We start from the raw sequence: 56,385 nt of genomic DNA, 5'->3' as shown, positions 1-56,385 counted from the left end.
CGTGGCCGTGCGCGAGGATGGCGGTCCGCGTCGGACACAGACCGTCTATGTGCGGCCCACGGTCCCCAGGGACCTCATCGGAAGGTACGTCCTCGCGGCGGGCCAGGAACGGACCGTGGCTCTGGAGTTCTACGTTCCGGGGCTCATCACGGCGGGCTCACAACTCCTGCTCGAGAGCGTCGCCGGGTGACTGCTCGCGCGGTGCGGTCGCGGCGCGCGCCGGGGCGCCTCAGACGGTGGCGCGTGCGACGAACTCCGCGTCGACGTGCACCGTCCTGTGCGTCGTACGTCCGTCCAGGCGCTCCGTGAGCAGCCGGGCGGCCGCCCGGGCGACCTCGGGTGCCGGGTAGCGGATGGTGGTCAGCCGGGGACGTACCAGGGAGGCGAAGGAGGCGTCGTCGTGGCCGATCAGGGCCACGTCCCCGGGGATGCCGATGCCGAGTTCGTGGGCCTTGTCCATGGCACCGACGGCCAGGACGTCATTGCCGCAGAAGACGGCGTCGGGGGGATAGCGGCGGTTCATGAGTTCGCCGAAGCCGACCGCTCCCGCTTCCCGGGTGTGTTCACCTCTGATCACCAGTGCGTGCGGCAGTGACAGGCCGAACTGCGGGGCGAGGGCGCGCAGATGCTCCAGCCGGGGGTCGCCGCCCGTGGCATCCCTCGGGCCGGCGATCATCGCGATGCGCCGCCGTCGGGCGGCGGTGACGCTCTGCAAGGCGTGCCGCGTCGCCGCCCGCCCGTCGGGGGTCACGAGGTCGATCGGGCCGAAGGAGACGTCCGCGCTGACGACCACGGGCATGCCGGCGTCGACGGCGGGTGTGAAGTCCTCGGGTTTCAGCCTGAACGGCGTGATGATCACGCCGGCGAAACGCTGCTGCACCGCTTCCGCCAGCAGGGCCCGCTCCTCGTCCCGGCGCGCCCGGGTACTGCACACGACCACGTGCAGCCCCAGGCTGCGCAGGGCCTCTTGCAGAGTGCCCGCGAGCTGGGCGAAGAACGGGTTGGCGATGTCCGGAACGATGAGCGCCACCAGGCTCGACCGGCCGGTCCGCAGGCTGCGTGCCGTGGTGTTGAGGGTGAAGGACAGTTCGTCGATGGCGGCTTCCACCGCGGCCCGTGTCTCCGGGGCGACGGGCCGCTTGCCGGAGAGGACGTAGGAAACCGTGGCGGCGGAGACGCCGGCCGCTCGCGCGACATCGGCCATGGTGACCCGTCCTTGCACTGCGCACGCTCCCTTCGCCGGACAGCCTACTTCAGGCTCCCGACCACGCGGAAAGCGCTCTCGGTGCGACGCCCTCACACCAGGCGCAGGCGGACGAGCGCACTGGCGCAGTCGCCGGGCGGCAGATCGGGCAGTGGCAGGCCGAAGCCGGTGAGTGTGGCTCCCGACCATTCCCGGCCGGTGTCCTCGTCCCGGTACGTGGCACCGGCGGCCAGCCCGCGCAGCCGCAGGGGAGGCTGCGCGGGCCCGAAGGCGGCGCCGGGTCTCCACACGAGGACCACCACGCGGTCCGCGTTCTCCCCGAGGTACTGCACCGCCGCGAGTGGCCCGTGGCCCGGAGCGAGGAGACGGTACTGTGCGCCTCGCTGGACGACCGGACGGATGTCCTTGTAGACCCGGATCAGCTCCGCGGCCTCGGCCAGCTCGTCGTCCGTCCAGCGCGTCAGGTCCCCTCCGATGCCGAGGACGCCCGCCATGGCGCTGTGCACACGGAAGCGCATGGGCACCAGGCGGCCGGTCAGGGGGTTGGGGCTGTCGGTGACCCAGGCCGACATGACACCGGCCGGATAGAGCTGGCTGAAGCCGTGCTGGATGGTGAGGCGGTCGACCGCGTCGGTGTTGTCGGAGGCCCAGACCTGGTCCGTACGAGCGAGAATGCCCGGGTCGACGCGGCCGCCGCCGCCCGCGCAGGCTTCGATCCGCAGGTGCGGAAAGTCCGCCCGCAGCCGGTCCAGAACCCGGTACAGCCCGCGGGCATGGTCCACGTGGACGCGTCTGGCGTCCGCGCCCGCGGCGCGCGAGGCGGCTTCGGTGAACGAACGGTTGAAGTCCCACTTGAGGAAATCGACGGAGTTCTCGGCCACGACCGCGCGCAGCCAACCGAGAGCCCACTCGGTGACGTCGGGCCGGGAGAAGTCCAGGACTAGCTGGTTGCGCAGCTCGGTGGCGGTGCGGCCGGGCAGATGGACGACCCAGTCGGGGTGCCGCCGGTGGAGGTCGCTGTCGGCGTTGACCATCTCGGGCTCCACCCACAGGCCGAAGGCCATGCCGAGCCGGTGCACCTCGTCGGCGAGCGGGCGCAGCCCGCGGGGGAAGCGCCGGGGGTGCGGGGTCCAGTCGCCGAGTCCGGCCCGGTCGTCGTCACGGCCACGGAACCAGCCGTCGTCGAGTACGAACAGTTCCGCGCCCAGAGCCGCGGCACGCCGCGCGAGGGCCAGCTGGTTGTCCTCGCTCACCTCGAAGGAGGTGGCCTCCCAGGAGTTGTAGAGCACCGGCCGCAGCTCCCGCGGACGCGGCAGGACGTGCTCACGCAGGTAGCGGTGGAAGGACCGGCTCGCACCACCGAAGCCGTGCGCGGTGTACAGGGCGAGGGTGACCGCTGTGCGGTGGCTGTCGCCCGGAGCGAGCCGCAGCTCGGTGCCCTCGTGCCCCTACCCGCCACCACACCGGTGCGCCCGGCGGGGGTGCGCTGTGCGGTGAGCCGCCAACTGCCGCTCGCGGCGAGCGCGACGGTCCACACCTCCCCGTGTTCCTCGTCCGCGTCCCCGGCGTCGAGTGTGGCCCACGGGTTGGCGTGGTGGCCGGTGTGACCGCGCCGGCTGCCCAGGGTCGTCTCGCCCACGGGCAGTCCCGACCGTTCGAGGCGTCCCTCGGCGGACCAGCCGCCGTGCACCGAGCCGATCCGCCAGCCCGGCCGCTGCGGCAGCGGCCAGTGGGCGGAGGCATACCTGAGCAGCATGATGTCGCCGTCGGCGTCGGTACCGGTGTGCTCGAACTCCGTCCATCGCTCCAGTACGTCACCGCCCGCGGGGACTTGGTAGTGCAGCTGCCAGGAGAGCGGCCGCGACCGGTCGCGGAGGTGAATCACCACGTGGTCGTCCCGGAGCAGGACGATGTCCTCAACCGTCGGCTCCAGGGGGCTGGAACCGTCGGCGAAGCGGACCTCCAGGGCGGGCACACCGAAGCGGGCGCCGCCGTCGACCGGAAACTCCTCCACCCCGTCCCAGCGCCCGGCGAAGCTGTTGTCGTGCTCGGCCCACAGCGGCAGTACGACCGCGTCGGTGAGGGGCAGCGGGGCTCCCCAGTGAACGTGGCGCACCGATCCCGTGGGGCGGTCCACTCTCAGGACGTAGACGCTGTGGGCGGTACGCAGCAGCACGGTGCCGCTCGCCGCGTCCATCTCCACGGCGCGCGGAACCGGGGCGGGCGAGGCGGTCGGAACGGTCTGCGGCGCCGTCACGGCATGTCCTCGCGCACGATCACCACGCCTCCCGGGGACACCAGCGCCCGGCCGCCGCTCACGTCGGCGCCGCCGACCCCCGTACCGGCGACCGGGACGCCGATCGTGTCCTGGGTGTGGTTGATCAAGAAGAGGTAGGTGTGTCGTACTCCGTACCGGCGCACCGCCTCCAGACCCGGCGGCGCGCCCTCGACGACGGGCGTCACTCCGGCGTCCTGGCACACGGTGCGAAGCAGCTCGCGCAGGGTCGGTACGGGGAGACGACCTGCGGTGTACCAGCCGGTGCCGCGGCCGAAGGTGTGCCGGGTGGCGGCGGGGCCGCCGCGGGCCGGGCCACCGTCGGAGGTGTCGGCGAAGCGCAGCACCGTGGTGCAGCCGCGCGGTTCGACGCGCTCCACCCAGCGCCCCACGAGGGCCCCGTCTTCGAGCAGAGCGTGATCGGCGGCCCGCAACGGCAGGTACTCGTCCACGACGAGGCCGAGCACGTCGCGCAGCGCGCCGGGGTGTCCGCCGAGCCGTACACGGTCGTACTCGTCGACGACGCCGCTGAAGCAGCCGACGGCGAGATGCCCGCCCTGGTCCACGTAGCGCGACAGGTTGTCGGCGTCGCTGTCGGCCAGGAGGTAGAGGCTGGGTGCGACCACGGCGCGGTAGCCGCTCAGGTCGGCGCCGGGCGGAACGAGGTCGCAGGTGATGTTCAGCGTCCAGAGCGCTTCGTACCAGTCACGGACCGCGTCCAGGTAGCGCATGCGGTCGGACGGGCGGGCCTGCAGTTCCAGCGCCCACCAGGTGTGCCAGTCGAAGAGCATCGCCACCTCGCCGCGGACGCGACTGCCCGTCACCTCGCCGAGCGAGGCCAGCTCTGCTCCGAGCGCTTTGACCTCCTTCCAGACGCGGCCCTCGGTACCGGCATGGGGAAGCATCGCCGAATGCCACTTCTCGGCGCCGGCGCGGGACTGACGCCACTGGAAGAACATCAGCCCGTCCGCGCCCCGTGCGAGGTGCGTCAGGCTGTTGCGGCGCGTCTCGCCCGGGCGTTTGGCCACGTTGACCTGCTGCCAGTTGACGGCGGAGGTCGAGTGCTCCATCAGCAGCCAGGGCCGTCCACCGGCCATTCCGCGGGCGAGGTCGGCGTTGAGCGCGAGGTCGATGTGGCCGTCCGGGTCGTCGGCCGGAAGGTAGTGGTCGACCGAGACCAGATCGCACTCGGCCGCGAAGGCGAATCCGTCGACCTTCTTCTCCAGCGTGCCCATCACGTTGGTGGTGATCGGTACGTTCGGGGAGATCCGGCGCAGCAGGGCGGTCTCGGCGACGTGGCGGGCGAGCAGCGCGTCGGAGGAGAAGCGGCGGTAGTCGAGTTCCAGGCCGGGGTTGCGGAAGGCCGTGGTGTCCCGGGGTGGGTCGATCTCGTCCCAGTCGCCGTAGCGCTGGCTCCAGAAGTCGGTGCCCCAGGCGTCGTTGACCGCGTCGAGGGTTTTGTACCGCTCCAGCAGCCAGGCGCGGAAGGCGTGCGCGCTGGTGTCGCAGTAGCACAGGGCATTGTGGTTGCCCCACTCGTTGTGGACGTGCCACATGGCGAGGGCGGGGTGGTTGCCGTATCGGTTCGCCAGTGCCGTGACGACGGCGTCGGCGGCCTGGGCGTAGGCGGGGCTGCTGGGGCAGAAGGCCTGCCGGCTGCCGTGGGCCAACCGGGTGCCCGCGGCGGTGACCGGCAGGGCGTCGGGGTGTTGGCGGGCGAACCAGGGCGGCGGGGCGGCCGTGGGTGTGGCGAGGTCGGCCATGATGCCGTGTTCGTGCAGGAGGTCGAGGGTCTCGTCCAGCAGGCTCCAGTCGTACGTGCCCGGCCTCTGCTGGATACGGGACCAGGAGAAGACTCCGACGGTGACGAGGTTGACGCCCGCCTCCCGCATGAGGCGTACGTCCTCCTGCCACACCTCGCGCGGCCACTGCTCCGGGTTGTAGTCGCCGCCGTAGGCGACGCCGCCCAGGGTGCGGGTCAGGTCGGTGAGGGGGTGGTTCACGATTTCACGGCTCCAGCGGCGAGTCCGGCGCGCCAGTAGCGCTGCAGGAGGAGGAAGGTCAGCACGATGGGCACCACGGAGACCAGGGCGCCCACGATGGTGAGGGTTTGCAGGTCGGGCAGGCGGCTGGTCTGCGACTGCCAGGTGAACAGGCCGAGGGTGACCGGGTAGAGGTGTTCGTCCTGCAGCATGATCAGGGGCAGCAGGAAGTTGTTCCAGATGACCACGAACTGGAAGAGGAAGATCGTCACCAGCGCCGGTGCCATCAGCCGCAGCGCGATGGTGCGGAAGATGCGGAACTCGCTCGCGCCGTCCATGCGGGCGGCCTCCATCACCTCGTCCGGCACGGACGCGGCGGCGAAGATGCGGGAGAGGTACACGCCGAACGGGCTGACGACGCTGGGAAGGAAGACCGACCAGAACGAGTTGGTGGCGTCCACCTCGGCGAAGAGCAGGAACAGCGGCAGAGCGAGGGCGGTGGCCGGTACGAGAACGCCGCCGAGGACGACGGAGAAGATCGCCTCGCGTCCGCGGAAGGTGTACTTGGCCAGCGCGTATCCGGCCGCCGCCGCGAGCAGGGTGGCGACGGCCGCGCCCAGGCCCGCGTACAGGAGGCTGTTGAGCAGCCACCGGGCGAAGACGCCGTCCTGCTGCTCGAAGAGAGCGGCGAGGTTGTCGCCGAAGTGCCACTCGGCCGGCAGCAGGCCGGGAGTGGAGACGAGGTCGCCCTGGCTCTTGGTCGACGACACGAGCAGCCAGTAGACCGGCAGCAGCATGTAGCAGGCGACCAGGATCATGAAGGCGCCGGCGGCCACACCCGACGCACTGGTGCGGGGCCGGCGTCCGGCCGCACCGGATGTCGAGTGGGCCCCTTCGGTGCGGGTCAGGATGCTCATCCCTGCCTCCTGGAGGTGAAGCGCAGGAACGCGAACGACAGCACGAAGGTCACCACGGCGAGGATGACCGACAGGGCCGCCGCCTCGCTGTAGCTGTCACCGGAGGCCAGGGAGAACGCGGCGAGGTTCGGGGTGTAGGTGCTCGTCACGCTGGTCGAGATGGCACGGAAGACCTGTGGCTCGGTGAAGAGCTGGAAACTGCCGATGATGGAGAACACCCCGGTCAGGACGAGAGCGGGCCGGATGATGGGGATCTTGATGCGCAGGGCGATGGTCCAGCCGCTCGCACCGTCCACCCGCGCCGCCTCCCCGATGTCGGCCGGGACGGCCTGCAGGGCGGCGTAGAGGATCAGCATGTTGTAGCCGGTGTACGTCCACGTCACGACGTTGCCTATGGACCAGAGGATGGCGTCGGGACCGAGGAGGTCGACGTGCGCTCCCGCGGACTCCAGCAGGTCCACGACGGGTGACAGCCGCGGGTCGTACAGGAAGGCCCACATGATCGCGGCGACGACGCCGGGGATGCCGTAGGGAACGAAGTAGACGAGCCGGAAGAACCGCTTGGCGCGTGCCACACCCGAATCCAGCAGCAGGGCCAGCACCAGGGCCAGCAGCAGCATGACGGGGATCTGGACGAGTGCGAAGCCGGCGACTCGCAGCACGCTCTCGGTGAAGTAGGGCTCCTTGACGACCTGGGCGTACTGATCGAAGCCGGCGAACACCGTCTGCGTGCGCCCGAAGGTGCCGCCGGTGCGCTCGGTCCTGTGCAGGCTCTGCCAGAACGCGTAGCCGACCGGCACCAGGGTGAACAGGACGAAGGGGATGAGGAAGGGAGTGAGGAAGGCGTAAGGGGCGAGGGAGCGGCGTGGACGGCGGCGCGCCGGCGCCGGGGCGTTGGTGGTTGTCACGGGCAGCCTTTGCGGTGCTGTGCCCTGCCGCACGGGCGGCAGGGCAGGAGAGGACTGGTCAGCCGCCGGAAACATCGAGCGACTGCTTGCGCAGGGAATCCGCGCTCTGCGAACCGGTCTCCTTCAGCACGTCGCCCAGCGTGCTCTTGCCCGCGACGACGCTCGCCGTGCCATCACTGAGGTAGCGGTAGGTGTCGGTCATCGTCGGCCCCCACGTGAACGCGGTGTCCACGTTCGAGGACGCCTGCTGGAAGACGTCGAATATCTTCTGCTTGCCGTAGAAGTCGACCGGCTGCTGGAGAGCGGGCAGTTCGAGGCCGCTCTTCGCCGCGGGGTAGAGCCCGCCTTCCCGGTTGAGGAGCTCCAGTGCCTCGCGGTCGGTGTTCAGCCAGAGGGCGAACTTCGCGGCCTCGGCGGGGTGTTCGGTCTTGCTGGTGACCGCGGTCGTGGATCCGCCCCAGTTTCCGGCCTGCTGGTCGCCCTCGTTCCACTGCGGCATCGGCGCCACGGCCCATTTGCCGTCCGTGGACTTGGCGTTGTCGCGGATCGTACTGTAGCCCCAGGCGGCGCTCACCCAGGTGACGACTTCCCCGGTGTTCCATGCCTTGTACAGCGCCGGGGAGAAACCCTGGAGGTCGGTGGCGACGAGCTTGTCGTCGATCAGCTTCTGCCAGTAGTCGGCGACCTGACGGCTTTCGGGCCGGTCGACGGTGACCTTCCACGCGTCGCCGTCCCGCTCGAACATGGTGGCCTTGTTCTGCCACAGCAGGCCGGTGAACCAGTTGGGGTCGGTCTGCGAGAAGTGCGTGATGTACTTGCCCGCGCTCTTGATCGTGCGGGCCTGCTCCGCGTACTCGTCCCAGGTCGTGGGCGGCTTGAGCCCGAGTTTGTCGTAGACGTCCTTGCGGTAGAAGAGCGCCATCGGGCCGGTGTCCTGGGGAACCGCCCACACGCCGTCCTTGCCGTCGGCGCCGAACTCCACCTGGGACCAAGTCCAGTCGACGAACTTCCCCCCGGCTTCGCTCACCCCGGCACATGACGAGATGTCACGCAGCCCCTCCTTCAGCCGGAAGCTCGCGAGGGAGTCGTACTCGATCTGGCCGAGGTCCGGGGCCTTGCCCGCCTTGAGGGCGTTGGAAAGGTTCTGGTAGGTCCCGGCGTTGCCCGCGGGCGTCGTCTTGAGCTCGACCTGTATGTCCGGGTTCTCTTTGTTCCACAGGTCGACGGCCTTCTGCATGCCGGGGACCCAGGACCAGTAGTCCAGTGTGACCTTGCCCGAGGCGGGCTCGCAGCCCCCGCCTGCCGCGCCGCCGGTCTCGTCGCCACCTCCGCCGCAGGCTGTCACCGCGGTGAGGGTCAAGGCCACGCCGCCGAGCATGCAGCGTCTGGCCAGGGAAGTGCGATCACGCATCGCCATGAGGTCGCTCCTTGCGCCGAGGTCCGCTCCGACGAAGCGGTGCGCAAACAAGACCGTATGCGTTGCTGGAAGTCAATGGGTTTGGCGAAGTAGATCGATCTCGCAGTCTGCTCGTGATCGGATCGAGATGCGGCGGTAGACCGCAGTAGTGCATCTGACCTGCACTTTTGGTGTCACGTGTCTTGAGGACGCTAGACACGAATCAATGCGCAATCGATTACGTACCGTGCGTCGATCAGAGTCGGACCGATGCTCTTTGGACCCCGGTCCAACCGGCACCAGGTGGGCGTCAGGTGCCGGGCGTGACGACGGTCTTGCCGCTGGGCAGGGCGCCCGCGGCGGCGTCGGCGTGCAGGGCCGGCAGCTCGGCCAGCGGCACCCGCCGGGCGACCTCGGGCGGAGGACACATGACGCCCAGACCGCGTTTCTCGGCCCGGCGAGCAAGGCGGGCACGTTCACGGTCGACACCGACTCGACCGGCACCGGGCGGGGAACGTGGGAGCCGTTCATCGACACCCGGAACGACCGAATGGGAGACCGGTACCCGCTGCCGGAATTCGGCGCTTCCACGGTCGGCGCCTTCCAGGGAACGATGCGCTCGGTGACGATCGAGGACACCGCCGTCAACGAGCTGTGGGCATCCTCGTCCGTGAGTACCCGGGCAGTCGGAACGTACGAGCACGATCAGATCACGCTGTACGTCGGACTGCGTGGCGCGGTGGTTCTGCGGGACCGACCCGCACGATCAGGGCGGTGACGCGTACGTCTCGGCCGGCACCTACTTCATGCACTGCGTCGTGACGGAGGATCACTTCCACACCACGCCCGTGATCGGCACCCGCATCTTCATCCTTCCCGGCGACGCTCTGCGGCCCCTGGTCGCCGGGACCGCGCACCGGTCGGGCCACCTCGCCCGCGGCGCGGATCCTCATGGCACACCAGCGTGGTGCAGCGGACCGTGAGTGACCTCGGCCCGGCGGGGGCGCACGCGTCCCGCAACGCCCCGCACGAACTCGCCAAGGGGCTGGTCCTCGACCACTTCGACGACCGCGAGCCCACCTTCGCCCCGCGCTGGCGCAGGCGGCCAGGGACTTGGCCGATGCCCGGCTCACCCACGCCGAGTTGTCGCCGGCCGCGATCGCAGCGCAACTGCACCTATCGGTACGTACCTTGCAGCGGGCCCTTACCAGGCGACACCAGCGCAAGTCACACGCCGCCTGACGTGACGACTCACCGACCGCCGACCGGCTACTGAGGGCAGCCGCCGCCGCACATGACAGCGACCGCTCCGCTGTCGGCTGCTGCATGGGAGGCCGCCGTGGCCTGAGAGGTGAGGGTGACGCAGGCCGCGGTGGTCACGAACAGGGCGACCAGCAGCCGCTTGCATGTGCGCATCTGAACTCCTCGATCAAGATCGCAGAACAGGGAGACTCGGCACACGACCGAGCCGCCCCGGCCATTCTCTCCGTGCGTGGAGTGCCTCGCCGGTTTCGTCGAAGGAGTCCGTCTTTTCTCCACCCGATCACCGCGATCGGCAAACCGCGTTCCGGGCGAGTCGAGACCCTACGGGGCGTTGCCCTCACGCCAAGGCGTTGTGGACGTCGCGGGGCGGCCGGGCGCTCAGTACGCGGTGAGCCCGCCGTCGACCACCAGCTCCGAGCCTGTGACGAACGAGGAGTCGTCACTGGCGAGGAAGAGGATCGCGGGGGCGACCTCGTCGGCGCGGCCGGCTCGGCGCATGGGGGTGCGTTGGATGTCCGGCTGCTGGTCACCCTGCTCGTCCAGGAGGTGCTGAATCATAGGTGTGGCGATCACCCCGGGATGCACCGAGTTGATCCGCACCCCTTGTCGGGCGTACTCGACCGCAGCGGTCTTGCTCAGCAGGCGCACCGCACCCTTGGACGCCTGGTAGGCCGCAGCCGCGCCGCTTCCCACCAGGCCGAGCACCGACGACGTATTGACCACCGACGCGTTGCCGCTCGCACGCAAGAGCGGCATCGCCGCCTTCATGCCGAGCCACGTGCCTTTCTGGTTCACGTCGATGACGCGGTCCCACGCCTCTTCCCGCGTTTCCTCGATCCCCGGCCAGTCCACGATGCCGGCGAGGTTCACGAGTACGTCCAGCGTTCCGAACCGGTCGCGTACGAGAGCGATCACTTCGTCCCACTCCCGTGCGGAGGAGACGTCGAGGCGGGCGGCGACGACCTCCGCGCCACGTGCCTCGATCCGGTCGGCCAGAGCCCGCAGGGGACCTTCGGCGACATCGGTGATCACTGTCCGGGCGCCTTCGCGGGCGAAGAGTTCGGCGGTCGCGGTGCCGAGGCCGCCGGACGCACCAGTGATCAGTGCGACCTTGCCGTCGAGTCGTTGTCCTGCCATGAAGATGGTCCTTGATCGGTTGACGCCGGCTGCCGTGCGGGGACCGCTTGGTCCGTCGACGGCGGATTCGCCCCCGAGTCTGGGCAGGTCAGCCGCTGCCAACCAGGACGCGTACTGCCTGGGTGTGGCACACCCGGGCACCATGCCGTGAAGAGGTCGCCGTCCTGACCAGAGTGAACGTCAGCCCTGCCCGACCGATCCGGAGGTGTACCACGCCGCAGCCGGACAACGTGCGTCCGCGAGTGCCATGGGCAGCGCTTCCCCGCAGGTCAACAGCGCCTCCCGCGTGGCTTCAGCGTTACGGCCGGCCGCTCTGGGGCCGCCTCGACCGTCGGGAAGGCTTCACGCGGCTACGACCCAAGGGAGGTCCTCCTCTTCCGCCTCCGCCTCCGCCTCATGCACCCCGAGATCACCATCGTCTGGGCCGAGCGCGCCTACGCGGGCAAGCCGCCAGAAACCGCCCCGCACTGATGCACGCGTGCCACCACGTCAACGCACTACCGATTGTGATCACAACATCGACCAACTCCGCCAACACCGGCCTTCATGCAGACTCACTGCTGCACTTCGCAACAGCCCCTCAGGGGCGGCGGTAGCACAGGGCGACGGCGCCTGTCCCGGGGATGGTGGTGGCGTGGGAAAGCCGCCATTTCGACGAGAGGCCGTCAGGCAGCAGGCGTACTCCTCCGCCGAGGGTCGTCGGGAGCACGGTCAGGGAGAGTTCGTCGATCAGGTCGGCCTTGAGCAGCGCCTTGATGATGCTGGCGCTGTTCAGGACGAGAATGTCGCGGCCCGGCGCGGCCTTGAGAGAACGTACCTCGGCTTCGAGGTCCCGGGAGACTCGGGCGTTGGCCCATTCCGTCTTGTCCAGGTCGGATTGCTGCAGGGTCCTGGAGATGACCAACTTGTCGACGTTGGCGAGCCACTTACCCAGATCGCGAGTCCGGGCCGGACTGGCCGGGTCGCTGGTCAGGCCGGGCCATACGGAGGTGAAGCCCTCCCAGTTGACGCGGCCGACGACCGCTGTACTCACCCCGCGCCAGATTCCCTCGTACATGATCTCGCTCTGCTCGCTGGTGATGTGCTCCATCGCCCAGTTCATGTCGTCCTCGGGGCCGGTACTGGTGTACCCGTCCATCGAGACGACGGCGTCGGCAATGACCTTGCGCTGCTGTTCGGTGCTCGCAGGCATCGTGGGTCCCTTCTGACTGTTGACGTTCACCCATAGGACTTCTGGCAACGCCGGAACTCATCGCTCGGCGAGCGTTCATCGGAACCACTCTGTCCTCGCACTCTCGCGAATGGAGGCGCCTGCCAGCGCGTGCATCAGAGAAGGGATGCTGTTCGTGCCTCGCCCATCACAGGGGCTTCCGGCAGGAAGTCCAGCATCACCCGACGCTGGGTGAAGAACGACCGCCTCAACCACGCCGGATACCTCTGGGCCTTCTCCGCGATCACCGCCTCACCCGGCGCCAAAGCCCACGACTGGCGACGCCGCACCAACCACGCAGACTGGCACGCCGCCGCGCAGCGCAACCTCTTCAACCGCATGATCGGACAGCCCTACCACTGCCTCCAGCACGACGAACGCTTCGACGAACTACCCGCTTCCCCTCACCGGCCTCGGCGACCGAGACAGCTGCCGCCTGACCTCGGCCAACGCACCTTGCTCAGGTCGCCCACAGCAGTCGATCATTCCCAGATGAGACCTGAGGTCCAGGCATTCGTCGCCGCCGGCCCCTCCCCGGCTGGGACGCAGACGCCGCGCTCCTCGCCGCTCCCGATCCGTCGACCGCCGTGTTCCAGACCCGTTCGGGTCTGACCGACCTCGAACTGGACCCCGACGGTCCGTACGCGAGCACACTGCCCGAAACCATCGCCGAAGTAGCTCAACTCGACGCCTACGCCGCACGAGACGCACTGCACCACCCCGTCGTTGCATCCGCTCTGGACGACGTAGCGACCGATGCGCCCCACGCGGTGATCGCCGCGGCCGGACTGGGATCCGGCGTCCTGTCCGGCCATCACCATGAAGCTCTGACGGGCGTGGTCGGCCACGCGGAGACAGAGCTGGAAGTGCTGCTGCAGGCCGAACCGGATCCCGCTTAGGAGGGGGCGACCCGGGATGCCCCGCCGGACTACTCACGCCGTTCGGCGGTGTCGGCGTTTCGGCCATTTCCTGCCCGCCGCCGCTCCAAGCCAGACCAGGGATCCCGCGCCCGCGGGGCTCCTGGATGCAGGAAATAGCGGGCTCCCCAGCACGACCGAAAGACGTGTGTTCGATATCGGAGCCGTGTCGTTAGACCTCACGAAGACGCCGCAGCGACCGTCCTAGGGGGAACGATGACCTCGGCCATTACGCAGGACCAGCCGCCGCGACCGCCCAAGGGGACCGCGCCGGACGACGAACCGCAGGTGGCCGGTGTTCGAGAGGAGGAGTACCTCTACCGCGACAAGTCACGGCTCCAGGCCGGCTCCCTGCTGACCTCCCGCACCATGGCACGGCGCCTGCCCTCCCTCGTGCGGCGCTCGGTGCAGATGGCCTGGCGCGTGGACCGCGGTGCGACCATCGGCCTGCTGGTGTGCCAGATCGGGACCGGCGTCCTCGCGGCCCTGAGCCTCCTGGCCGTCACGGGCACGATCACCGCGCTGATCTCCTCGGGCGACGTCACCGAGCGGCTGTGGGACGCCGCCCCGCAGCTGGCCGTGATCGCCGCCGCCACCGGCGCGCGCGCACTGCTGGGCATCACCGTCGTCTGGCTGACCGGGCGTCTGCGCCCGGTGCTCGGCCGGGCAGCGGAGCTGACGATGATCGAGGCCGCGGTCGGCGCGGAACTGGCCGCCAACAACAAGCCCGGCTACAACGACGCCTACGACATCGCCGACCGCGGCGCCCAGGTCACCCCCGACCTCGTCGAAGAAGCGCAGGACGTCCTCGCGGCCACCGCCACGCTCGCCGCCGGCGCCACCGTCCTGACCGTCCTGCACCCTCTGCTCCTTCCCCTTCTCTTCCTCGCCTGCCTGCCGCAGGCCGCCGCTTACGTCCGTTCCGCACGCGTGATCTACCTCGCCGGGCTGGAGACCTCCGGGCGACGCCGGATGCTGGGCAAGTTGCGCTGGCACATGGCCTATCAGGAGTCCAGTGAGGAGATGCGAGCATGCCTGGCCGGCCCCTTCCTGATCGGCCGGTACCGGAGGCTGGCCGCCTCGGTCAACGCGGCCGAACGCAAGGCCGCGAACACCGGTGCCTGGATGGGGCTGGCCGGAGCCGTGGCCGGCGGGATCGCCTCGACCGCGGTGTGGGCGGCGCTGCTGTGGCTCCTGGCCTCGGGGCGGATGAGCCTGGCGGCCGGCGGCGGCGCCGTCTTCGCCCTCCAGACCGCCACCGGCTCGGTGCGCGGCATCATCAACGGCGGGGCCCGCCTGGTGCGCACCGGCTGGTACGTGCAGGACTGGCAGAACTTCCTCGACAACGCCCACGGCCAGGCCATGACCGACTCCCGCGGCACCGCACCCGTCACCGCGGCCCCGGAGCGCTTCGAGGTCCGCGACGTCACCTACCGCTACGGCGGCGCCCCCAAGGACAGCCTGAGCAACGTCTCCCTGCACGTGCGGCGCGGGGAGATCGTGGCGCTGGTCGGGGAGAACGGCTCCGGCAAGACGACCCTCTCGCGCCTGCTGTGCGGGCTGCTGCTGCCCACCGAGGGCGACGTGGCCTGGGACCACGTCTCCACCGCGGACCTGGACCCGTGGGGGTCGTGGGAGCACGTCGCGCTGGTGCCGCAGAAGTTCACCTATCTGCCGCTGACGATGCGCGACAACATCACCTTCGGGCAGGGCGACACCAGCGATGCGGCCCTGCTAGCCGCATGCGAAGCGTCAGGCGCCGCGGAGATGCTTCCCGGGCTCCGCTCGGGCCTGAACACGCTCCTGACCAGCGAGTGGTTCGGCGGCCAGCAGCTCTCCGGCGGGCAGTGGCAGCGCCTGGTCCTCACCCGCGCGTTCCACCGGCAGGCGACGCTGCTGGTGATGGATGAACCCACGGCTGCCCTCGACGCCCGCGCCGAGCACCGGATCTTCGCCGGCCTGCGCGAACTGGCCAAGGACCGCGCCATCCTGCTGATCACGCACCGCCTCACCAATGTGGCCGTCGCCGACCGGATCGTGGTCCTGAACGAAGGGCGGATCGTCCAGGAGGGCACCTACGCCCAGCTCACCCGGCAGCCAGGGCTGTTCCGAACCCTGTGGGAGCTGCAGCGGCGGATGAGCGGCGACACCCCCTGATCACCCGGCCCGGCGCGAGGCCACCGGTCTGGCAGGACAAACAAGGGGCCGCTCCCGATGCTCCCTTCTCTCCACGTCCCAATCCACCCAACTAGCCCCGAAAGGAAGGCCATGACGACTTCACCGGCTACCGAAGGCCGCGACGCGAGCAAGCTTCGCCACCAGCTCGTCGAGCAACTCCGCCCCGACCATCACATCCGCTCCACCACTGTCGAGCGCGCCTTCCGCACCGTGCCCCGGCACGTCTTCGCTCCCGACAATGCGGTGGAAGCGGCGTACGCCAACGACATCGTCCCCACCCGCCACGCGCCCGACGGCCGAGTGATCAGCTCCATCTCCGCGCCGTGGCTGCAGGCCGAGATGCTCGAAGCCGCCCGCATCCAGCCCGGCCACCGAGTTCTGGAGATCGGCTCGGGCGGATACAACGCGGCCCTCCTCGCCGAACTCACCGGTCCGACCGGTCACGTCACCACCCTCGACATCGACCCAGCCGTCACTGACAGGGCCATTCGCTTCCTGCCCCGGGCCGGATACGACCACGTCAGTGTGGTCACCGCGGACGCCGAGCATCTTCCCTCCGATGTGGTGCCGGACGGCGGATTCGACACCATCGTGGTCACCGTCGACACCTGGGACCTGCCCTGGATCGACGCCCTGGACGAAGGCGGCCGTCTCGTCGCGCCGCTGCGTCTGCACGGCTACCACTGGGCCATCGGCTTCACCAGGAACGATGGGGCACTGCACAGCGACGAGCCGTTCATCGTCTGCGGCTTCGTCGCCATGCAGGGCGACGGCGCCTGGAACACGAACCGCCGCACCGTCCCCGGCACCGGAGTCCACCTGTCCTGGGAAGACGGCACCCCGCTGCCCGTCGATCGACTCGCCCCCGCCCTCACCCGCGAGCCGACCGTCACCCGCACCAACATCACAGTCGGTGGCCAGGAACCCTTCGACCTCCTCACGCTCTACCTCGCCGGCGCCCTGCCCGGCTTCTGCCGCCTGGAAGTCGACCCCGACGGCGACAACCAGGTCCTCAACCCGCCGCCCCGCCATTGGCCCGCCGCCGCGATCGTCCGCGGAGCCTGCCTCGCCCGGCTGGCCACCGAACGCATCGGCGACGGAGACGACGGCAACGGCCAGTACGAGTTCGTCATCCACGGCTACGGCGACCAAGGACACGTCGCCGCGCAGGAAATGGCCGAACAGATCGAGATCTGGCAGCGCAACCACCGCGGCACCCACTGCCCCCTCATCACCGCCAGCCCGGCAGCCAGCCGTGCCCCGGCGGGCACAGCCCACGAACCGCACGTGTTCGCCAAGAGGCACACCCGCGTCACCGTGGACTGGCCGATCGTGCCGGACAGCATTGCCCGTCTCACCGCCCTCGGGAGCGGCGACGCCGGACGAACGGCGGTGCCTCCCTGGCCACCGCTCGCAGCTCCGTGCTGCGCACTCGCCCGTCCACCGTCGCGAAAGGCAGAGATTCGTCGTGCCCTCTCCCGTCTCCCCTTCGGATCACGTCACTCCGCCTGCCGCTCTGCCGGCAGCGCAGTACGCCGCATCCCGGCATGCGGCGTGGCTCGGCGCCGCCGCGATCATCACCGACGAGGTCGGCCGGGTCCTGCTGGTGCACCCCACCTACCGCAAGGACGACTCGTGGCTGCTGCCCGGGGGCGTCGTCGAACCCGGCGAACACCCGCACATCACCTGCCGACGCGAGATCACCGAGGAACTGGGCCTGGATCTGCCCCTGTCGGCCGTGCTCACCGTCCACTCCTTCTCCCCGCACCACCCCGACCTTCAGCCCGGCACGCCCTGTCCCGGCGAGGTCCGGTTCGTCTTCGACGGGGGAACCCTCACCCCCGACCAAGTGGAGGCGATCCGCCTGCCGCGCGACGAACTGTCCGAGTACGCCTTCCTGGAGACCCGGGACGCGGTGCAACGGCTGCGCCCCGTGGACGGGCAGATCATGCTCGCGGCCTACCGTGCCCGGCTCGGGAACACCGCCACCGCGCAGCTCGCCGACGGCCGGCACATCCTCGACGTCCCGGCCCTGCACCGGCACGACGTCCACGTCCGCTACCGGCCTTTGTGGGACAGCCCTCTCCACCGCCTGCGCATCGCCGACACGACCAGCGACCTCGTACGGCGCCACGCCGCCGGCCTCCCGGCCGGCATCGCACCGCAGGAGGAGCGCCGCCCAGCTTCGACGCACGGCACGGTCCTCAACGTCATCGGCGTCCACCTCTACCTGGAGCGGCCCGACGGGACGGTGCTGCTCGGGCTCCGCCACCCCAACTCCGCGTTTGCACCGTCCACCTGGCACGTCCTGGCAGGCCACTGCGAGCAGGAGAACGCCATCACCTGCCTGATCAGGGAGGCACAAGAGGAAGCCGGCCTGCACATCGAGCGCCAGGACGTCGAACTCGTCCACGTCATCCACCACATCGACAAGGCCGGGGACCGGCCCCGCATGGGCCTGTTCTTCCGCGCCCGCGCCTGGACCGGCGAACCGGAACTGCGCGAGCCGGACAAGTGCACCCAGTGGAGATTCTGGGAACCCTCCGCCCTCCCCGACGACCTCGTCCCCTACACCCGGGTGGCCATCGCGAAGATCCAGAACGGGGAGCTGTACAGCGAGACGGGCTGGCCGGCATGACCGGCACACCGAGCGGCGCACACCGTCGTCTGTCCACCGCACTTGCCGTCGGCCGTGAGGACACCCGCCTCGTGGTGGTCCGCGGCAATTCGGCGTCAGGCAAGTCGAGCGTGGCCCAGGGCCTGCGAGATCACTACGGCCGCGGTATCGCGATCGTGGGCCAGGACGTGATCCGCCGCGACGTGCTCAGGGAGCACGACACCGCGCGCGGTGCGAACATCGCCCTGCTGGGCAGGATCGCACGCGAAGCCCTGGACGCCGGCTTTCACGTGGTGCTCGAAGGGATCCTGTACTCGGACCGCTACAGCCACATGATCACTTCTCTTGTACGGGACCACCGCGGCGTCTCCCGCTGCTACTACCTGGACGTGCCGCTGGAGGCGACGTTGGTCCGGCATGCGTCGAAGGCGGATGCCGCGTACCTGGCGCAAGTCACCGACAACCACCTCGCCTCCTGGTACCGCGAGCTGGACCTGCTGCCCGGCGATCTGGAAACCGTGATCCCGGCCGACAGCACGCTTCAGGGCACCATCGCGCGGATCCTGCGCGAAACCGATCTGGCCTCTGCCTCCCCCATCCCGCCACCACAGTGCAAGCCGTCACAGGGAGACTCGATGAACCCTCTGGTGTTGATGTCCGACCCGCGGGTCGCTGCGATCCCGGTCCGCGAGTGCGGAGAGCCGCTCGTCGACGTGCGCGACCACGACTTCCGCGTCGATCCCCGCAAGCAAGACCCGCTGGGCGCGTTCGCCCACGTCCGCGAGAGCGTCCTGGCCCGGCTGGAGCACGCCCGCTCGCTCCTGCCCGCCGGCACCGACCTGCTGTTCATCGAGGGCTACCGTCCGCTTTCCCTCCAGCAGCGCTACTTCACCGAGTACCGGGACGAGCTGGCCGCCGCTCAGCCCGGCTGGACGGCTGAGCAGCTGCACCAGGCCGCCAGCCGGTACGTGTCGCCGCCGGAGATCGCGCCCCACTCCGCGGGCGCGGCCGTGGACGCCACCCTCATTGACCAGGACGGCCACGAACTCGACCTCGGCACCCGCGTCAATGCCTCCCCCGAGGAGAGCTACGGTGCCTGCTTCACGCACGCCCCGAACCTCAGCGATCGCGCGCACCATCACCGCACGCTGCTGCTCAACGCCATGGAGGGCGCAGGTTTCACCAACTACGGAACCGAGTTCTGGCACTTCTCGGTAGCCGACCGGTACGACGCACTCATGCGGCAGAAGCCGCACGCGCGCTACGGACCGATCGAACTGCCCTAGCGCCTCGGCATCGTCATCCACTTCCTCGCCCACGCCGATCCGAAAACACAGAGCGCGGCCACGCAGCACCCTGCCCCGGTCGCGAGGTCGCGACCCCACGACCGCAACGGATGCACCGCATCGAATGGAGGCACGCGTGCCTGACGACACCCAGCAGGCGATTTCAGCCGTCCCGAGTCCGGCGACCGGAGACGAACGGCAAGAGCACCACATGCACCTGCTCGGGCGGTACTACCGCCAAGTGGAAGCAGGCCGCAAGACGATCGAAGTGAGGGTGACCACTCCGCAGAAGCGCGCCGTCGCAGTCGGTGACACGGTCGTCTTCCACAACCAGGACACCGGGCGGGAACTCGACGTCATCGTGCAGCGGATCACCCCGTACCCCTCCTTCGAGGGCCTGCTCAGCTCGGAGGACCCCGCGCGCATCGACCCGGGCGGGCCGCCCGGCGAGCTGCTCGCCAACCTCCGCAGCATCTACCCGCCGGCCAAGGAAGCGCTCGGCGTTCTCGCCCTCGCGTTCGACCACCGCCCTGCCCGGCCCGGCCGCCCGATGCCGATGACGCCCACGCAGTACGCGCGGACCGTTCCCCACCACACGGTGTACGGCTGCCTCTACATCCGCGACGAAAACGACCGGCCGGTCCAGCTCCGCTCGGTCTACGGCTCGAGACTCTGGCAGTTCCCGGGTGGCAACCTGGACGCCCCGGGCGAGGACCCGCTGCAGACCGCCCGGCGCGAGGCGGTCGAGGAGACGGGCCTCGAACTCGGTCTGGACACGCCGAAGCTGCTGCTGACGCACTTCCTGCACGCCGGACCGCGCCAGCCGCTGAACAAGGTGGGGCTCATCTTCGACGGCGGCCGGCTGACCGCCGACCAGCTCGGCCGGATCCGCCTCGACCCCGCGGAGCACGACATGTGGGCCGTCCACGACCTCGCGACCTGGCAGGAGCTGATGGCGCCGCGCGCCTTCGGCCGCCTGGACGCGGTCGAACGAGCCCGGCGCGGCGAGGGCCCCGCCTACCTGATCACGCACACCTGATCCCCAGCACCCCCACCCAGGAGGCAACCGTGCATGCCGAGGACACCAACATCCGGGCCTGGCAGATCTACGGCCGGCGCCAACTGGCCCGCGCCTACACCCCGCCCATCCCCGACCAGCTCGGCTGGACGCCCTGGGAAGGAATCGGACCGGGAGCAGAAGTCCTCGGCGACGTCGCCGGACGCCGCGTCCTGGACATCGGATCCGGAGCCGGCCACCACGCCGTCAATCTCGCCCGGGCTCACGGCGCCCGCGTCACCGGCATCGAACTGTCCCCGACCCAGCACGAACGCGCGGTCTCCGCCCACACGGACGTGGACGGCGTGGAGTTCGTCCAAGCAGACGTGACCGAGTACCTGGGCGGAGCCGAGCCGTTCGACGCCGCGTACGCGATCGGGACGCTCGCCTTCATCGACCCGCACCGCTCGCTGCCGGCACTGCGCGGCGGACTGCGTCCCGGCGCCCCCTTGATCCTCTCGCTCCTGCACACCGATCTGCACGGCCGCGGTCCGTCCACGCAGGTGGCGCCGCGCGAACAGATGATCCTGCTGCGCGACGACCCGCCCCTGCCGACGCAGATGTGGGTCCTGTCATCGCAGCTCTGGGAGGTCCTGCTCACCGAGTACGGCTTCCGCGTCGAGGCCATCGACCTGCTACCGCACCCCGACAAGGACGCCACGGTCGTCCAGCAGCTCATCCGCGCCCGGCGTCTGCCCGACCGGCCGGCGCGCGTCTCCAGCCGACCCCGCAGCACCAGAGCGCCGGCCGCGCACGCAGCCGTCGGCGTCGGAGCGATCCTGCTCAGCGAACAGGGCATCCTGCTGGGCCGGCACCGCCGCGGCACCCTCGAACTGCCCGGCGGAAGCGTGGAGGCCGGGGAATCCTTCGAGGCCGCGGTGGTCCGCGAACTCGCCGAGGAGACCGGCCTCGTCGCTGAGGCCGGCGACGTCGAGCTCCTGGGCGTGCTCGTCGACCACGTCGAAGGTGTCCTGCGGGTCACCGTCGGCGCGCTCGTCCACGCCTGGCAAGGACAGCCGACCACGCAGCCGGACGAGAGCGTCGGCGACTGGGCGTGGTACCCGCTCGATCAGCTCCCCGACGGCCTGTTCGTATGCAGCGCCCAGATCCTCACCGCCTGGAGTCCCGACCTGCCCATCGACCACCCGCCAGCGCACTTCACGAGCTTCGCCTCCGGGCCAGCGCCGTGCCGGCCAACGGCCTGACGTGACCTGACCTGACCACCGGCACCGACATACCTGTCGCGCCATCTCGGCCGTTCTCATCGAAGGAGACGGACATGACGATCGTGCCGATGTCCGACCCCGGGGTCGCCGCCACCCCCGTCCAGGACTTGGGCGAAGAACTCATACACACCCGGGCCTCCGGCCTGCTCCTCGTCGATCACCCCAAACAGGACGCCCACAGCCACTTCGCGCAACTGCGGAACCGGGCTCATCGAGCGCCTGCAACACGACCGTCGACCTCACCCTCGCCACCCCGGACAGCCAGGAGGTAGACAGCCGAGCAGCCGGCAGCCATCACGGGCCACGCGCCCGCTCTTACGCCTGATGCGCCCCGATTCAGCGGTCTCGTTGCCCGAATAGCCAAACGCGTACTGCGGCCCTGGCCGCAGCAGAACCTCGCAACCGACAGAGGAGACCCGTGCCCGCACAGCTGCCGTCCCTGCTCGCCGTGTTCGCCCACCCCGACGACGAATCCCTGCTCGCTGGCGGTGTCCTTGCTCAACACCGGGCGAGCGGAGCACGCACGGGAGTCGTCACCACCACGTGGAGCGCCGACAGCCCCCGCGCGGACGAACTCCGCGACGCCTTGGCCGTAATTGATGCCGGCCCTCCTCGCATGCTGGGGTATCGCGACGCGCGTAACGAGTCGTCGGCACCTGACCGTTCTCGCCTTTGCGATACCCCCATCGGAGACCTCGTCCAAGATCTTGTGGCCCAGATCCGTCGCTTCCGCCCCGACGTCGTGGTGACCCACGACGCGCTCGGCCAGATGACCGGGCATCCGGACCACCGAGTCACCCACCAGGCGACGGTGCTGGCGGTCGAGGCCGCAGCGATCGGCAGCTTCTCCCCCGGGCATGGACGGCCGTGGCAGACCCGAGCCCTGTACTGCGCCACCCACACCGAGGCCGGCGCCGGCCCCCTGGCCGATGTGCTAACCAGCGTGGGCAAGAAGGCGCTGACCGTCCCCGATGCGTACGCCAGCGTCACCGTGGACGTGAGCGAGTGGCTGCCCTTGAAGTGGCAGGCAATCCGGGCCCACCGCAGCCAGGTCACCGCGGCTCGTGCTCTGCCCGGTCTCCTGGCGAGAATGCCGCCCTCGCAACGAGAGGACATCCTTCGCGAGGAGGTTTACACGCGCATGCACCTAGGTCGTGTCTTCAATTGATCTTGAGTGGTAGATCGTGGTCGGGCGATAGGTCGACGTGAACTGTCGGATGCGGACTGGGAGTTTCTCCGTCCGCTGCTGCCCGAGTCCTTGCGTGGGCGGAAGCGGTTGGACGACCGAATCGTGCTCAACGGGATCATGTGGAAGTTCCGCACCGGAACGGCCTGGCGGGATGTGCCCGAGCGGTACGGCCCCTGACACCTTCGAGCGGATGCTCCAGGCCGCCCAGGCCCGGACGGACGCGGCGGGGGAGGTCGACTGGCTGGCGTCGGTCGACTTCACCGTCGTACGCGCCCACCAGCATGCCGCCGGAGCCCGAAAAGGTGGTTCCGCAGCCCGCGCTCGGACGCTCCCGGGGCGGTCTGACCAGCAAGATTCACCTGGCCTGCGATGCCTTCGGGCGTCCGCTCGCGTTTGTGCTCACGAGCGGCAACACCAACGACTGCACCCAGTTCACCACCGTGATGGAGGCGCTCCGGGTGCCTCGCACGGGCCGGGCCGTCCCCGGGTACGGACCCCGCCCACGTGCTGGGCGACAAGGGCTACGGCCTGCTGGCTAGGAGAGTTTGAGAAGCAGTTCGCTGAGTTCGATCGGCATGGTGATCATGCAGTCGTGGCCGGTCGGCAGCTCCCAGACCTGGGCGGCGGTGCCGTTGGGTTGGATCGGGGGGACGGGGCGACGGGTGACGCCCGCCGGCATGGCGCCGATGTTGTGGATGTGCGTGCGCGGGATCGCGTTGACGGCTGGGTTGCCCAGTCGCACCGGCTGCTGCAGACAGCGCACCGGCTGGTCCGAGAGCATTCCGCGCAGCCAGGCGACGTCGGCCGGGTCGGTGACGCCGAACAGGCCGAAGGGCGCGGGCTGTTCCGGCATGGGCGGCACGCGCCAGCCGCTCTCGGACTTCTCAGCGAGCTCGATCAGTTGCCGTGTCACGGGTTGGACGTCGACTGCGGACTCGCCGTCCTCCGGGACCATCGCGTCGAGGTAGACCAGGTGCGCGATGCGTTCCGGAATCCGGTTGGCGGCGGAGGAGATCACCAGCCCTGCGTAGCTGTGGCCGACGAGTACGACGTCGCTGAGGTTCTCCTCGGTGATCAGCCCGACCACGTCGTCGACGTGCGTATCGAGACCCACCTCCGGACCGAGCAGGTGTGCCTTGTCGCCATAGCCGGTCAGGGACGGCGCGAACACCCGGTGCCCGGCGGCCTCCAGCACCGGTACCACCCGCTCCCAGCACCGCCCGTTGTGCCAAGCACCGTGGACCAGCAGAAATGTGGACATCGATCTTCCTTCGCAGGAGCAGAAGAGCACGGTCACGCGCATGCCGCTGGTTCGCGGCTCTGGCGGTTACCTTTCGTACTTCGGTACTGTTTGAGTACTAAGAGCATGCTGGTGCACACGACGCGCCGCAGGCAATAAGGCACTTTTCGGTGACCCGGTTCTCTGGAGGTAACCATGGACGCGGCACAGCGCGATCCTCAGTCGGCCGCGGTGCCCAGCGATGCGTGCCGGACCCGGGTGGTGCTCGACATCGTCGGAGACAAGTGGTCGCTGCTGGTCGTGCGCAATCTCAGGGACGGACCGCGGCGTTTCACCGAACTCAAAAGGGCCGTCGACGGAATCAGCCAGCGCATGCTCACTGTGACGCTGCGCAGCCTGGAGCGCGATGGAATCCTGACCCGCACCGTCCACGAAGTGATGCCGCCACGTGTGAGCTATGAGCTCACCGAGATGGGTATCACCCTGCGCGAGGCCACCGCGCCCCTGCTCGAATGGAGCGTTGCGCACCTCGCCCGGATCGACGATGCCCGCGCCGTCTACGACGCCCGCACGGCTCCCCACTTTGAAGACACGCCCTAGCCCTCAGCCGGGCCGCCTGACCCTGCCCGCCAGACACATCCCCGCTGTCCTCCTCCGAGCCCCAGTTCTGCGACCGGGTGCAGGTCGGCCTGCCCGATCAGATGCACGAGTCCGTCTCAGCAGGCATTTGTGTGTCGCCCAACAAACGTGCACGCCCCGTAAGCCGCGGTGCGCACCGCATCCTCGTCACCGCGGTGTTTCGTAGTGATGAGGCGCCCGCCCGACTTCGATGTGAGCGCTGTGGGCGACGCCCTGTCCGCTGCAAGGGACGGTGGGTGTGATCACATCGCGTTTCAAGGCAATGACCTGCCTCAACTCGCCTCCTGACTGGACGAATGTCAGCCGGGGCCGATAACTGCCTCTTAAACAGCACTCACTTACACCTAGCGTCCTGCCCTTGCTACACGCATTCGTACACGTGCTGCAATTTTCTTACAGAGGAGCAGCCAGCCGGTCAACTGCTGCCACGCGACGGCGGCTTATAGGGCTTCATCATTCTTCTCCAATATCCGCACACGGTAAGGGGAGAACAGACGTGTCTGGGGAGCGGTCGGGCGAGGCCGGATTCCAACCCAGCCCATCTACACCCGGCTCCGCGAGAGGGAGATTTCCACCTTAGGGCCACCGACGGAATTCTCTGACGTGCGATAAAGCGGCCCACGTCGTGTGGGCTTCGCGTACTGATGTGTGAGGGTTCCCGGGTAAGCCTCCGTCCGTCGGCGTCGTGGTGCGGAAGACCGCGAAGGCCTCTGGCCAATCCCATCCGGCGTCCACCGATCCGCCTCGGGGTGATCAGCACCGGGCGGATTGTGAGCCGTCACCGTGAGCTGCACCAGCTGGGTAGGGACCAGGTCACGGTCATCAAGGACTGACATCCGCATCGCAAACACAGCGCGGGCCGGTGGCTTCGCTCACATCCGATCAGCGTCGTCGGCCGGGCACGACTTGCCAAGGCCCTCCCATGCAACGACGTCAGTTCACGTGAACAGTCCAGACGCGTCCACACGCCGCACAATGGGCGGATGATGTACACCGAGGATGCGGCCACCGCACACGCCTGGGCGGCTCTGGAGGGCCGGGGCCAACTGGTCCCGAACGTGTCCTTCGAGGGGGCGGGCGCTGTCCTGCCGTCGCGTTTGCCGGTGAGGGAACTGGCGCGGGCCTGCGTGGGAGTGTCCTCGCTGGCGGCGGCGGAACTGCTGGCGCTGCGCAACCGCGTGCCGGTGCCCGCGGTGCGGGTGAGCGAGGCGGCGGTGGCCACCGCGTTCGTCAGTGAACGCCACCTGCGGATCGACGGCCGGACTCCGACGTCTTTCGCTCCGCTGTCCGGGTTCTGGCAGGCAGCCGACGGATGGGTGCGCACTCACGCCAACTACCCGCACCACCGTGCCCGGCTGCTCAGCGCGCTGGGTATCGCGGACACGGGACAGGACCAGGCGTTGATCGGCGTGCTCTCGAAGGAGCTGGCATCGCGTCCGGCCCGGGAGGTCCAGGAGACCGTCTACGCGGCAGGCGGCCTGGCCGTGGCCGTGGCTTCCGCACCCGCTGAGGCCGGACCCGCTCTGGTCGAGACGCGGCGCGTGGGTCAGAGCGGCTCCCGGATGCTGGCGCCCGCCTCCGTGCCGGCCCAAGGAGTACGGGTCCTGGACCTGACCCGCGTCATCGCCGGCCCCGTCGGCACACGCACACTGGCGCTGCTGGGCGCCGACGTGCTGCGCGTGGACGCTCCGCAACTCCCCGAGGACGCAGATGCCCACGCCGACACCGGCGTGGGCAAACGCTCCACGCTGCTGGATCTCGCCAGCCCTGGCGACCGGCACACCTTCGAGGACCTTCTCAGTCAGGCAGACGTCGTGGTGACCGGCTACCGCCCCGGTGCCCTGGACCGGCACGGGCTGAGCCCCGACGCGCTCCTGGCCCGGCGTCCCGGCCTGATCGTCGGCCAACTGTGTGCCTGGGGCTGGTCCGGCCCCTGGGCCGAGCGCCGCGGCTTCGACAGCCTGGTCCAAGCCGGTACCGGTATCGCCGCGATCGAGGCCACGGCCGACGGCCGCCCCGGTGTACTGCCCGCACAGGCGCTGGACCACGGAACCGGGTATCTGCTCGCCGCCGCCGTCCTCCGTGCGCTGAGCGACCGCCAGGCCGCCGGCGGCGGGCGCCATCTTCGCCTCTCCCTGGCCGGCACAGCCTCCTGGCTGCTGCACGACATCCCCCCGACATCCGCCCGGGGCGAGGCCGACCTCTACGACCCCGGACCCTGGCTCACCGAGACCGAATCGCCCTACGGTCTGCTGCGCCATGCTCTGCCTCCGGTCCACTATGACGGCGCACCCGCGAACTGGAACCGTGCACCAACCCAGTGGGGCACCAATCTGCCGAACTGGGCCTGAACGGGAGCGAGGGGCACGGCCGAGCCGTTGTGGCTCTTGGTCTCTCCCTGGCTGACCCCCTTCACGTCAGGAGGACCCGTTTCCGGAGGAGTGAGAAGCCAGCCCGGCCGGCGAGCGCCAGGCCCACCTCGACCAGGGCCGATCTCAGCCGTTCGGTCCACCGGCTGTGCCGACGCGTCAGCCCCCCCCGGGGCCTGTTCGGCGAACGTCCGCCGGTCGCACAAAGCATCCACGCAGGTGAACCGACGGACACGCAGGCACAGCACAACACGGCGCCCCGTGGAGATGCCCAGCAGCAGCCCGCCCAGCTCCCGGCCCGCCTTGGCGATGTCCAGGTTCCCCGACGACGACCACTGCCCGTCCAGGCCCGCGTCGATGTGGATGTGGCCCCGGTCAGCCGGGCCTTGGGTGGGGCCTGGTCGGCCACCCACTTGTCGACGATCAGCGCGCGGCCCATCGAGCGGAAACCGCAGGCCCGCCAGTGAGCATCGGCCGCTGATGCGGATCTCGAATTCTGGTTCATGGAGTGAACCAACTGGGGAAAGTGGGGAGCGGAAGACAGAAGGACTCACCGACGGCTGGGTCGGTGGGTCCTTGAGCACGGGTGGGTCAGCAGGACGAGACGAAGCCGGCTGACTGGTCGAGGTGGAACGGTGAGCCGGGGTTCTCGGGCATCCAGCCGGCGGCGAGAGCCGTGCGGTCGTAGGTCGGCCGTTCGCGGAGCCGCCACCGGTAGATGGTGTCGTCCACGGTGATGAGCCGTGATCCCTTTTTGACCAGTGCCATGTCCACATCCTTTCGCATACGACAGTAGTGAACCGCGGCTGGCGTCACGACGACTTCACCCGTTACGAGTCCACCAAGTAGGCCTTCTCCCCCATCATCAGTGGGGCCTCTGCCGGCCCCTTGATGTACGGGCCACACCAGATCACCCGGTGTTCCTGGCGGCTGGGATACCACTGCCGAACCTTGTGCATCCGCACCGGCCACCGATGGTGGTAGACCCGTACCTTCCTCTCGGCGGTCGGATCCGTGGCACGCGGGGAGGAAGCAGCGAGCCGGATGACCCGTACCTCGGGATCGTGGTGATGCCCTGGGCGATCAGCCGCCAGAACGCGAACATGTAGCGCCCGGCGAAGTCGTCGTACGTATCGTCGACCCGGCCCCCGCCCCACTCACCTGTCTCGGGCACCTCCTCCGCGCGCCACTGGGAAGCCTGCGTCAGCGCGTTCTGCAGCCGGCGGTGCTGCTCGGACAGCTCAGCGAGAGTCTCGCTGCTCTCTTCCGCCAGGCACGCATCCCCCCGCATCCCGTACATGCCGTCCGGCACCAGCGGCGGAAGTGGGGCACCAGAGCCACGGGCCGTGGACACCGCCAGCCGCCACTCCGCCGGCTGCACCGGACCGTCGCGGTCCATGAATGTGGTCACCCGCACACCCGCGTACTGCGCGGTGGGGAACATCTGGTGCTGGGTGACGAACTGCCAGCCGAAGGCCGCGGTGTCCGACAACGGCCCGGCGCGACTGACGACCACAACGGGCTCGGGCAGCACCAGCAGCCCGGTGGGCACGATGACGTCGCGGTCGCGGCCCAGGGTGCTCAGGTCGGCCGGCTCAAGGGTGGCAGCTGCAGCCATCACCGCCGCGTGCGCGGCCGGGGAGATCACGAAGACCTCCGCCTGTCGCAGCAGCTTCTGGATCTGCCGGATCTGCCACGATGCGGCCTCACCTGGTGAGCGCGGCCACGGCGGCCTGAGCCCCTGCTTGCCCAATACCATCGACATGGCCGCCTGCCACTCCAGGCCCTCGGTCTTGGCCACGTCCGTGAAGTCGCTGTGCAGCAACACCCCTTGCAACTCGCTGAGGACGTTGTTGACGTTGTTGGCAAGCATCATCTGCACCCAAGAGTTACCGGACAGACTCGTCAACGAGACCCGACGCATCCGCTGCGCAGCCCGGGCCGCCGCGGATGCCGTCCACTGCCCAGCCTGGTCCCGGATCCTCTCCCGCTTCCCCCTGCTCGCCTTCCCCACCCCGCGGCCCCCTCCCAAGACGACCGGATGGGAGGACCGAACCACCTGGCGACCACCTGGCGACCACCTGGTGATCACAGCCAGCCGTTGGACTCCGCGAGTCGGGCGGCCTCGGCGCGGGTGCGGGCCTGTGTTTTGCCGATCGCTGACGACAGGTGGTTGCGCACGGTGCCCTGGGACAGTCGGAGCGCCCGGGCGATGTCGGCCACGGTGCCGCCCTCGGCGGCTACGCGCAGCACGTCCGCCTCGCGCTCGGTCAGCGGGCTCGCGCCGACGGCCAGCGCTTCCGCGGCGAGGGCCGGGTCCACGAAGCGCAGGCCGCCGTGGACGCGGCGAATCGCGTCGACCAGTTGCTCGGGCGGCGAGTCCTTCACGACGTACCCGGACGCGCCCGCGGACATCGCCCGCGAAAGGTAGCCGGGCCGGCTGAAGGTCGTGCAGATGATGGTGCGACAGTCGGGCAGCGCACGCTGGAGATCGGCGGCGACGGTCAGGCCGTCCCGGCCGGGCATCTGTACATCGAGCAGCGCGATGTCCGGCGTGGTCCGCTGCGCGGCGGCCAGCACCTCGGTGCCGGTGCCGATCTCGGCGACCACGTCGATGTCGGGCTCGAGCAGGAGCACGGACGCGAGGGCGCCGAGTACGAGTGCCTGGTCGTCGGCCAGCAGGACGCGGATCATGTCGGCTCGGCTTCCTTCGAGGGTGCGAGGTCGGTCGCCGGGGCCGGGCTGCGGCCGACGACCCGGAAACCGCCGCCGGGGGCGGGCCCGTGTTCGAGGGTGCCCGACACGGCCGCCAGCCGTTCGGTGAGGCCGGTGAGTCCGTTCCCGGCGCTCGCCCCGCCGCGGTAACCGCCGTTGTCGGTGACCTCGATCCAGTCGGGCCCGATGCGGACGGTGCACAGTTCGGCGTCGGAGTGCCGCAAAATGTTGGTGACCGCCTCCCGTACGACGTAGCCGAACACCTCGCGCAGCTCGGCGCGCACGGCGTCGGTCGCGGCGGGCAGATCGGCCCGTACGCCGGCGGCACGCAGCGCCATGCGGGCGCCGGCGAGCTCGCTGTCCAGCGACAGGGTGCGGTAGTCCGAAATGGTGGCCCGTACGTCGGACAGGGCCGTGCGCGCCATGTTCTCGAGCTCGGTGACCTGGCCGACGGCGAGGGCCACGTCTCCGGAGGACTCCAGGATGCGCCGCGTGAGCCCCAGTTTGACGGTCATCGTGGAGAGGCTGTGGCCGAGGACGTCGTGCATGTCCCGGGCGACCCGTTCCCGTTCCTCGTTCACGGCCAGCCTCTTCACCTGTTCGCGGGCGGCTCGCAGGTGACCGATGGTGAAGTTGAGCGCGAAGACGGTGCCGAGTGCCCCGGTCACACCGACGAGGATGGCCACCTGCGCCCACGCCACCGCGCCCTGGGCGAGGCGCATCCAGACGACCTGCCCCAGAACGGTGACAAGGCCGAGCAGCAGGGCGAGGCGCAGCGGCAGCAGCATCAGCGCGATGGAGAGGGCGAAGGTCAGGTCGGTCAGATAGGACGGTGACCCGAGCAGCACGGCCGGTGCCGCTCCGAGCAGGACCATCACGGCCACGATGCCGACACGTCCCCGACGCAGCGCCACCGGCCCGTACCAGGCCGCCGGCGTGCAGCCGACGGCGTAGCAGGCGACGAGGCCGGTCGCGAGCGAGGTGAGCAGGGGAGGTCCGGTGCCCCGCGCGATGTCCTCGGCCCGTGCGATCAAGGTGAGGGAGGCCAGCGCCATGGCCGTCGCGACGACGAAACGGCCCCGGCCGTGTACCCCGGGGCTGTCCGGCTGGTCCTTCCAGAAGCTCCAGTCCGGCCACTGGTCGGCGGAGAACTCGTCCGGATCGCGTGCACCCACGTCGATCATGCTACGCCCGCCCGCCGCGAAGGCACTGCGAGCGGGGGCGAAGGAGGTGATGCGTGGGGGCACATCTGGGCAAGCTTGGCCCACGCACGACCGGCCTCCCCGTTCCGGCTGTCACCCGGTCATGCATGACGAATGGCATGGGTCCGACCGGCGAGCCGATGCTGCAATGAGGCCATGTTGCACGCGAAGAGGACCCACCCGCCGGCCCAGGAGTACGAGTTCACCGAGGACGGCCGGGCGCTGACCACGTTCTCGTTGCGCAGAGGCCGCATCGGCGCGCGGTTCACCCTGCACGGGGTCGACTACCTCGTCCGCACGCACCGCTTCAGCGGCGTCTACGAATTGCTCGACGCCGACGGGACCGCCGTCGCGACCACGGACCGGGTGCGCCGCAGCTGGAACATGACGTGCTCCGGGCGGAGCTTCCGATTCCGGCAGACCGCGGCGGCAAGCCGGGAGTACACCATGACCGGCGACAGCGGTCAGCCCGTCGGCACGATCCGCCGCACCGGTCACGTCCACTCCGAGGTGACCGCCGATCTTCCGGGTCTAAAACGCGTGCTCCAAGTCTTCGCGCTCACCGTCGTGCTGCTGCGCGGGCGGCGCAAGCGGGCAGCGGCGGCCGTCCGGTCCACCTCCCTCGCAGGCGGCTGACGCCCGGCCGGAGCGTGCCGACACCCACTGCTCCCTCGACGCGAGGAGTACGACCATGCGCAGGACCTGGCTCGCGACGCACGCCGTCACGGTGGGCGCGGCGGCAGTGGCCTCGGGCGTATCGCCGATGGCCACGGCAAGCATGACAAGGAGGGCACATGGTCGAGGACCAGCCTCTGAAGAACCGCGCCAACTACGTGTCCGGGACGATCGAGATCGCCGGAAAGACCGTCCACAGACTCGGTTTCGGGGCCATGCGCCTGGTCGGCCTGTCACTACCTGCAGACCGTGCGTGCGACCAGCGAGCACGGCACGTCGTCCGGGGAAATACCGATGGGAGATGATTGCCGCATGGATGCGATCGAGGCTGCTCGTAGTGTCGTAGAGGAACATCACCCTGATGCGCAGGCCGCGTTCCTGGGCGGCAGCGTCGTGACGGGCCGTCGCACGGCGACGTCGGATCTCGACATCGTGGTACTGCTCCACGGAGCCCCCGCCCCGTACCGGGTGAGCTTCGAGTACGCCGGCTGGCCGGTGGAGATGTTCGTGCACACCGAAGCAACGTGGCACTCCTATGTCGAACGCGAACTACCCAGTCGCCATTCACCGCTGCTGTGGATGTGCGCCGACGGGCTGCTCCTCTTCGACGCCGACGGACTGGGAGCGCGCATCGCCGCCGCGGCTCAGAAGTTCGTTACCGCCGGCCCGCCCCCGGTGCCGGCTGAGGAGATCGACGACCGGCGTTATGCGATCACCGACCTCCTCGACGACCTCACAGCCAGTACCGAACCGAACGAACGCCTTTTCATCGCGACCGAACTGGTCCGGCGCACCGGCGAGCTGGCACTGGCCGTTAACGGATCGTGGAGCGGCGGTGGGAAGTGGTTGGCGCGCCGCCTGGAGACTGCCGCGCCAGGGCTCGTTACCCGCCTCGACACCGGCCTACGGGAAGCACTGAGCGGGAGGCCGGAGCCCCTCATCTCTGTCGTGGACGAGGTGCTCAGGCAGGCCGGCGGCCGACTGTGGAACGGCTACAAGCGCGATGGAACTCCTTGAGCACTCCAGCCAGGTCTCAGCCCCACTGCACACGCCCGTCGCCCGAACACAGGCACCCCCGCAGGTCAACGGCGCCTCCCGCGTGGCTTCAGCGGTACAGCGGGCAGCTCCGGGGCGGGCAGCGGAGCGCCCTCGTACCCCTTGACCTCCCCGAATCGCGACCTTCCATCCACTCCCGGCGCGCCTGCTCGATCTCCTCCTGGGTCCGCCCGATCCAGTTCCAAAACGATTGCATCGGTCGACTCGGCTGCAGGGGACACACCACCCCGCCGCCCGCACTCGCTGCAGCGCTCCACGATCCATCCCCACATCACATGAGTGCGTCCGGCGTGAGATCCCAAAGGAAGGACCATCAAACGCCCCAGCCGTGGAATAGGCCAGGGAGAATGCCGCCCGATGCGATCCTTTGCCGGGATAAGCAGCCCTGGCACGCCCTCACACGGACATGGAAATCACCTCATCACGCAGCGGCGGTGTCCGGCCGGAAGGTCACTGTGTCACCCGTGAAGTGCGCATTGAGTCCGCTCGGCGCGACGGTGACCGATCGCAGGTGCAGCCCCTCGGGAATGTTGCGCAACTGAATGGGCTCAGCAAACAGCTTCGTGAGCAGAGCCTGTCCCGCAGCCGGCAGTTGCCCCTGCGTGACGCTGAAGTCGGTGAAGGCGATGCGATTGGCGGAGGCGGCTGCGACAGCGGTGCTCACGGTAACGTCTCCGCTGAACGGCAGGACGGTCTGTGCCCTGACCCTGCCGGGCTCGCTGTCTCCTTCGATCTCAAGGCCGAGTGCGTCCGACAAGTCCTCGTACGACAAGAACGCCGTCGCGTCCACGGCCTGTGCCTGGGCCTGATCGGCATCGCCGGAGGTCCGCAACTCGTCCAGTCCTACGGTGAGCCTGGTCACCGGCAGCGGTCGGCTGTTGCCGCGGGCCGGGATGTCCTCGGCGGTGATGTCCACGTGTCGCAGGGTGCCGGAGGCCAGCTGCGGCAGGACGGGGAAACCTCGGACATCGACCGAGGGGCGCTCTGGAGTACCCATCCCCTTCTGGAATGCCGCGGCTGTACGGCTCTCCACGCGACTCGCCGCGACACGGTCGACGATGACGGCCGTCGCCCCGACCGTGAACAGACAGGTGGCGAAGACGACGGCCCTGCGGCGCATCCTCCGGCGCGGCGGGCGGACGGACGCGAAGTCATCGCCGGGATCAGGCCGGTGTCCGAGGCTGCCATCAGGGTGCGGTTTCATGATTCTTCCTTTGCGTGGGCTGGTTCAGCGGCCGGGCAGTCAAGCGGCCGTGGCACGCGTGTACTGGCGACGACAGCGCCGGCCCACCACGGTGTGGGCATCGGGCCTCGGAGAGACGGCCGCAGGAGTGAATCGGAGTAGCGCTCGCCGTGCCGTACCGGCGGCATCGGCTGTGCTCAAGCCTCTGCCGCAGTCGTGGACTGGAAATGGACGACCGGGCGTTGGCCTCGCACCCAGCGGGTCCGGTCCCGGGCAGGCCCCCGCTCCTGCGGGCGCGTTGTCCGCTGCTTTCGGTCAGCCGACGGAGTCGGCCGACGCGAGGTCGAGGGCGATGTCCGTGATCATGTCTTCCTGGCCGCCGACCATCTTGCGCCGGCCGACCTCGACGAGGATCGCGCGGGTGTCGAGGCCGTGGCGGCGAGCGGCGGCCTCGGCGTGGCGCAGGAAGCTGGAGTACACGCCCGCGTAGCCGAGGGTGAGGGTCTCGCGGTCGACGCGGACCTCGCGGTCCTGCAGGGGACGTACGACGTCGTCGGCGGCGTCCATCAGGGGGAACAGGTCGCAGCCGTGCTCCCAGCCCATCAGGTCGGCGACCGCGACGAACGCCTCCAGCGGGCAGTTTCCGGCTCCGGCGCCCTGGCCGGCGAGGGAGGCGTCGACGCGGGTGACGCCGTTCTCGACGGCGACGACGGAGTTGGCGACACCCAGGCCGAGGTTGTGGTGGGCGTGGATGCCGATGCCGGTGTCCGGGTCGAGGACGTCGCGGTAGGCGCGGACGCGGTCGCGGACGCCGTCCATGGTGAGGCGGCCGCCGGAGTCGGTGACGTAGACGCACCCCGCTCCGTAGGACTCCATCAGCTTGGCCTGGCGGGCCAGTTCGGCAGGGTCGGCCATGTGGGACATCATCAGGAACCCGGCCACGTCCATGCCCAGGTCGCGGGCGGCCGCGATGTGCTGGGCGGAGATGTCGGCCTCGGTGCAGTGGGTGGCGACGCGGACCGAGCGGATGCCGAGGGCGTTCGCTTGCCGCAGGTCGTGCAGGGTGCCGATGCCGGGCAGGAGCAGCGTGGTGGGCACCGCGTGGTGGACGATGTCGCAGACGGCTTCGATCCACTCCCAGTCGGTATGGGCACCGACGCCGTAGGTGATGCTGGAGCCGGACAGGCCGTCGCCGTGGGCGATCTCGATCGCGGCGACTCCGGCGTCGTCCAGTGCGGCGGCGATGGTGCGGGCCTGGTCGACGGTGTAGCGGTGGCGTACGGCGTGCATGCCGTCCCGCAGGGTCACGTCCTGCACATACAGGGCGGGGGGCTGGTTCGCGGTCATCGGGAGACCACCTCCGTGAAGGGCTGCGCGGCGGCCATGCGTTCGGCGGTGCGCAGGGCGGCCGAGGTCATGATGTCGAGGTTGCCGGCGTAGGCGGGCAGGTAGTGGGCGGCGCCCTCGACCTCCAGGAAGACCGAGACCTTCGCGGCGTCGGTGGACCGCGTGCCGGCGGGCAGCAGCGAGCGCAGGGGGTCGTCGTCGGCGACGCGCTCGAACTGGACCTTCTGCTTGAGGCGGTATCCGGGCACGTACGCCTGGACGCGGGCGACCATGTCCTCCACCGACTCGGTCACCGCGGCGTCGTCGCACTCGCCGACCAGGCAGTACACGGTGTCGCGCATGATCAGCGGCGGTTCGGCCGGGTTCAGGACGATGATCGCCTTGCCCCGTGCGGCGCCACCCACCTTCTCGATGGCCGAGGAGGTCGTCTCGGTGAACTCGTCTATGTTTGCGCGGGTGCCGGGGCCGGCCGAGCGGGAGGAGATCGAGGCGACGATCTCGCCGTAGTGGACGGGTGCCACGGCCGCGACGGCGGCCACGATCGGAATGGTGGCCTGGCCGCCGCAGGTGACCATGTTGACGTTCGCTGCGCCCAGGTGGTCGTCGCCGTTGACCGGCGGGACGACGTACGGGCCGAGCGCGGCGGGCGTCAGATCCACCACCCTGCGCCCCAGCGAGCGCAGCACCTCGTCGTGGCGGCGGTGCGCACCGGCCGAGGTGGCGTCGAAGACGATCTCGACGTCCGCGAACTCGTCCAGCTTCACCAGGCCGTCGACGCCCTCGTGGGTGGTGGCGACCTTCAGGCGGCGGGCGCGGGCCAGGCCGTCGGAGTCGGGGTCGATCCCGGCCATCGCGGCGATCTCCAGGGAGTCGGAGAGCCGCAGAACTTTGATCATCAGGTCGGTGCCGATGTTGCCCGACCCGATGACGGCGACCTTCGTGCTCATGCTCCGGCTCCTTCCGTGGCGGCGGACGCGAACGTGGTCGTGACCGTGCCGAGCCCTTCGATGTGCGCGGTGAACTCGTCGCCCTCGGCGGCGACGGCCATCGGGCCGAGCGCACCGGTCAGGACGGTGTCGCCGGCCCGCAGCGGGTCGCCGAGACCGGCGAGGGTGGAGGCGAGCCAGAGGGCGGCGGTGAGGGGGCTGCCCAGGCAGTCGGCGCCGGTGCCCTCGGAGACCGTCGCCCCGTTCTTGGTGAGGGTCATCGTCACGGCCCGCAGGTCGACGCGGTCCAGGGGGACGGGGGTTCCACCGAGGACGTACAGGCCGCAGGAGGCGTTGTCGGCGACGGTGTCGACGATGGTGATGTCCCAGCCGGCGATGCGGCTGTCGACGATCTCCAGCGCGGGCAGCGCGAACGCCGTGGCGCGCAGCAGGTCGGCGACGGTCGGGTCGCGATGCGGCAGGTCCGTGGCCAGGACCAGGGCGACCTCGGCCTCGACCTTCGGCTGGAGGAGCCGGCCGGGGGCGACCGGCTGTCCCTCGGGGACCGCCATGTCGGAGAACAGCACGCCGAAGTCCGGTTGGTCCACGCCGAGCTGCCGCTGCACGGCAGGTGAGGTCAGGCCGATCTTGCGGCCCGCCGGCCGCCGCCCGGCGGTGATCCCGCGCTCCACGTGCAGGCGCTGCACGGCGTACGCGCTTTCGATGTCCGCCTCGGGCAGGAGCGAGCGCACCGGGGCGCACGGGACGCCGGTGCGGGTGGCCTCCTCCAGGACGGCCGCCACCTCGGTCACGGCGTCGGCGGGCTTGGGGGCGCTCACGGTCGCCCCTGGCGGGGACGGGTGCGGCGGTGCTGAGCGAGCATGCGGGTTACCTCCGGGCGGAGAGTGGTGTGGTTGTCGGAGAGGCGACGGTGGCCGTCCGTCGATCCACGACAGGTATAGGCGTGCGGTTCGAGTGGCGGCAAAATATGTTCCATGACACGGAACAGCGCGCAGGGGAACATGCTCGACAAGGCGGCTGCCGTCCTCGACTGCTTCCGCCCGGACGGCGGTACGTTCCGTCTCACGGAAATCGCCGCCCGCACGGGGCTGGCCAAGACGACCGCGTTCCGCCTCTGCGCCGACCTGGTGCGCCTCGGTCTGCTCGAACGCGCCGGCGAGACCTACCGGCTCGGCGGCAAGCTCTTCGAGCTGGGCTCGCTGGTGCCGCGCCGGCTCGATCTGCGGGAGGCGGCGCTGCCGTTCCTCCAGGATCTCTTCGAGGCCACTCACGAGACCGTGCATCTCGGCATCCGGGAGGGGCACGACGTGGTCTACATCGAGCGGATCCACGGCCACCAGACCCTGACACTGCCCTCGCGTATCGGGGGACGGCTTCCCTTGACCTGCACGGGTGTCGGCAAGGCTCTGCTGGCCTTCTCCGCCTCGGAGCTGGCTGACGAGGTGCTGGCCGGGCCCCTGCCGCGTCTCACTCCACACTCGGTCACAGATCCGGCGCGGTTGCGTACCGTCGTGGAGCAGATCCGGGTCTCCGGGCTCGCCTACGAGGAGCAGGAGGCCGCCCTCGGTGTCAGCTGCATCGCCTCGCCCGTCTTCGACGGGCCGACGGCGGTGGCCGCCCTGTCCGTCGCCGTGCCGCTCGGCCGATTCCACCCCGCCCAACTGGCGCCGGCCGTGCGGACAGCCGCACTGGGCCTGTCGCGCGTGCTGCGCTCGGGCAGCGGATCGGTGGGCGGTAGCGAACCCGACAGGCCCGCACGTCCATGAATTCACCACTGCCGCGATTCTTGACGCCCACCCCCGCCCCTCTTACCGTAGCGGTCATTCCAGCCACTGTAGTGAACACTACAAGAATGTCAGTTGTCGGTGCCGCTTCCGCTGCGCCGGCCACCTGCGGCTGCCCGGTGTCCGCGTGACCCCCCAGCGGACGTACCTTCCCCTTTCGCTCTTTCGGTGAGGTATTTCTATGGCTAATACAGGACAGGTCGACTCACGCGGCATGAGGCGGCGCGGGCTGCTCAAGGCGGCGTTGCCGCTGGGAGCCACCGCAGCAGCCCTAGGCGCTGGGCCGGCGAGCGCGATCGGCGGTGCCTCCTCGGATGCTCCGGCCCGCCGAGGCCGAGACCGCATCGACGTGCACTGCCACCTGATCCCGGACTTCTACCGCCGGTCCCTGGCGGCGCACGGCATCACCGAGATCGGCGGCGTACCGGTCCCCGCATGGAGCCCGAACCTCGCGGTCAACTTCATGAACCGCTATGGCATCCAGACCCAGGTGGTCTCCGTCTCCGAGCCTGGCGTCACCTACCTGTCCTCCGCGAAGGACCGGGTGGCGATGGCACAGCGTCTGAACACCTACACGAGCCGGGACCTGGTCCATGCCACGTCCGCACGCCTGAAGGGCCGCTTCGGCGGATTCGCCGTCCTGCCCCTGGGCAGCACCCCCGACGAGCAAAACGTCTCCCACGCGGTCACCGAGGCCGGACGGGCCGTGCGGGACCTGAAGATGGACGGCGTGGGCCTCTTCAGCAGCTACGGCGGAAAGTACCTGGGCGATCCCGTGTTCGCGCCGCTGATGAAGGCGCTCGACGACCTGGGCGCCATGGTGTTCATCCACCCCGTGACCCCGCAGGGCTATCCGGATCTCGGGTTGCCGCCGTTCCTGTACGAGTTCACGTTCGACACCACCCGCGCACTGGTCAACATGCTCTACAAGGGCGTCTACCAGCGGTACCCACGCATCCGGTGGCTGGCCGCGCACGCCGGCGGCACCCTGCCCTACGTCTCCTACCGCACCAGTCTGCTGACACTGACCCCGGCGATCGCGCAGCAGGTGGGGGCCGCCGGCCTGGACGACAGCAGCCCGTACTTCCGCAAGCTCTTCTACGACACCGCTTTGTCCCCGGCACCTCAGGCGATGAAGTCCGTGCGCGAACTGGCCGGGACCGAGCACATCCTCTTCGCCACCGACTGGCCGTTCACCAGTGCCCTGTTCCTCGCGGCCGGAGACCCCGCACCACAGCTGGACGAGACCTTCTCGCCGACTGAGCGACTGGCCGTCGAACGCTCCAACGCGCTGGCGCAGTTCCCGGCACTGGCCGCCAGGATCACGGCCGAGCCGGCCTGAGCCGGGCCCGACGGCGGTGAGCCTCTTCTGTTGCCGTGAGTGAGTCCGCAGCGTGTGGCGCGGCCCGGCTGAACTGCCGGGCCGCGGCAGGCGTCATTCCTCTCGCGCTCCGATGAGTACCCGTTCACGCCATCGGAGATCCGTCCCGGTTGCTTGCGTGGGCCGTGCGCGCTGTCCCGCGACGCTGCCCGCCCACCCGAGCAGGAATCCCGCGGGAATGGCCATCACGGCGGTCGACTGCAACCCGATGAGGTGGAAGTCGTGTCCCGGCAGGAGCGAGGCGGGTGTGCCCGAGAAGGAGAGGGAGCAGACGTACAGGGCGGTGGTGCAGACAACACCGCCGTACACGGTCCACAACAGCCCGGTCCGGTTGTACCGGCTCCAGAACAGTCCGTACAGACAGGCGGGCAGGACCGCGGAGGCGGCGAGAGTGAGTGCCAGATAGGTCAGGGACTGAAGGTTCCGTCCCTGGGCCACTACCGCCAGGATGATGCCGAGCCCGCCCACGACTCCTACGGCCCATCTGGCCGACCGGACTTCCCGACGCCCGGGCATACGGCCCCCGCGTGCCGCGTGCGCGTGCAGGTCGTGCGCCAGGGCGGCCGCGGCGCTCAGTGCGATGCCGGCGACCACCGCGAGTACGGTGACGAAGACGGAGCACGCGACAGCGGTGTACAGCACCTTGCCCGCAAGCCCTGAGGTTCCGCCCCCCAGTTCCCCGGCCAGGAGGAGCAGGGCCATCTGGCCGCTGCTGTCGGCGGCACGGATCTTCTGGCCTCCCACGACACCGGCGGCACCGAGTCCCGCGATGACAACGCAGAGGAAGAAGACCGCCATGATGGCGATGGCGTAGCGGGTCGCCCGGCGTGCGGTGGCGCCGTCGGCGGCCGAGTTGATCCTCATCAGGACGTGCGGCATGCACGCGCCGCCCAGGACGACGGACAGTTGCAGGCTCAGGAAGTCGAGACGGCCGACCGCGCTGTCTCCCACGGCGTGACCCGGTTCGAAGTATCGGTCGTGAAGTCCGCTCCCCTCCTCGGCCGCGGTCAGCAGGGCTCCCGGGTCGAAGTCGTGGTGCCGCAGGGCCAGAAGGGCGAGAAGCAGCATGGTGGTGAACACCACGGCCACCTTGACGATCTGGACGAGGCTCGTCCCTCTCATGCCGCCGAGCACTGTGTAGCAGATCATCAGCACTCCGACGAAGGCGGTGCACACCTGCTCGGCCCCCAGACTGGTCAGTCCGAGCAGCATCGCCGTGGCACTGCCGGCTCCGGCCAGTTGAAGGACGAGAAAGGGCAGGCAGACGGCCAAGGTGGCCGTGGCGGCAGCGATACGGGACGACGAACCCGGCGAACGCAGCGCGAGGATGTCGCCCAGGGTGTAGCGGCCGGCATTGCGCAACGGGCCGGCGAGGAGCAGGAACACCCCGACGGCCAGACAACTGCTGACCGCCAGGGAGATACCGTCGTATCCGGCCACGGCCACCAGGCCGGACACGCCCAGGAGCGTGGCGGCCGATAGGTAGTCCCCGGTGAGCGCCAGCGCGTTCTGCACCGGCGTCAGTGACCGGTTGCCGGTGTAGAAGTCGGCCGTGGTGTCGCCCTCGGGACCCGCCAGAACGCAGAGCAGCAGGGACAGGACGACGAACGCCATGAAGGCGGCCAGCACCATTGCCCGGTCGTCGGAGCCGCCCGGGACCGATGCGACCCCTGCGGCGAGCGACAGCTCGGTCATCTCCGTCTCCCTTGCGGTGCGTACAGCCCTCGGGACGTGGCTGCTGCCGGGCCCGGCTGAGGCAGTGACGGGTGCACGGATCCGGCATGACGTCGCATCAAGTCGACGAGTGGATCGGCGTGGCGGCGGAGCGTGCGGTCGTACCACCATGAGGTCAGCAGCAGAACGGTCAGCTGCAGAGCGCCGAGCGCGACGCCCAGAGGCATACTGCTGGCCGGCCGGGTGGCGAACAGCTCGCCTGCCGTGCCGGCAAGCAGTGCGGTGAGCAGGAAGGCGGCGCCGTTGATCACCAGGAACCGCCGACGCGCATCAGCGAGCATGCGAGGCAGTCGTTGCGCGGCGCTCGCGGCAGGCCCATGGGGCCGCTCGACTGGCGGAGGCCCACTACCGGGCCAGGAAGGCGGGACGGACACGAGTCGGGGTCCTCTCGCAAGGTGGATGGTCACTCACTCACGCGGAACCGCAGTCCTCCGGATTGCCGGGCCCGAGCGAGTACGGTCACCCCGCCGGACGGCGGAGTGACCGTCTGAGGTCAGTCGTCGGGGATGCCGGCGCCGCTGAGGGCGGGGACGGTCCTCTCCGGCCGGAGGAAGGATCGCGCGCCGAGCCGGAACTGGTCGAGCTTGTCGACGATCGTCTGACCGACCGGCCTGTGGCCCCAGATGCTGATGCCCTGGTGGGTGGATGGTTCCCAGGTGCTTTCGTCGATGACGATGGGGTTCCAGCCGACCTCCCACTCGAAGCCGGAGGGGGTGCGGGCGTAGTAGGAGAGTTCCTTGTCGTTGGTGTGCTGGCCCACCGACAGGGCCATGTCGAAGCCGAGTTCGTGCACGCGCTCGTAGCTCCGGGCCAGGTCATCGAGGCTGTCGGTCTGGATGTTGAGGTGCTGGACGCGGGTACGGATCGGGTCGATCGGCAGGCCGCGGACGGCGGCGATCGCGATGGAGTGGTGGCGTTCGTTGACACGCAGGAAGCGGATCTTGAGCTTGACGCCGCTGATCGTCTCGTCGATGTAGTCGGTCAGGCGGGCGTCGAAGACCGTGTTGTAGTAGCCGCGCATCAGGGTGGGCTTGGCGGAGGTGATCGCGACATGGCCCATGCCCGAGTCGCCGGTGACCCAGCCGGAGGAGAGCATCCGCAGCGGCTCGGGCGAGAGGACCGGGGTGGTGTAGATCTCCTGCACGATGCCCTTGGGGCCGGGGAAGCGCAGCATGCGTTCCACGCCGCGCAGGGCCGCCTCCTCGTCGGAGCTCCGTGCGACAGGGACACCGTGGGCCCGGATGCGGGCCTCGATCTGCTCGAAGGAGGCGTGGTCGTCGACGTGCCAGCCGATCGCCACCACGTCCTCGGCGGGACCGCGCCGGATCAGGAAGCGGCACTCGTGCTCGTCGAGGCGGAAGCGCATCACGTCACGGGAGACGTCGTCGTGGTGCATGCCGACGGCGTCGGTGCCGAACCGGCGCCAGTCGGCGAAGCGGTTGGACTCGATGACGATGTAGCCGAGGTGGACGGAGCCGAAGACCGAGGGTGTGGCGTTCATCGGCGGCCCGCCAGGAAGTCGGCGCAGAGCCGGTTGAACAGGTCGGCGCGCTCCCACTGGACCCAGTGTCCCGTGTTGGCGACCTCGTACAGGTCGCAGTCGGGCATGCGCTCGGCCAGCATCCGGCCACCCGAGGGCCGGTTGACCTTGTCCGCGGCGCCCCACAGCACCAGGGTGGGCACGGCCAGCCGGTTCAGGCGCTTGTCGCGGGTGAAGTCCATCTTCCACAGCGCGCGCAGCGACTTCGGGCGCCTGAGCGGCGGGGCGGCGACGACCTCGGGGTCGAGGCTGTCCCGGTAGCGCGCGTCGATGATCGAGTCGGGTATGTGGGCGGCGTTGAAGACGAGGTAGTCGCGGATGAACTTCTCCAGCTTCTGCCGTGAGGGCCCTTCCCCCGTGTAGTAGTTCAGGAGGCTGTTCAGGCCCGGGGTGGGCAGCGCGCGGGTGGTGCCGATGCCGCCGGGGCCCATGAGCACCATGCGGTCGACCCGCTGGGGGGTGTCCAGCGCGAGGCGCAGGGCGCAGGCACCGCCGTAGGAGTTTCCGACGAAGTGGGCCTTTTCCAGGTCGAGTTGGTCGAGCACTCCGCGGATCCCGATGGCCAGGGCGCCGAAGGGGTCGGTGGGGTCGATGCCCTTGCTGCTGCGGCCGTAGCCGGGCAGGTCGGGCACGATGACCCGGAACTCCTTGGCCAGCTCCGCGATGTTGCGGCTGTAGTTGGAGGCGCCGGAAGCGCCGGGACCGCCGCCGTGCAGCAGCAGGACGGGCGCTCCCTGTCCCACCTCGGCGACGAAGATCTTCTTGCCGTCGACGTCGAGCAGGCGCTCGTGCATCGCGGGGATTTCGGCGGCTGTGGTCATGGGGGTCCTCACTGAGTGGTGGTCGTGGCAGCCCGTGATGCGGGGGCGAATCCGGCGGGCGGCGGCGGGAGTTGGGCACCGGCGGGGGCGGCGGCGTAGACGTAGGCGTCGGGGCGCAGGGCAAGGGTGGCCACGCGCTGCTCGGCCAGCCAGGGCAGCAGGACGCCGTCGCTGTCGACGACCGCGCCCTCGGCCGGACGCGAGCCCACCGGCAGAACGGCCAGTGACTCGACACCGAGGCGCTCCCACGCGGGCTGCGTGGTGGGCAGCCCGCGATGCAGCAGCAGCCAGCGGCCACCGAGCGCGTCGTCCAGCCGTACGCGTTCGCCGTCGGGCCCGGTCACCCAGGGCTGCGGGACCTGGCGCCCGGACGCCTTGGTGCGGGGGCGGGCCTGCAGGCCGGCGTCGTAGTGGGCCACGGGGATCCAGTTCGAGTCCTGCATCCAGTCGCCGAAGCCCGGTATGCGGTCCAAGGCGCGCAGGGCGCCGTTGCGGACGCGGGCGACCGGGCGTCGGCGTTCAGTGATCATGCGGCCGACGAACACCGCTCGTCTGGTGACCTCTCTGACGTGCGGTTTGCGTTCGGTCTCGTAGCTGTCGAGGACGCTTTCGGGCAGTTCACCGTGGATGACGGAGTTCAGCTTCCAGCAGAGGTTGGCCACGTCCCGCACGCCGGCGGCCATGCCCTGGCCGATCCACGGCGGCATGGCGTGCGCGGCGTCACCGGCGAGGAAGACCCGGCCGACGCGGAAGCGTGAGGCGAAGCGGACGTGGTGGCTGTAGACGGTGGCGCGCAGGACCTTGATGCTGTCGCGGCCGATCCCGTACCGGGAGATCAGCCGGTACACGGCGTCCTCGGTGACCAGATGCTTCTCGTCGTCTCCGGGCAGCAGAGGGAACTCGTAGCGATGATGGTCCAGCGGGGTCGGGCAGTCGACGGCCGGGCGTGCCGGGTCGCAGTGGAAGCGCAGCTTGTCGTGGTCGGGCCAGGGCTTGAGCATCTTGGTGTCGATGACGATCCAGCGGTCCTCGTACGTCCGCCCCTCGTACCCGATGTTCAGCTGCGCGCGGGTGAGGCTGGAGCCGCCGTCGGCTGCGATCACGTAGGAGGCGCGCAGCCGGTGAACCGAGTCGTCGGCCGTGCCGACCACGGTCAGGTCCACCCCGTCGGCGTCCTGGCGCAGGCGCAGACACTCGTGGCGCAAGAGGATCTTCACGTTCGGGTAGCGGTCGACACCGTCACGCAGGACCTGCTCCAGCGCCGGCTGGTAGATGAACATCTGGGGCGGGTGGCCGTGGCCGCGCGGAGTGGGGGCCGCGCTGAGGAACGTACGGCCCTGGGCGTCGACGAAGTCCACCGGCCGCTCGGTCAGCATGTCCTGCTTGAGGCGCTCGGCCAGGCCGATCCGTTGCCAGATGCGGACGACCTCCTCGTCGGTGGAGATGGCCCGTGCGCGCGTGAAGATCCCGACGTCCCGTTCCAGGACGACGACGCGCAGCCCCATCGCACCCAGCAGGTTCGCCGCGGTCACGCCCGTGGGCCCGTAACCGATCACCGCCACGTCGTAGGCGCTGTCCTCGGTCTCTGCCCCGGCCCTGGTCTCGCTCATCAGGCCACCTCACTGTCGATCATGCACACGGCTCTTGCTGTATCGTTCACTCCAATTGGAACGAGTGCTACAGTAGGCTCGTCGCCGGATAGGGTCAAGCAGCCGGCGAGAAGCGCACACCAAGAGGGGCACCTGCCATGACGAAGCCGCAGACGACCCGCAAGAAGCGCGCGAACGGAGTCGAGTCACGGCAGCGCATCCTCGACGCCACTGTGGAGATCGCGGGCGAGCGGGGGTACGAAGGCACGTCGATCGCGGCCGTCAGCGCCAAGTGCGGCCTGCCCGCCAGCTCGATCTACTGGCATTTCAAGGACAAGGACGACTTGATCGCCGCGGTCATCGAGCGGAGCTTCGAAACGTGGCTCGCCGCTCTCGAGCTTCCGAGCGAAGAGACGGGCAGCCCGCTGGAACGGGTCACCGCCATGGCGGGGAACGTGGCGAAGTCACTGATCGACGCCCCCGACTTCCTCCGCCTCGGTCTGATGCTCGCGCTGGAGCGGCGCCCCGCCGAACCCCGCGGCCGGACGGTGTTCCTCCAGGTCCGCGACATCGCGTGCGCGAAGATCGCCGAGGTGGCCCGGACGCTCGTCCCGGACCTCGACGAGGGGTCCGTGCACGCTCTGACGACCTACGCCGTCGCGGGCGCCGACGGGCTGTTCGTCCAGCGCGAGATCAACGGTGACGCCGTCGACCTCGTGGCGATGTTCGAACTGCACGCCCGGCTGGTCTACGAGGCGGCGACACACATGGCGGCAAGGAGTACCGCATGAGGCCGTCGGCTGCCCGGCGACGCGGGGAAGCCACCCGGCTGCTGCGCGAGGCCGAACGCCGCACGACACCGGTCGAACCGCCCTCCTCGACGTGGCCCGATCTCGATCCCGCCGACGCCTACGCCATCCAGCAGGACAACGTCGCCCGCCGCCTGGCCGCCGGGTCGACGGTGATCGGCCACAAGGTCGGCTTCACCTCGGCCCCGATGCGGGAACTGCCCGGCGTGTCCGATCCGGACTTCGGGCATCTGCTGGACGACATGGTCCAGCGCGACGGCGGGGACGGTACGCGCCGGCCTTTCGCCTGAAGACCTTTCACCTGAAGCCCTTTCACCTGAAGCCCCTCCCCCCCCGATCGCTTCTTCCCGTCGCCCAACGGCCCTGCGCCACCGCCGAACCGGGCTTCTTCGCCACCCCGGACACCGATACCCAGAGCGTCGGACGGGGCGGCAGTGCACGGCCGACGACCGGAAGGACACAGCTTCCCGCCGTTCCCCCCAGACCGCACGAAAGGCCGCTTCATGTCCCCTTCGGCACAGCGCATCGACGTCCACCAGCATGTGGTGCCCGACTTCTACCGCGACGAGCTCGCCAAGGCCGGCATCGCCGACGCCGGCGGCCGCGCCTTGCCCGACTGGAGCCCCGAGTCCGCCCTGCGACTGATGGACCTGCTCGGCATCACCACGTCGATCGTCTCCGTCTCCACGCCCGGCACCGGCTTCCTCACCGAACCCGCCGAGGCCGCCGACCTGGCCCGGCGCCTCAACGACCACTCCGCGACCCTGGTCTCCGACCACCCCGGCCGCTTCGGCTTCTTCGCCACCCTGCCCATGCCCGACGCCGACGCCTCGGCCACGGAGGCCGCGCGCGCACTGGACGACCTGCGCGCCGACGGCGTCACCCTGCTCGCCAACAACCGGGGTACCTACCTGGGCGTGGACGGCCAGGACGCGCTGTGGCAGACGCTGAACGACCGCAGCGCAGTGGTCTTCGTCCACCCGGCCGAGCTGCCCGCTGCCCCGGTCGACGGCATTCCCGCCTTCGCCGCCGACTTCCTTCTGGACACCACCCGCGCCGCCTACCTGCTGGTCCGCAACGGCATTCCGCGCCGCTACCCGAACGTCCGGTTCATCCTGAGCCACGCCGGCGGCTTCGTGCCCTACTCCTCGCACCGCATGGCTCTCACCATCGCCAACGACACCGCGCGCAGCCCGCTCGACGTACTGGACGACTTCCGCTCCTTCTACTTCGACACCGCCCTGTCCTCCAGCCCTGCCGCCCTGCCCACCCTGATCGCCTTCGCCCGCCCCGGACACGTGCTCTTCGGCAGTGACTGGCCCTTCGCGCCCACTCCCGCGGGGCAGTACTTCGCGGGCGGTCTCGACAGCAACGTCGATGCGGGCACACTCAAGGCCGTCAACCGCACCAACGCCGAAGCGCTCTTCCCCCGTCTGGCCGCCACTCCCCCGACGCCGACCCCGGCCCTGCCGGCCCCGGTGCGCCTACGCCACGCGGCGCAGCGCACCGGCGCACGCCTGGTCTTCAAACTCTTCCAGCCCGGCACCGACTGAGACAGGTACCTCACGTCCGCCAGCCCCCACCGCACGCCCGACAACCAGCCCGAAGACCGGGAAGACGCCGTCGCGACCGGCCGGGCCGGCCACAACGGCATGCTCTTCGCCATGTGCCTGTCCCTGGTTCTCGTCGTCGCGGCTACACCGTCGCCCTGGCCGCTCTCATCCTGCCCCTCGGTGCCATCGGCGACCGCATCGGGCGCCGCAACGTCCTCATCGCGGGCACCGTCGCCGCCGCCGGAGCCATCATCGGCATGCTCGCCACGGGGGCCCTGCTGATGTGGTTCTCATGGCGGTCGATCTTCATCACCAGCGCCGCGGTCGCCGTCGTGGCCGCCCTCCTCCTGTCGCCCAACACCAAGGACGAGCACCCGTCCCCACCCGACGTGTCCAGGGCCGTCTGCACCGCAGTCGGGATCGGCACCCTTGCCTTCGCCATCATCGAAGGCAAGGAGCAGGGCTGGACGGAGCCCGTCGTGATCGCCGCCCTCGTAATCACGGTGCTGGCCTTCACCGCGTACGCCTGGCTCGGCCTGCGGCGTGAACACGCCCTGCTCGCCTGCCGTTCCTCGGCGGACTCGTCCTGGCGGGCTTTGGCATCGGCCGGTCCGGAGCCGTGGGCACCTCCGCCATCACCGGCTCACTCGGCCGCGGCCAGCAGGGAGTCGCCTCCGCGATGAACGACACCACCGCGGCGGGGCTGCATGTCGCCGATCGGCTCGGTTCCCGGGGCGCGGCCCTGGCAGACGGCGTCAAGTCCGCCTTCATGGACGGCCTGTCGGCCTCGCTCGTCGCCGTCGCATCATCGTTCTCGCCGCCGCGGTCGGCTGCCTGTTCCGCGCACCGAAGACACCACCGGTGTCCGACTGAGTTCAGCGCTCGCCCGGAAGCGACTGAGGGGCTGGCGAACTCCGGCCGCGTTCACGGCAGCAAGTCGAGCACGCCGAGATCAGCAGTGAGGGGCTGTTCGGTCCAGATGGTCTTCCCGTTCCGGGCGTAGCGGCTGCCCCAGCGGGTGGTGAGCTGGGCGATGAGGAACAGACCTCGGCCCCCTTCGTCGGACCAACGGGCCCGGCGCAGCCGTGGCTGGGTGTTGCTGGGGTCGTTGACCTCGCAGACGAGCACGTTCTCCCGGATGAGGCGCAGCCCGATGGGACCGCCCGCGTACCGGACGGCGTTGGTGACGAGTTCGCTGACGACCAGCTCGGTGGTGAAGGACACCTCGTCCAGTCCCCACGCGGCCAGCTGCCTCGCCGCCGCCTGGCGGGCGGCGGCGACGGCGGACGGGTCTGCGGGGAATTCCCAGGTCGCGACGTTCGCCGGAGCGATGGCACGCGTGCGCGCCAGGAGCAGTGCCATGTCGTCACGGACCGGAGCATCGCCGAGGCTCCGGAGAAGCTCGTGTCCCACACCGTCCAGACCACGGCCGGGGCCGGCGAACCGCGCGAGACGGTCGGTCAGCCGCCGCAGACCGGCGTCGGGATCGTGGTCGTCGCGGTAGATGACGCCCTTGGTGTACACCGCGATGGTGCTGCCGGGTTCGAGGTCGAACGTGGTCGTCTCGAACGGCATCCCGCCCACACCGAGCAACGGTCCGGGCGACATCTCGACGGCTTCGACGGTGCCGTCGGGCCGGACCACGACGGGCGGTGGGTGACCGGCACTGGCCAGGGTGCACTGGCAGGTGACGGGGTCGTAGACGGCGTACAGGCAGCTGGCGCCGACGGTGTCCCCCTGGTGGGGCGCCTCGTCCTGGAGCTGCTGGACCAGGTCGTCGAGGTGGGTGAGGAGTTCGTCCGGGTCCAGTTCCAGGTCGGCCAGTGTGTCGACGGCCGTGCGCAGCCGGCCCATGGTGGCGGTGGCGGGCAGCCCATGTCCCGTGACGTCACCCGCGACGAGGGCGACGCGGAAGGACGGGAGGGCGATGACGTCGTACCAGTCGCCGCCGATCTCCGCTCCGCCTCCCGCGGGCACGTAGCACCCCACGGTCTCCGCCGCGGGGGTGTTGGTGGTGGCCGCGGGGAGCAGGCGCTGCTGCAGGGCGACGGCCGCCCGGTGCTCGCGCGTGTAACGGCGGGCGTTGTCCACGCCGAGTGCGGCCCGGGACGCTATCTCCGTCAGCAGGTCGGCGTCCTCCTGGCCGAAGGGGACGGGGCGGCGGGTGCGCCAGACGACGACGGTACCGAGGACGAGGCCACGGGCGAACAACGGAGCGGCGATCACCGAGTGGCCGTGCTCGGGGACGAACAGATGTGCCAGCTCGGAGTGCTCCTCGGCTGCGGCGATCACGCTGTCCAGGTCGGGCAGAAGGACGGTCTCACCCTGCCCGATTCTCTGGAGAAGCGGGTGGTTCGGCAGCGCGGGCGGAACCGCGCCCGCGGCCGGGAGGCCGGTCGGCCAGCCCTCCCCCGGCGGGGCCACGCCGATCCGGCGCAGATTCCACCGCCCCGGTCCGGACATCTTCGAAGGCTCGTCCCCCTCCAGCACGGCCTCGGACAGGGCCACCCAGGCCACGTCACCGAGGGCCGGCACGAGGACGTCCGCCAGCTCCTGCGCGGTGCGTGCCACGTCCAGCGTGGCACCGATGCCCGCTCCGGCCTTGGTCAGCAGTTCCAGGCGCCGCTCGGCCCGGTACCCGTCCGTGATGTCGGCGTACGTCTGGCACATGCCGAGGAGACGGTCGGTCGGGTCGGTCAGCCGGAACGTGGACAGCGACCACATCCGGTCGCGGTCCGGACCGGACGGAGGGCTCCCGCGCACCGGAAGGCTGAGGACGGGCTCACCGGTTTCCCGCACCTGCCGCAGAACCCGGTCGACCGTTCCGGATTCGACGTGGGAGGTGTCCTCGCCGACGGGCCGGCCGATGAGCTGGTTTCCGGGGCGGGTGAGGACCTGCTCCGCCGCTCCGTTCAGCAGCCGGTACCGCAACTCGCCGTCCATGATGGCGATGGGGGCGGGATACTGCTCGAACAGGGCTCGCATCATCGCCCGGTCGATGTCCTCCCGCTCGATCCGCCGAGCGTCCCCTGCGGAGACCGACCATCCCGCTCGGCCCTCCCGGTCCATGAGCGGACGTACGCGCAGCGCGACCCTCACCTCGTGCCCGTCACGGTGACGCAAGGCGAGAACGCCGTCCCAGCTCTGGCCGGCCTCAGGCCGGTCACGCCCGGCAAGCGCCGCTTCGCGGTCCCCACGCCCGGTCAGCAGTTCCACCGCCGGTGTGCCGCAGACTTCCTTCGCCGGGTATCCGAGGAGGGCTTCCGCCTCTGAACTCCACAGCTGGACGGTGCCCACTCGGTCCAGCCAGGCAGTGGCGGCATAGGGCTCCGGCCGCGGGTCTTCCTCTCCCGCGCCGGCCCCCTCGGCATGCACGGGTCCGCTCATCGGCATCAGCCCATCCCTGGCCTCGCCCCCCGGCCATCATAAGGAAAGCGGACATTAGGCACATCTTGCCCCATGGAGCGGGGTCTCCGAGCATGCCTCCGGATTCCTCCCACACCGCATCCGGCGCCGGCCCGCCATCGCCCCGCCGTCACAACAGCAGCGGTCGTCACGGCGTCGTCTGCGCTCCGGCGACCTCCCGAGTCTCACGGACGGCCCGCGCGACCTGGTGGTTCAGAGCGTCCGCCAGCATGTCCGACAGCCCCTGGAAGTCCCAGTCGTCGCCTGCCGCCGCAGCGATGAAGACTCCGTCGGAGGCGGCCAGCGCGAACTGCGCGAGGCGGCGGGCCAGGCCCTCGTCCCGGGCGGTCACCTCGCCGGGGAGCACGTTCGTCCACCAGCGGACCAGCACGTCCAGCATGCGGCATCGAATCTCCAGGAAACGCTGCCGTGCCGCCGAGTCGGCCATGCGCCGCTCCAGTGCCAGCAGCAGCCCCAGCCGCCAGAACCCATGACTGAAATCGTCGGCGGTCAGACGGTCACGCATGAAGTCGATGAGCCGCCGGTGCGAGGAGGGTCCCGAATCGCCGGCCCAGCCGGTCTGCCGGGCCCATTCCTCGAAGCTCTGCTCGATGAGCGCCGCGAAGAGGCTGTCCTTGTTGTCGAAGTGCCAGTAGACGGAGCCCGACGGCAGCCCGGACCGCTTGGTGACCAGCGCGATCGTGGTGCCTTCGTAGCCGCGCTCCGCCGCCAGTTCGAGGGTCGCCTCCAGGATGCGACGCCGGGTCTCTTCGCTCTGCCGGTGCTGCACGCCGGCCCTCTTTGCCATGCCCCCTTGCTACCACACGCCTGCGGAGCTACCGTTTCGAGCACTTCCTAGAATGCACAATCTAGATTAAGCGTTCGTCATCAAGCTTCCCGATCGGCAGGTCACCGTGATCCAGTCCCTCGCCTACCTGGGCATCACCACCCCCTCCTACGAGCAGTGGGCCACCCTCGGACCCGACATCCTGGGCCTGGAACTCGCCCCCCGGCGCGAGGACGGCACCGTCCTGCTGCGCATGGACGACGCCGCCTGGCGTCTCGCCCTGCACCCGGGCGAGAAGGACGATGTCGCGTACATCGGATGGAACGTTCCCGACGAGCGGACGGCCCGGGCAATGGCGAAGCGGCTGGCCGATCACGGCGTGGAGGTCACGGACGGCACACCGGAGCTGGCCGGCGAGCGTGCGGTGGAGAACCTGCTGTGGTTCACCGACCCGTTCGGTCTGCGGCACGAGCTGTCCTGGGGCCGCGACCACCGTCCCGCCACCTTCCGGCCCGGCCGTCCCCTCAGCGGCTTCAAGACCGGGGAGCAGGGCATGGGGCACATCGTGCTGCTGGTGCCGGACCTGGCCCAGGCCGACGCCTTCTTCAGCGGGGTGCTCGGCTTCAAGCTGTCCGACCGGATCGTCATCGACGGCACGCTGCAGATCCGCTTCTACCACGTCAACGGGCGCCACCACACGCTCGCCATCGGCGAAGTGCCCGGGGTGACCGGCTTGCAGCACCTGATGCTGGAGGTCGACTCCATCGACGACGTCGGCACCGCGCTCGACCTGTGCGAGCGCAACGACGTGCCGCTCGCCCTGAGCCTGGGCCGCCACGTGAACGACCTGATGACCTCCTTCTACCTCCACACGCCGGCCGCCTTCCAGATCGAGTACGGCTGGGGCGGTATCGCGGTGGACGACCTCACCTGGGAGTCGAGGACCTTCGACCGGTTCAGCATCTGGGGGCACCACCAGCCCGAGGCGTCCAAGGCACTGCCGCCCGCCCTCATCACCCGGATCGAGCAGGCGTGAGCCCCGTGCCGCACGCGACACAGGAACCACCTGGAAAGGACCCGCGGTGACACTCGTCGATCACCACGACCCGGCAGCCTTCCGCAGTGTGCTCGGGCACTACCCCACCGGAGTCGCGGTCGTCACGGCCATGACGGGAGACGGTCCGGTCGGCATGGCCGTCGGCACCTTCACGTCCATCTCCCTGAGTCCGCCGCTGGTGGGCTTCTTCCCCGACCACAACTCCTCGACCTGGTCGCGAATCCGCACCGCCGGCGCCTTCTGCGCCAACATCCTCGGCGAGGACCACCAGGACATCTGCCGGGTCTTCGCCACCCGCGGCGTCGACCGCTTCGGTGCCGTCGACTGGGTGCCCGGACCGACCGGCTCCCCCGTACTGACCGACGCGATCGCCTGGGCCGACTGCGAGCTCGTGGACGACCATCCGGTCGGCGACCACCAGCTCGCCGTCGGGCGCGTCACCGCCCTCTCCTTGCACGACGGCGAGCACGCCCAGCGTCCCCTCGTCTTCCACCGCGGCCGGTACGGAACCGCCACCACCGCGGCCGCCGCCCTCGCCCCCACACCCCTGGAAGGAGCCTGGCTGTGACAGCCACCGCCGCCCTCACCGAAGAGAGCACCAGCCGGACCGTCACCACCGAGGACTGGACCCTGCACTACAACGAAGCGGGCGAGGGCCATCCCGTCGTCCTCCTTCACGGCAGCGGACCCGGCGCCACCGGCTGGAGCAACTTCTCCCCCAATATCCCGACCCTCGCCGAGCAGTACCGGGTGATCGCCGTCGACATGCCCGGCTGGGGCAAGTCGGACACCGTTTCCGGTGGGGAACGCGACCACGCCGCCGCGGCGGTTCAGCTCCTGGACGCCCTCGGCATCGAGAAGGCCGCCTTCGTCGGCAACTCCATGGGCGGCATGACCGCACTGCGCCTGGCCGCCCTGCACCCCGACCGTGTCTCGCACGTCGTCACCATGGGCGCTCCGGCCGGCAGGGGCGGCCCCGGCCTGTTCGGCCCCGGTGACGGTCCCAGTGAGGGACTCAAGATCCTCATCCGCGGTTACGCCGACCCGTCCGAGGCCACCATGGCCGAACTGGTCGACGTCATGACCTTCCGCACCGGCCCGGACCGCGAAGCACTCGCCCGCGCCCGGACTACGGCCGCCCGGTCACGGCCCGACCACCTGAAGAACTTCCTGGAACACCTTCAGCGGACCAGGCAGGTCGGCAGCTCGGCCACCGACGCGGAGATCTCCCGGATCACCGCGCCCAGCCTGATCGTCCACGGCCGCGACGACCGGGTGGTGCACTTCGAGAACTCCCTGCGCCTGGTCTCCACGATCCGCGACTCCCGCCTGGTGCTCTTCAACCGCTGCGGTCACTGGGCCCAACTGGAGCACGCCGCCGAATTCAACCGGCTGGTGGCCGAGTTCATCGCCCACCACTGATCACCACCGACAACTCCAGGAACAAGGACTTCACTCCATGCACGAGGTGAACGAACGCGTCGAGGAACTCGCCGCGCAGTTCGAGCAGCAGGCCGTCCAGGACGACGACGCCGGCCGGCTGACGGATAAGACCGCCGCGCTGATGCGCTCCACCGGTGTCGTACGGATGCTGCAACCGCGCGAGTTCGGCGGCTACGAGGCGACACCCGGTGAGTTCTACCGGACGGTGATGGCACTGGCCGCCCGCAATCCTGCCGCCGGCTGGGTGGGCGGCGTGGTCGGCATCCACCCCTGGGAGCTGGCCTTCTCCGACCCGAGGCTGCAACGGGAGCTCTGGGGAGAGCACGGCGAGAAGGCGGACACCTGGATCTCCTCGCCGTACGCGCCCAACGGCCGGGCCCGGAAGGTGGACGGCGGCTTCCTCTTCTCCGGACGCTGGCCCTTCGGCTCCGGCAGCGACCACTGCGACTGGGCCGTCCTGGGCGGCATCGTCACGGACGACGCCGGCAACATCACCCCGCCCCCGGACATGCGGCACTTCGTCCTGCCCCGCGCGGACTACGACATCCTGCAGGACAGCTGGAAAGTCGTCGGCCTCGCCGGCACCGGCAGCAAGGACATCGTCGTCGAAAACGCCTTCGTCCCGGACCACCGCACCCTGGACGCCCATGAGGTCGGCGAAGGCATCCTCGCCGAGCGCAACCGGCCCGGGAACCCGCTGTACGCGATGCCGTTCGGCGTCATGTTCTCCAGCGCGATCAGCGCCGCCACCCTCGGCATCGCCGAGGGCGCACTCGCCGCCTTCCTGGCCTACACCCGCCAGCGCATCACCATCGTCGGCAGTCGTGCCGCCGAGGACCCGCACCAGCTCACCGGCCTGGGCGAAGCCGCCGCCGACCTGGACGCCAGCCGCACCCACCTGCTGGCCACCATGGACCGGATGTACGAGGACGTCCTCGCGGGCCGGACCATCAGTCTGGAGGCCCGGGCCGAGGCCCGCCGCAACCAGGTCCGCGCCTCCCGCCGCGCCACCGACGCCGTCGACGCACTCTTCCGCCGCGCCGGTGGCGGATCCCTCCGCCTCGACCAGCCCCTCCAGCGCCACTGGCGCGACGTCCACGCGGCGATGAACCACCTGTGCAACGTCGCCGACAGCATCTACGAAGGCTGGTCCCGCGACCAGTTCGGCCTGCCGGCCGGCATACGCGTCCTGGTCTGACCACCCCTGACCGGCCGACGACAGCGTCAGGACGCCGGACCGGAGGCGACGGTGCCGGCCGGCGTCGGGGCAGTTCCCGGAGCGGCTCCTGATGTACCGATGCAGGCTGGGGGGCTCCGCGACGGTCACCCGCTGGTTCGGAATCCATCCGACGGTCACCCAGCCTGCATTGACATCCCCACCACGGCAGAGATGAGCCACGAACTCCGCCGCCATCTGATGACACATCAGTAGAGTTGGCAAAGGGTTAGCAAGTGTCCTGCCACAACCACCCACAGATGGACACACCTTCGACGGGCACGGCACGGCGCATCGGGCCTCATACAGCACACCTAGCCGCCCAACGCCCCTGCGGAGCCTGCGAGGGACGACGCCGGACGGCCGCCCCGCCGTCCGTCCGGACCGTCAGCCATTCCCGCAGGTCAGCGAATCCTTCCGCGCGGCTTCAGCGGCACCGGAGGCAGCGCAGGAGCGGGCAGCGGGGCACCGTCATAGCCCTTCACCTCGCCGAATCTTGACCCTTCCATCCAGTCACGACGTGCCTCTACGATCTCCTCCTGGGTCCGCCCGATCCAGTTCCAGAACATGATCAGCTCTTCCTCGAACGGCTCGCCGCCCAGCAGCATCAGGCCCGCGTCCGAGTCGGCGCGCAGGGGGAGTTCGTCGCGGCCGCAGCCGAGGTAGAGCATCGAGCCCGGTACCAGGGGCACGCCGTCGACATGGGCCTCGCCGGACATGGACAGGACCGCGTACTCGAAGTCCCGTTCCAGCGGGAGGCGTACGTCCGTGCCGCCGGTGAGGGTCAGGTCGGCGCCGACGAGTGGGGTGTACGTCGTCCCCGGGGACGTGGTGCCGTCGAGGGTGCCCAGGAGCAGGGTGGCCGACAGGCCGGGGGCGGTGACCAGGGGCAGTTCGGCGTGGTACTCGAAGTGCGGGTCGGTGTGGCGGTGAGCGTCCGGGAGGGCGACCCACAGCTGCGCGCCGTGCAGGCGGCGGGCGTGCGGGCGGGGGCTCTCCTCGGAGTGGCTGATCGCGCGGCCGGACGTCATCAGGCCCAGCTGTCGCGGGTGGATGGTCTGGAGGCTGCCGGTGGAGTCGCGGTGCAGGACCTCGCCCTCGTGCAGCCAGCTGACCGTCTGGAGGCCCATG

General features: G+C 69.9%; 51 protein-coding genes and 5 pseudogenes (2 of these 56 only partly in view). 27 read left to right on the top strand and 29 right to left on the bottom strand.

All coding sequences use genetic code 11. The annotated features are described in order from the left end of the window. Window positions 1-190, top strand: the 3' end of a protein-coding gene (locus tag ACFC1X_RS13825; RefSeq protein ID WP_376352568.1) for a DUF3370 family protein. It extends 1,088 nt beyond the left edge of the window; the window shows 190 of its 1,278 coding nt (coding positions 1,089-1,278); its start codon lies beyond the left edge, outside the window; its stop codon occupies window positions 188-190. A gap of 39 nt (window positions 191-229) precedes the next feature. Here the strand turns inward: ACFC1X_RS13825 and ACFC1X_RS13820 are convergent, their stop codons facing one another. The 8 genes and pseudogenes from ACFC1X_RS13820 to ACFC1X_RS13785 all read right to left on the bottom strand — a co-directional run bounded on the left by ACFC1X_RS13820 (window position 230) and on the right by ACFC1X_RS13785 (window position 8,703). Next, window positions 230-1,204 carry a LacI family DNA-binding transcriptional regulator gene (locus ACFC1X_RS13820; RefSeq protein WP_376352565.1) on the bottom strand — a complete coding sequence of 325 codons (975 nt, stop codon included), beginning with the start codon at window positions 1,202-1,204 and terminating at the stop codon, window positions 230-232. Window positions 1,205-1,296: 92 nt separating this feature from the next. Next, window positions 1,297-1,494: a GH36 C-terminal domain-containing protein gene (locus ACFC1X_RS13815; RefSeq protein WP_376353064.1), complete on the bottom strand. Its 198-nt coding sequence runs from the start codon at window positions 1,492-1,494 to the stop codon at window positions 1,297-1,299. 147 nt (window positions 1,495-1,641) lie between these two features. Continuing rightward, window positions 1,642-2,550, bottom strand: a pseudogene (locus ACFC1X_RS13810) (alpha-galactosidase); the annotation flags it as partial. After that, on the bottom strand, window positions 2,454-3,401 hold the full coding sequence (locus ACFC1X_RS13805; protein WP_376353061.1) for a glycoside hydrolase family 36 N-terminal domain-containing protein: 948 nt from the start codon (window positions 3,399-3,401) through the stop codon (window positions 2,454-2,456). The pseudogene ACFC1X_RS13810 and the gene ACFC1X_RS13805, both read right to left, overlap by 97 nt. Before the next feature lie 56 nt (window positions 3,402-3,457). Then, a complete protein-coding gene (locus ACFC1X_RS13800; protein ID WP_376352562.1) occupies window positions 3,458-5,482 on the bottom strand; it encodes a beta-galactosidase in 2,025 nt (674 codons plus the stop codon). Next, window positions 5,479-6,378 (bottom strand): carbohydrate ABC transporter permease, encoded by a 900-nt coding sequence (locus ACFC1X_RS13795; RefSeq protein WP_376352560.1) that lies wholly within the window; start codon window positions 6,376-6,378, stop codon window positions 5,479-5,481. Before ACFC1X_RS13795 ends, ACFC1X_RS13800 begins: the two co-directional genes overlap by 4 nt. Then, a complete protein-coding gene (locus ACFC1X_RS13790; protein WP_376352557.1) occupies window positions 6,375-7,286 on the bottom strand; it encodes a carbohydrate ABC transporter permease in 912 nt (303 codons plus the stop codon). Before ACFC1X_RS13790 ends, ACFC1X_RS13795 begins: the two co-directional genes overlap by 4 nt. Before the next feature lie 58 nt (window positions 7,287-7,344). Continuing rightward, window positions 7,345-8,703 (bottom strand): ABC transporter substrate-binding protein, encoded by a 1,359-nt coding sequence (locus tag ACFC1X_RS13785; protein ID WP_376352555.1) that lies wholly within the window; start codon window positions 8,701-8,703, stop codon window positions 7,345-7,347. Between the two features lie 710 nt (window positions 8,704-9,413). On the opposite strand from ACFC1X_RS13785, the gene ACFC1X_RS13780 reads away from it, so the two are divergent. Continuing rightward, window positions 9,414-9,665, top strand: a complete 252-nt coding sequence (locus tag ACFC1X_RS13780) for a hypothetical protein (protein ID WP_376352552.1) — start codon at window positions 9,414-9,416, stop codon at window positions 9,663-9,665. Between the two features lie 286 nt (window positions 9,666-9,951). On the opposite strand, the gene ACFC1X_RS13775 is transcribed toward ACFC1X_RS13780, so the two are convergent. From ACFC1X_RS13775 to ACFC1X_RS13765, 3 genes are all read right to left on the bottom strand, one after another. Then, complete coding sequence (locus ACFC1X_RS13775; RefSeq protein ID WP_376352549.1) at window positions 9,952-10,098, bottom strand: hypothetical protein; 147 nt, start codon at window positions 10,096-10,098, stop codon at window positions 9,952-9,954. A gap of 225 nt (window positions 10,099-10,323) precedes the next feature. Further along, entirely contained in the window at window positions 10,324-11,082 is a 759-nt protein-coding gene (locus ACFC1X_RS13770) for an SDR family NAD(P)-dependent oxidoreductase (RefSeq protein WP_376352546.1), read from the bottom strand. Window positions 11,083-11,662: 580 nt separating this feature from the next. Next, window positions 11,663-12,274 (bottom strand): dihydrofolate reductase family protein, encoded by a 612-nt coding sequence (locus tag ACFC1X_RS13765; protein ID WP_376352544.1) that lies wholly within the window; start codon window positions 12,272-12,274, stop codon window positions 11,663-11,665. Between the two features lie 156 nt (window positions 12,275-12,430). On the opposite strand from ACFC1X_RS13765, the pseudogene ACFC1X_RS13760 reads away from it, so the two are divergent. The 10 genes and pseudogenes from ACFC1X_RS13760 to ACFC1X_RS13715 all read left to right on the top strand — a co-directional run. Continuing rightward, window positions 12,431-12,732, top strand: a pseudogene (locus tag ACFC1X_RS13760) (IS110 family transposase); the annotation flags it as partial. Window positions 12,733-12,879: 147 nt separating this feature from the next. Then, window positions 12,880-13,191, top strand: coding sequence for a hypothetical protein (locus tag ACFC1X_RS13755; RefSeq protein WP_376352542.1), 312 nt, complete (start codon window positions 12,880-12,882; stop codon window positions 13,189-13,191). Between the two features lie 234 nt (window positions 13,192-13,425). Then, the gene (locus ACFC1X_RS13750) at window positions 13,426-15,366 is read left to right on the top strand and encodes an ATP-binding cassette domain-containing protein (protein WP_376352539.1); all 1,941 of its coding nucleotides are present in this window, start codon (window positions 13,426-13,428) and stop codon (window positions 15,364-15,366) included. Window positions 15,367-15,423: 57 nt separating this feature from the next. Beyond that, window positions 15,424-16,653: pseudogene (gene fxlM, locus ACFC1X_RS13745) on the top strand (methyltransferase, FxLD system); the annotation flags it as partial. Window positions 16,654-16,855: 202 nt separating this feature from the next. Beyond that, a complete protein-coding gene (locus tag ACFC1X_RS13740) occupies window positions 16,856-18,025 on the top strand; it encodes an NUDIX domain-containing protein (protein ID WP_376352536.1) in 1,170 nt (389 codons plus the stop codon). Next, on the top strand, window positions 18,022-19,290 hold the full coding sequence (locus ACFC1X_RS13735; protein ID WP_376353059.1) for a M15 family metallopeptidase: 1,269 nt from the start codon (window positions 18,022-18,024) through the stop codon (window positions 19,288-19,290). Before ACFC1X_RS13740 ends, ACFC1X_RS13735 begins: the two co-directional genes overlap by 4 nt. 136 nt (window positions 19,291-19,426) lie before the next feature. Next, window positions 19,427-20,329 carry an NUDIX domain-containing protein gene (locus tag ACFC1X_RS13730; protein ID WP_376352534.1) on the top strand — a complete coding sequence of 301 codons (903 nt, stop codon included), beginning with the start codon at window positions 19,427-19,429 and terminating at the stop codon, window positions 20,327-20,329. A gap of 29 nt (window positions 20,330-20,358) precedes the next feature. Then, the gene (locus ACFC1X_RS13725; RefSeq protein WP_376352531.1) at window positions 20,359-21,552 is read left to right on the top strand and encodes an NUDIX domain-containing protein; all 1,194 of its coding nucleotides are present in this window, start codon (window positions 20,359-20,361) and stop codon (window positions 21,550-21,552) included. Window positions 21,553-21,991: 439 nt separating this feature from the next. After that, entirely contained in the window at window positions 21,992-22,741 is a 750-nt protein-coding gene (locus ACFC1X_RS13720; RefSeq protein WP_376352528.1) for a PIG-L deacetylase family protein, read from the top strand. A 27-nt stretch (window positions 22,742-22,768) separates the two neighbouring features. Then, window positions 22,769-23,305, top strand: a pseudogene (locus tag ACFC1X_RS13715) (IS5 family transposase); the annotation flags it as partial. On the opposite strand, the gene ACFC1X_RS13710 reads toward ACFC1X_RS13715, so the two are convergent. After that, window positions 23,298-24,023 (bottom strand): alpha/beta fold hydrolase, encoded by a 726-nt coding sequence (locus ACFC1X_RS13710; RefSeq protein WP_376352525.1) that lies wholly within the window; start codon window positions 24,021-24,023, stop codon window positions 23,298-23,300. The pseudogene ACFC1X_RS13715 and the gene ACFC1X_RS13710 overlap by 8 nt on opposite strands. 174 nt (window positions 24,024-24,197) lie before the next feature. Here ACFC1X_RS13710 and ACFC1X_RS13705 point away from each other — a divergent pair, with 174 nt between their 5' ends. Then, window positions 24,198-24,602, top strand: a complete 405-nt coding sequence (locus ACFC1X_RS13705) for a winged helix-turn-helix transcriptional regulator (protein ID WP_376352522.1) — start codon at window positions 24,198-24,200, stop codon at window positions 24,600-24,602. Window positions 24,603-25,774: 1,172 nt separating this feature from the next. Then, window positions 25,775-26,992 carry a CoA transferase gene (locus tag ACFC1X_RS13700; protein ID WP_376353056.1) on the top strand — a complete coding sequence of 406 codons (1,218 nt, stop codon included), beginning with the start codon at window positions 25,775-25,777 and terminating at the stop codon, window positions 26,990-26,992. Between the two features lie 609 nt (window positions 26,993-27,601). Here ACFC1X_RS13700 and ACFC1X_RS13695 read toward each other — a convergent pair. The 4 genes from ACFC1X_RS13695 to ACFC1X_RS13680 form a co-directional block, all read right to left on the bottom strand. After that, entirely contained in the window at window positions 27,602-27,778 is a 177-nt protein-coding gene (locus ACFC1X_RS13695) for a hypothetical protein (protein WP_376352519.1), read from the bottom strand. A gap of 142 nt (window positions 27,779-27,920) precedes the next feature. Then, window positions 27,921-28,919 (bottom strand): hypothetical protein, encoded by a 999-nt coding sequence (locus tag ACFC1X_RS13690; RefSeq protein ID WP_376352516.1) that lies wholly within the window; start codon window positions 28,917-28,919, stop codon window positions 27,921-27,923. Between the two features lie 179 nt (window positions 28,920-29,098). Then, the gene (locus ACFC1X_RS13685) at window positions 29,099-29,704 is read right to left on the bottom strand and encodes a response regulator (protein ID WP_376352513.1); all 606 of its coding nucleotides are present in this window, start codon (window positions 29,702-29,704) and stop codon (window positions 29,099-29,101) included. After that, entirely contained in the window at window positions 29,701-30,909 is a 1,209-nt protein-coding gene (locus tag ACFC1X_RS13680) for a sensor histidine kinase (protein ID WP_376352511.1), read from the bottom strand. The genes ACFC1X_RS13685 and ACFC1X_RS13680 overlap by 4 nt, the downstream gene beginning before the upstream one ends. 174 nt (window positions 30,910-31,083) lie before the next feature. Here ACFC1X_RS13680 and ACFC1X_RS13675 point away from each other — a divergent pair, with 174 nt between their 5' ends. The 3 genes from ACFC1X_RS13675 (at window position 31,084) to ACFC1X_RS13665 (ending at window position 32,619) form a co-directional block, all read left to right on the top strand. After that, a complete protein-coding gene (locus ACFC1X_RS13675; protein ID WP_376352508.1) occupies window positions 31,084-31,563 on the top strand; it encodes a hypothetical protein in 480 nt (159 codons plus the stop codon). Window positions 31,564-31,721: 158 nt separating this feature from the next. Further along, window positions 31,722-31,907, top strand: a complete 186-nt coding sequence (locus ACFC1X_RS13670) for a hypothetical protein (RefSeq protein WP_376352505.1) — start codon at window positions 31,722-31,724, stop codon at window positions 31,905-31,907. Window positions 31,908-31,914: 7 nt separating this feature from the next. Then, a complete protein-coding gene (locus tag ACFC1X_RS13665; RefSeq protein WP_376352502.1) occupies window positions 31,915-32,619 on the top strand; it encodes a nucleotidyltransferase domain-containing protein in 705 nt (234 codons plus the stop codon). Window positions 32,620-32,684: 65 nt separating this feature from the next. Here the strand turns inward: ACFC1X_RS13665 and ACFC1X_RS13660 are convergent. The 5 genes and pseudogenes from ACFC1X_RS13660 to ACFC1X_RS13640 form a co-directional block, all read right to left on the bottom strand. Beyond that, window positions 32,685-32,848, bottom strand: a pseudogene (locus ACFC1X_RS13660) (pirin family protein); the annotation flags it as partial. 231 nt (window positions 32,849-33,079) lie between these two features. After that, the gene (locus ACFC1X_RS13655; protein WP_376352499.1) at window positions 33,080-33,862 is read right to left on the bottom strand and encodes a DUF2993 domain-containing protein; all 783 of its coding nucleotides are present in this window, start codon (window positions 33,860-33,862) and stop codon (window positions 33,080-33,082) included. A gap of 294 nt (window positions 33,863-34,156) precedes the next feature. Further along, complete coding sequence (dmpG, locus tag ACFC1X_RS13650) at window positions 34,157-35,188, bottom strand: 4-hydroxy-2-oxovalerate aldolase (protein WP_376352496.1); 1,032 nt, start codon at window positions 35,186-35,188, stop codon at window positions 34,157-34,159. Continuing rightward, on the bottom strand, window positions 35,185-36,135 hold the full coding sequence (locus ACFC1X_RS13645; RefSeq protein ID WP_376352493.1) for an acetaldehyde dehydrogenase (acetylating): 951 nt from the start codon (window positions 36,133-36,135) through the stop codon (window positions 35,185-35,187). Before ACFC1X_RS13645 ends, dmpG begins: the two co-directional genes overlap by 4 nt. Continuing rightward, the gene (locus ACFC1X_RS13640) at window positions 36,132-36,953 is read right to left on the bottom strand and encodes a 2-keto-4-pentenoate hydratase (RefSeq protein ID WP_376352490.1); all 822 of its coding nucleotides are present in this window, start codon (window positions 36,951-36,953) and stop codon (window positions 36,132-36,134) included. Before ACFC1X_RS13640 ends, ACFC1X_RS13645 begins: the two co-directional genes overlap by 4 nt. Before the next feature lie 183 nt (window positions 36,954-37,136). Here ACFC1X_RS13640 and ACFC1X_RS13635 point away from each other — a divergent pair, with 183 nt between their 5' ends. Then, a complete protein-coding gene (locus ACFC1X_RS13635; RefSeq protein WP_376353053.1) occupies window positions 37,137-37,901 on the top strand; it encodes an IclR family transcriptional regulator in 765 nt (254 codons plus the stop codon). Between the two features lie 199 nt (window positions 37,902-38,100). Further along, complete coding sequence (locus ACFC1X_RS13630) at window positions 38,101-39,261, top strand: amidohydrolase family protein (protein WP_376352487.1); 1,161 nt, start codon at window positions 38,101-38,103, stop codon at window positions 39,259-39,261. Between the two features lie 93 nt (window positions 39,262-39,354). Here ACFC1X_RS13630 and ACFC1X_RS13625 read toward each other — a convergent pair whose 3' ends face one another. From ACFC1X_RS13625 to ACFC1X_RS13605, 5 genes are all read right to left on the bottom strand, one after another. Continuing rightward, on the bottom strand, window positions 39,355-40,995 hold the full coding sequence (locus tag ACFC1X_RS13625; RefSeq protein ID WP_376352484.1) for a cation acetate symporter: 1,641 nt from the start codon (window positions 40,993-40,995) through the stop codon (window positions 39,355-39,357). Continuing rightward, the gene (locus ACFC1X_RS13620; protein ID WP_376352481.1) at window positions 40,992-41,315 is read right to left on the bottom strand and encodes a hypothetical protein; all 324 of its coding nucleotides are present in this window, start codon (window positions 41,313-41,315) and stop codon (window positions 40,992-40,994) included. Before ACFC1X_RS13620 ends, ACFC1X_RS13625 begins: the two co-directional genes overlap by 4 nt. Window positions 41,316-41,527: 212 nt before the next feature. Beyond that, on the bottom strand, window positions 41,528-42,535 hold the full coding sequence (locus ACFC1X_RS13615) for a VOC family protein (protein ID WP_376352478.1): 1,008 nt from the start codon (window positions 42,533-42,535) through the stop codon (window positions 41,528-41,530). Next, on the bottom strand, window positions 42,532-43,395 hold the full coding sequence (locus tag ACFC1X_RS13610; protein WP_376352474.1) for an alpha/beta fold hydrolase: 864 nt from the start codon (window positions 43,393-43,395) through the stop codon (window positions 42,532-42,534). The genes ACFC1X_RS13615 and ACFC1X_RS13610 overlap by 4 nt, the downstream gene beginning before the upstream one ends. Before the next feature lie 8 nt (window positions 43,396-43,403). Next, window positions 43,404-45,005 carry a bifunctional 3-(3-hydroxy-phenyl)propionate/3-hydroxycinnamic acid hydroxylase gene (locus ACFC1X_RS13605; protein ID WP_376352471.1) on the bottom strand — a complete coding sequence of 534 codons (1,602 nt, stop codon included), beginning with the start codon at window positions 45,003-45,005 and terminating at the stop codon, window positions 43,404-43,406. A 137-nt stretch (window positions 45,006-45,142) separates the two neighbouring features. Here ACFC1X_RS13605 and ACFC1X_RS13600 point away from each other — a divergent pair, with 137 nt between their 5' ends. The 4 genes from ACFC1X_RS13600 (at window position 45,143) to ACFC1X_RS13585 (ending at window position 48,029) form a co-directional block, all read left to right on the top strand. Continuing rightward, the gene (locus tag ACFC1X_RS13600) at window positions 45,143-45,775 is read left to right on the top strand and encodes a TetR/AcrR family transcriptional regulator (RefSeq protein WP_376352468.1); all 633 of its coding nucleotides are present in this window, start codon (window positions 45,143-45,145) and stop codon (window positions 45,773-45,775) included. Then, window positions 45,772-46,083, top strand: coding sequence for a hypothetical protein (locus ACFC1X_RS13595; protein ID WP_376352465.1), 312 nt, complete (start codon window positions 45,772-45,774; stop codon window positions 46,081-46,083). Before ACFC1X_RS13600 ends, ACFC1X_RS13595 begins: the two co-directional genes overlap by 4 nt. A gap of 213 nt (window positions 46,084-46,296) precedes the next feature. Continuing rightward, window positions 46,297-47,346, top strand: a complete 1,050-nt coding sequence (locus ACFC1X_RS13590) for an amidohydrolase family protein (RefSeq protein ID WP_376352463.1) — start codon at window positions 46,297-46,299, stop codon at window positions 47,344-47,346. A gap of 113 nt (window positions 47,347-47,459) precedes the next feature. Then, complete coding sequence (locus tag ACFC1X_RS13585) at window positions 47,460-48,029, top strand: MFS transporter (protein ID WP_376352460.1); 570 nt, start codon at window positions 47,460-47,462, stop codon at window positions 48,027-48,029. Window positions 48,030-48,270: 241 nt separating this feature from the next. Here the strand turns inward: ACFC1X_RS13585 and ACFC1X_RS13580 are convergent, their stop codons facing one another. Then, window positions 48,271-50,733, bottom strand: coding sequence for a SpoIIE family protein phosphatase (locus ACFC1X_RS13580; protein WP_376352457.1), 2,463 nt, complete (start codon window positions 50,731-50,733; stop codon window positions 48,271-48,273). A gap of 166 nt (window positions 50,734-50,899) precedes the next feature. Next, the gene (locus ACFC1X_RS13575; protein WP_376352454.1) at window positions 50,900-51,559 is read right to left on the bottom strand and encodes a TetR/AcrR family transcriptional regulator; all 660 of its coding nucleotides are present in this window, start codon (window positions 51,557-51,559) and stop codon (window positions 50,900-50,902) included. A gap of 106 nt (window positions 51,560-51,665) precedes the next feature. Here ACFC1X_RS13575 and ACFC1X_RS13570 point away from each other — a divergent pair, with 106 nt between their 5' ends. Genes ACFC1X_RS13570 through ACFC1X_RS13555 form a run of 4 tightly spaced genes read left to right on the top strand, consistent with a single transcriptional unit; the run spans window position 51,666 to window position 55,236 of the window. Then, complete coding sequence (locus ACFC1X_RS13570) at window positions 51,666-52,574, top strand: VOC family protein (RefSeq protein ID WP_376352452.1); 909 nt, start codon at window positions 51,666-51,668, stop codon at window positions 52,572-52,574. A 46-nt stretch (window positions 52,575-52,620) separates the two neighbouring features. Beyond that, window positions 52,621-53,163: a flavin reductase family protein gene (locus ACFC1X_RS13565; protein ID WP_376352449.1), complete on the top strand. Its 543-nt coding sequence runs from the start codon at window positions 52,621-52,623 to the stop codon at window positions 53,161-53,163. After that, window positions 53,160-54,017 carry an alpha/beta fold hydrolase gene (locus ACFC1X_RS13560; protein WP_376352447.1) on the top strand — a complete coding sequence of 286 codons (858 nt, stop codon included), beginning with the start codon at window positions 53,160-53,162 and terminating at the stop codon, window positions 54,015-54,017. The genes ACFC1X_RS13565 and ACFC1X_RS13560 overlap by 4 nt, the downstream gene beginning before the upstream one ends. Window positions 54,018-54,054: 37 nt before the next feature. After that, a complete protein-coding gene (locus tag ACFC1X_RS13555) occupies window positions 54,055-55,236 on the top strand; it encodes an acyl-CoA dehydrogenase family protein (RefSeq protein WP_376352445.1) in 1,182 nt (393 codons plus the stop codon). Between the two features lie 422 nt (window positions 55,237-55,658). On the opposite strand, the gene ACFC1X_RS13550 is transcribed toward ACFC1X_RS13555, so the two are convergent. Next, window positions 55,659-56,385: the 3' portion of a pirin family protein gene (locus ACFC1X_RS13550; protein ID WP_376352442.1), read on the bottom strand. It continues 239 nt past the right edge of the window; only the last 727 of its 966 coding nucleotides appear in the window; its start codon lies beyond the right edge, outside the window; its stop codon occupies window positions 55,659-55,661.

It is taken from the genome of Streptomyces sp. NPDC056128 (genome assembly GCF_042263835.1).
In the GTDB taxonomy this organism is placed as follows: Bacteria; Actinomycetota; Actinomycetes; order Streptomycetales; family Streptomycetaceae; genus Streptomyces.
The sequence above is the reverse complement of the archived record's forward strand: the minus strand, read 5'-3'. Positions and strand labels throughout refer to the sequence as shown.

Excerpts from the sequence above, each read along its gene's own strand:
- ACFC1X_RS13775 (WP_376352549.1), bottom strand. The coding sequence starts at position 10,098 with ATGCGCACATGCAAGCGGCTGCTGGTCGCCCTGTTCGTGACCACCGCG.
- ACFC1X_RS13555 (WP_376352445.1), top strand. The coding sequence starts at position 54,055 with ATGCACGAGGTGAACGAACGCGTCGAGGAACTCGCCGCGCAGTTCGAG.
- ACFC1X_RS13665 (WP_376352502.1), top strand. The coding sequence starts at position 31,915 with ATGGATGCGATCGAGGCTGCTCGTAGTGTCGTAGAGGAACATCACCCT.
- ACFC1X_RS13580 (WP_376352457.1), bottom strand. The coding sequence starts at position 50,733 with ATGAGCGGACCCGTGCATGCCGAGGGGGCCGGCGCGGGAGAGGAAGAC.
- ACFC1X_RS13795 (WP_376352560.1), bottom strand. The coding sequence starts at position 6,378 with ATGAGCATCCTGACCCGCACCGAAGGGGCCCACTCGACATCCGGTGCG.
- ACFC1X_RS13765 (WP_376352544.1), bottom strand. The coding sequence starts at position 12,274 with ATGCCTGCGAGCACCGAACAGCAGCGCAAGGTCATTGCCGACGCCGTC.
- ACFC1X_RS13680 (WP_376352511.1), bottom strand. The coding sequence starts at position 30,909 with ATGATCGACGTGGGTGCACGCGATCCGGACGAGTTCTCCGCCGACCAG.
- ACFC1X_RS13705 (WP_376352522.1), top strand. The coding sequence starts at position 24,198 with ATGGACGCGGCACAGCGCGATCCTCAGTCGGCCGCGGTGCCCAGCGAT.
- ACFC1X_RS13785 (WP_376352555.1), bottom strand. The coding sequence starts at position 8,703 with ATGGCGATGCGTGATCGCACTTCCCTGGCCAGACGCTGCATGCTCGGC.
- ACFC1X_RS13620 (WP_376352481.1), bottom strand. The coding sequence starts at position 41,315 with ATGCTCGCTGATGCGCGTCGGCGGTTCCTGGTGATCAACGGCGCCGCC.
- ACFC1X_RS13675 (WP_376352508.1), top strand. The coding sequence starts at position 31,084 with ATGTTGCACGCGAAGAGGACCCACCCGCCGGCCCAGGAGTACGAGTTC.
- ACFC1X_RS13595 (WP_376352465.1), top strand. The coding sequence starts at position 45,772 with ATGAGGCCGTCGGCTGCCCGGCGACGCGGGGAAGCCACCCGGCTGCTG.
- ACFC1X_RS13750 (WP_376352539.1), top strand. The coding sequence starts at position 13,426 with ATGACCTCGGCCATTACGCAGGACCAGCCGCCGCGACCGCCCAAGGGG.
- ACFC1X_RS13625 (WP_376352484.1), bottom strand. The coding sequence starts at position 40,995 with ATGACCGAGCTGTCGCTCGCCGCAGGGGTCGCATCGGTCCCGGGCGGC.
- ACFC1X_RS13590 (WP_376352463.1), top strand. The coding sequence starts at position 46,297 with ATGTCCCCTTCGGCACAGCGCATCGACGTCCACCAGCATGTGGTGCCC.
- ACFC1X_RS13600 (WP_376352468.1), top strand. The coding sequence starts at position 45,143 with ATGACGAAGCCGCAGACGACCCGCAAGAAGCGCGCGAACGGAGTCGAG.
- ACFC1X_RS13630 (WP_376352487.1), top strand. The coding sequence starts at position 38,101 with ATGGCTAATACAGGACAGGTCGACTCACGCGGCATGAGGCGGCGCGGG.
- dmpG (WP_376352496.1), bottom strand. The coding sequence starts at position 35,188 with ATGACCGCGAACCAGCCCCCCGCCCTGTATGTGCAGGACGTGACCCTG.
- ACFC1X_RS13685 (WP_376352513.1), bottom strand. The coding sequence starts at position 29,704 with ATGATCCGCGTCCTGCTGGCCGACGACCAGGCACTCGTACTCGGCGCC.
- ACFC1X_RS13735 (WP_376353059.1), top strand. The coding sequence starts at position 18,022 with ATGACCGGCACACCGAGCGGCGCACACCGTCGTCTGTCCACCGCACTT.
- ACFC1X_RS13575 (WP_376352454.1), bottom strand. The coding sequence starts at position 51,559 with ATGGCAAAGAGGGCCGGCGTGCAGCACCGGCAGAGCGAAGAGACCCGG.
- ACFC1X_RS13605 (WP_376352471.1), bottom strand. The coding sequence starts at position 45,005 with ATGAGCGAGACCAGGGCCGGGGCAGAGACCGAGGACAGCGCCTACGAC.
- ACFC1X_RS13610 (WP_376352474.1), bottom strand. The coding sequence starts at position 43,395 with ATGACCACAGCCGCCGAAATCCCCGCGATGCACGAGCGCCTGCTCGAC.
- ACFC1X_RS13770 (WP_376352546.1), bottom strand. The coding sequence starts at position 11,082 with ATGGCAGGACAACGACTCGACGGCAAGGTCGCACTGATCACTGGTGCG.
- ACFC1X_RS13695 (WP_376352519.1), bottom strand. The coding sequence starts at position 27,778 with ATGGCACTGGTCAAAAAGGGATCACGGCTCATCACCGTGGACGACACC.
- ACFC1X_RS13655 (WP_376352499.1), bottom strand. The coding sequence starts at position 33,862 with ATGAAACCGCACCCTGATGGCAGCCTCGGACACCGGCCTGATCCCGGC.
- ACFC1X_RS13805 (WP_376353061.1), bottom strand. The coding sequence starts at position 3,401 with ATGGACGCGGCGAGCGGCACCGTGCTGCTGCGTACCGCCCACAGCGTC.
- ACFC1X_RS13670 (WP_376352505.1), top strand. The coding sequence starts at position 31,722 with ATGGTCGAGGACCAGCCTCTGAAGAACCGCGCCAACTACGTGTCCGGG.
- ACFC1X_RS13710 (WP_376352525.1), bottom strand. The coding sequence starts at position 24,023 with ATGTCCACATTTCTGCTGGTCCACGGTGCTTGGCACAACGGGCGGTGC.
- ACFC1X_RS13635 (WP_376353053.1), top strand. The coding sequence starts at position 37,137 with ATGCTCGACAAGGCGGCTGCCGTCCTCGACTGCTTCCGCCCGGACGGC.
- ACFC1X_RS13645 (WP_376352493.1), bottom strand. The coding sequence starts at position 36,135 with ATGAGCACGAAGGTCGCCGTCATCGGGTCGGGCAACATCGGCACCGAC.
- ACFC1X_RS13615 (WP_376352478.1), bottom strand. The coding sequence starts at position 42,535 with ATGAACGCCACACCCTCGGTCTTCGGCTCCGTCCACCTCGGCTACATC.
- ACFC1X_RS13820 (WP_376352565.1), bottom strand. The coding sequence starts at position 1,204 with ATGGCCGATGTCGCGCGAGCGGCCGGCGTCTCCGCCGCCACGGTTTCC.